The organism is Streptomyces sp. NPDC005722 (genome assembly GCF_040630935.1).
In the GTDB taxonomy this organism is placed as follows: domain Bacteria; phylum Actinomycetota; class Actinomycetes; order Streptomycetales; family Streptomycetaceae; genus Actinacidiphila.
Genome location: NZ_JBEXYN010000035.1, coordinates 1 through 57,671, shown reverse-complemented (window position 1 = coordinate 57,671; position 57,671 = coordinate 1). Strand labels below are relative to the sequence as shown.

48 protein-coding genes and 1 riboswitch (1 of these 49 running past the window's edge) are annotated in these 57,671 nt (G+C 74.0%); of the genes, 14 read left to right on the top strand and 34 right to left on the bottom strand.

The annotated features are described in order from the left end of the window. Window positions 1–315: the 5' portion of a hypothetical protein gene (locus ABZ479_RS30680; RefSeq protein ID WP_500464600.1), read on the bottom strand. The gene continues 213 nt to the left of window position 1, outside the view; 315 of the gene's 528 nt are visible here — the first part of the coding sequence; it begins with the start codon at window positions 313–315; its stop codon lies off the left edge, out of view. A 211-nt stretch (window positions 316–526) separates the two neighbouring features. Here ABZ479_RS30680 and ABZ479_RS30675 point away from each other — a divergent pair, with 211 nt between their 5' ends. Next, the gene (locus ABZ479_RS30675; RefSeq protein WP_500464599.1) at window positions 527–1,003 is read left to right on the top strand and encodes a cupin domain-containing protein; all 477 of its coding nucleotides are present in this window, start codon (window positions 527–529) and stop codon (window positions 1,001–1,003) included. Window positions 1,004–1,097: 94 nt separating this feature from the next. On the opposite strand, the gene ABZ479_RS30670 is transcribed toward ABZ479_RS30675, so the two are convergent. After that, window positions 1,098–3,626 carry a CehA/McbA family metallohydrolase gene (locus ABZ479_RS30670; RefSeq protein WP_500464598.1) on the bottom strand — a complete coding sequence of 843 codons (2,529 nt, stop codon included), beginning with the start codon at window positions 3,624–3,626 and terminating at the stop codon, window positions 1,098–1,100. Window positions 3,627–3,949: 323 nt separating this feature from the next. On the opposite strand from ABZ479_RS30670, the gene ABZ479_RS30665 reads away from it, so the two are divergent. Further along, window positions 3,950–4,576, top strand: coding sequence for an isochorismatase family protein (locus ABZ479_RS30665; RefSeq protein WP_500464597.1), 627 nt, complete (start codon window positions 3,950–3,952; stop codon window positions 4,574–4,576). A gap of 86 nt (window positions 4,577–4,662) precedes the next feature. Here ABZ479_RS30665 and ABZ479_RS30660 read toward each other — a convergent pair whose 3' ends face one another. Continuing rightward, on the bottom strand, window positions 4,663–5,859 hold the full coding sequence (locus ABZ479_RS30660) for an alpha/beta hydrolase family protein (RefSeq protein WP_500464596.1): 1,197 nt from the start codon (window positions 5,857–5,859) through the stop codon (window positions 4,663–4,665). A gap of 276 nt (window positions 5,860–6,135) precedes the next feature. Here ABZ479_RS30660 and ABZ479_RS30655 point away from each other — a divergent pair, with 276 nt between their 5' ends. Next, window positions 6,136–6,612 (top strand): MarR family winged helix-turn-helix transcriptional regulator, encoded by a 477-nt coding sequence (locus ABZ479_RS30655; protein ID WP_500464595.1) that lies wholly within the window; start codon window positions 6,136–6,138, stop codon window positions 6,610–6,612. A gap of 70 nt (window positions 6,613–6,682) precedes the next feature. Here ABZ479_RS30655 and ABZ479_RS30650 read toward each other — a convergent pair whose 3' ends face one another. Next, window positions 6,683–7,477, bottom strand: a complete 795-nt coding sequence (locus tag ABZ479_RS30650) for an SDR family NAD(P)-dependent oxidoreductase (protein ID WP_500464594.1) — start codon at window positions 7,475–7,477, stop codon at window positions 6,683–6,685. Between the two features lie 172 nt (window positions 7,478–7,649). On the opposite strand from ABZ479_RS30650, the gene ABZ479_RS30645 reads away from it, so the two are divergent. Both ABZ479_RS30645 and ABZ479_RS30640 read left to right on the top strand, forming a co-directional pair. Then, on the top strand, window positions 7,650–8,153 hold the full coding sequence (locus ABZ479_RS30645) for a winged helix-turn-helix transcriptional regulator (RefSeq protein WP_500464593.1): 504 nt from the start codon (window positions 7,650–7,652) through the stop codon (window positions 8,151–8,153). A gap of 118 nt (window positions 8,154–8,271) precedes the next feature. Beyond that, window positions 8,272–8,814, top strand: coding sequence for a DUF302 domain-containing protein (locus ABZ479_RS30640; RefSeq protein WP_500464592.1), 543 nt, complete (start codon window positions 8,272–8,274; stop codon window positions 8,812–8,814). Window positions 8,815–8,881: 67 nt separating this feature from the next. Here ABZ479_RS30640 and ABZ479_RS30635 read toward each other — a convergent pair whose 3' ends face one another. Together ABZ479_RS30635 and ABZ479_RS30630 are read right to left on the bottom strand one after the other, a co-directional pair. Beyond that, window positions 8,882–10,432 (bottom strand): FGGY-family carbohydrate kinase, encoded by a 1,551-nt coding sequence (locus ABZ479_RS30635; protein ID WP_500464591.1) that lies wholly within the window; start codon window positions 10,430–10,432, stop codon window positions 8,882–8,884. Window positions 10,433–10,518: 86 nt separating this feature from the next. Continuing rightward, complete coding sequence (locus ABZ479_RS30630) at window positions 10,519–11,493, bottom strand: hypothetical protein (protein ID WP_500464590.1); 975 nt, start codon at window positions 11,491–11,493, stop codon at window positions 10,519–10,521. 769 nt (window positions 11,494–12,262) lie between these two features. Between ABZ479_RS30630 and ABZ479_RS30625 the strand changes: the two genes are divergently transcribed. Then, window positions 12,263–13,012 carry a lysophospholipid acyltransferase family protein gene (locus ABZ479_RS30625; RefSeq protein WP_500464589.1) on the top strand — a complete coding sequence of 250 codons (750 nt, stop codon included), beginning with the start codon at window positions 12,263–12,265 and terminating at the stop codon, window positions 13,010–13,012. Between the two features lie 52 nt (window positions 13,013–13,064). Here ABZ479_RS30625 and ABZ479_RS30620 read toward each other — a convergent pair whose 3' ends face one another. The 3 genes from ABZ479_RS30620 to ABZ479_RS30610 form a co-directional block, all read right to left on the bottom strand. Beyond that, on the bottom strand, window positions 13,065–14,048 hold the full coding sequence (locus tag ABZ479_RS30620) for a tetratricopeptide repeat protein (protein WP_500464588.1): 984 nt from the start codon (window positions 14,046–14,048) through the stop codon (window positions 13,065–13,067). A 143-nt stretch (window positions 14,049–14,191) separates the two neighbouring features. Continuing rightward, window positions 14,192–14,407, bottom strand: coding sequence for a hypothetical protein (locus ABZ479_RS30615; protein WP_500464587.1), 216 nt, complete (start codon window positions 14,405–14,407; stop codon window positions 14,192–14,194). 355 nt (window positions 14,408–14,762) lie between these two features. Continuing rightward, window positions 14,763–15,317: a winged helix-turn-helix transcriptional regulator gene (locus ABZ479_RS30610; protein WP_500464586.1), complete on the bottom strand. Its 555-nt coding sequence runs from the start codon at window positions 15,315–15,317 to the stop codon at window positions 14,763–14,765. Window positions 15,318–15,459: 142 nt separating this feature from the next. On the opposite strand from ABZ479_RS30610, the gene ABZ479_RS30605 reads away from it, so the two are divergent. From ABZ479_RS30605 to ABZ479_RS30595, 3 genes are all read left to right on the top strand, one after another. Continuing rightward, the gene (locus ABZ479_RS30605) at window positions 15,460–15,765 is read left to right on the top strand and encodes a putative quinol monooxygenase (protein ID WP_500464585.1); all 306 of its coding nucleotides are present in this window, start codon (window positions 15,460–15,462) and stop codon (window positions 15,763–15,765) included. Next, entirely contained in the window at window positions 15,762–16,814 is a 1,053-nt protein-coding gene (locus ABZ479_RS30600; protein WP_500464584.1) for an NADP-dependent oxidoreductase, read from the top strand. The genes ABZ479_RS30605 and ABZ479_RS30600 overlap by 4 nt, the downstream gene beginning before the upstream one ends. Window positions 16,815–16,885: 71 nt before the next feature. Next, window positions 16,886–17,653, top strand: a complete 768-nt coding sequence (locus tag ABZ479_RS30595; protein WP_500464583.1) for an SDR family oxidoreductase — start codon at window positions 16,886–16,888, stop codon at window positions 17,651–17,653. Window positions 17,654–17,961: 308 nt separating this feature from the next. On the opposite strand, the gene thiE is transcribed toward ABZ479_RS30595, so the two are convergent. The 5 genes from thiE to ABZ479_RS30570 all read right to left on the bottom strand — a co-directional run bounded on the left by thiE (window position 17,962) and on the right by ABZ479_RS30570 (window position 24,003). Next, a complete protein-coding gene (thiE, locus tag ABZ479_RS30590) occupies window positions 17,962–18,645 on the bottom strand; it encodes a thiamine phosphate synthase (protein ID WP_500464582.1) in 684 nt (227 codons plus the stop codon). 2 nt (window positions 18,646–18,647) lie between these two features. Beyond that, window positions 18,648–19,457: a hydroxyethylthiazole kinase gene (gene thiM / locus ABZ479_RS30585; protein WP_500464581.1), complete on the bottom strand. Its 810-nt coding sequence runs from the start codon at window positions 19,455–19,457 to the stop codon at window positions 18,648–18,650. Window positions 19,458–19,555: 98 nt separating this feature from the next. After that, entirely contained in the window at window positions 19,556–20,962 is a 1,407-nt protein-coding gene (locus tag ABZ479_RS30580; protein WP_500464580.1) for a purine-cytosine permease family protein, read from the bottom strand. Next, window positions 20,953–21,045, bottom strand: a riboswitch (TPP riboswitch). It overlaps the preceding gene by 10 nt. A gap of 249 nt (window positions 21,046–21,294) precedes the next feature. Further along, window positions 21,295–22,320 (bottom strand): C40 family peptidase, encoded by a 1,026-nt coding sequence (locus ABZ479_RS30575; RefSeq protein ID WP_500464579.1) that lies wholly within the window; start codon window positions 22,318–22,320, stop codon window positions 21,295–21,297. A 435-nt stretch (window positions 22,321–22,755) separates the two neighbouring features. Beyond that, window positions 22,756–24,003 carry a phosphodiester glycosidase family protein gene (locus ABZ479_RS30570; RefSeq protein WP_500464578.1) on the bottom strand — a complete coding sequence of 416 codons (1,248 nt, stop codon included), beginning with the start codon at window positions 24,001–24,003 and terminating at the stop codon, window positions 22,756–22,758. Between the two features lie 285 nt (window positions 24,004–24,288). On the opposite strand from ABZ479_RS30570, the gene ABZ479_RS30565 reads away from it, so the two are divergent. Continuing rightward, complete coding sequence (locus tag ABZ479_RS30565; protein WP_500464624.1) at window positions 24,289–24,390, top strand: DUF6210 family protein; 102 nt, start codon at window positions 24,289–24,291, stop codon at window positions 24,388–24,390. A gap of 17 nt (window positions 24,391–24,407) precedes the next feature. Here the strand turns inward: ABZ479_RS30565 and ABZ479_RS30560 are convergent, their stop codons facing one another. The 15 genes from ABZ479_RS30560 to ABZ479_RS30490 form a co-directional block, all read right to left on the bottom strand. Further along, window positions 24,408–25,382 carry a GNAT family N-acetyltransferase gene (locus ABZ479_RS30560; RefSeq protein WP_500464577.1) on the bottom strand — a complete coding sequence of 325 codons (975 nt, stop codon included), beginning with the start codon at window positions 25,380–25,382 and terminating at the stop codon, window positions 24,408–24,410. Window positions 25,383–25,449: 67 nt separating this feature from the next. Beyond that, window positions 25,450–26,229 (bottom strand): class I SAM-dependent methyltransferase, encoded by a 780-nt coding sequence (locus ABZ479_RS30555; RefSeq protein WP_500464576.1) that lies wholly within the window; start codon window positions 26,227–26,229, stop codon window positions 25,450–25,452. Between the two features lie 71 nt (window positions 26,230–26,300). Continuing rightward, window positions 26,301–27,593, bottom strand: coding sequence for an RNA polymerase sigma factor (locus ABZ479_RS30550; protein WP_500464575.1), 1,293 nt, complete (start codon window positions 27,591–27,593; stop codon window positions 26,301–26,303). Next, on the bottom strand, window positions 27,590–27,937 hold the full coding sequence (locus ABZ479_RS30545) for a YciI family protein (protein ID WP_500464574.1): 348 nt from the start codon (window positions 27,935–27,937) through the stop codon (window positions 27,590–27,592). The genes ABZ479_RS30550 and ABZ479_RS30545 overlap by 4 nt, the downstream gene beginning before the upstream one ends. A gap of 128 nt (window positions 27,938–28,065) precedes the next feature. Beyond that, window positions 28,066–29,295 carry a L,D-transpeptidase gene (locus ABZ479_RS30540; protein ID WP_500464573.1) on the bottom strand — a complete coding sequence of 410 codons (1,230 nt, stop codon included), beginning with the start codon at window positions 29,293–29,295 and terminating at the stop codon, window positions 28,066–28,068. Between the two features lie 26 nt (window positions 29,296–29,321). Continuing rightward, the gene (locus tag ABZ479_RS30535; protein WP_500464572.1) at window positions 29,322–30,119 is read right to left on the bottom strand and encodes a L,D-transpeptidase family protein; all 798 of its coding nucleotides are present in this window, start codon (window positions 30,117–30,119) and stop codon (window positions 29,322–29,324) included. Window positions 30,120–30,604: 485 nt separating this feature from the next. After that, window positions 30,605–31,834, bottom strand: a complete 1,230-nt coding sequence (locus ABZ479_RS30530) for a CU044_5270 family protein (protein WP_500464571.1) — start codon at window positions 31,832–31,834, stop codon at window positions 30,605–30,607. Continuing rightward, window positions 31,831–32,445 carry an RNA polymerase sigma factor gene (locus ABZ479_RS30525; protein WP_499606799.1) on the bottom strand — a complete coding sequence of 205 codons (615 nt, stop codon included), beginning with the start codon at window positions 32,443–32,445 and terminating at the stop codon, window positions 31,831–31,833. Before ABZ479_RS30525 ends, ABZ479_RS30530 begins: the two co-directional genes overlap by 4 nt. A gap of 355 nt (window positions 32,446–32,800) precedes the next feature. Then, a complete protein-coding gene (locus ABZ479_RS30520; RefSeq protein ID WP_500464623.1) occupies window positions 32,801–33,247 on the bottom strand; it encodes a nitroreductase family deazaflavin-dependent oxidoreductase in 447 nt (148 codons plus the stop codon). 131 nt (window positions 33,248–33,378) lie between these two features. After that, a complete protein-coding gene (locus ABZ479_RS30515; RefSeq protein WP_500464570.1) occupies window positions 33,379–34,116 on the bottom strand; it encodes a helix-turn-helix domain-containing protein in 738 nt (245 codons plus the stop codon). Window positions 34,117–34,223: 107 nt separating this feature from the next. Then, a complete protein-coding gene (locus tag ABZ479_RS30510) occupies window positions 34,224–35,525 on the bottom strand; it encodes an MDR family MFS transporter (protein ID WP_500464569.1) in 1,302 nt (433 codons plus the stop codon). Then, the gene (locus ABZ479_RS30505; protein ID WP_500464568.1) at window positions 35,522–36,673 is read right to left on the bottom strand and encodes a PLP-dependent cysteine synthase family protein; all 1,152 of its coding nucleotides are present in this window, start codon (window positions 36,671–36,673) and stop codon (window positions 35,522–35,524) included. Before ABZ479_RS30505 ends, ABZ479_RS30510 begins: the two co-directional genes overlap by 4 nt. Before the next feature lie 110 nt (window positions 36,674–36,783). Then, complete coding sequence (locus tag ABZ479_RS30500) at window positions 36,784–37,224, bottom strand: hypothetical protein (protein ID WP_500464567.1); 441 nt, start codon at window positions 37,222–37,224, stop codon at window positions 36,784–36,786. Window positions 37,225–37,286: 62 nt separating this feature from the next. Continuing rightward, on the bottom strand, window positions 37,287–39,686 hold the full coding sequence (locus tag ABZ479_RS30495) for a glycoside hydrolase family 65 protein (protein WP_500464566.1): 2,400 nt from the start codon (window positions 39,684–39,686) through the stop codon (window positions 37,287–37,289). Between the two features lie 182 nt (window positions 39,687–39,868). Further along, a complete protein-coding gene (locus ABZ479_RS30490) occupies window positions 39,869–40,657 on the bottom strand; it encodes an SAM-dependent methyltransferase (protein ID WP_500464565.1) in 789 nt (262 codons plus the stop codon). A gap of 676 nt (window positions 40,658–41,333) precedes the next feature. Here ABZ479_RS30490 and ABZ479_RS30485 point away from each other — a divergent pair. After that, window positions 41,334–44,939 carry a S8 family serine peptidase gene (locus tag ABZ479_RS30485; RefSeq protein ID WP_500464564.1) on the top strand — a complete coding sequence of 1,202 codons (3,606 nt, stop codon included), beginning with the start codon at window positions 41,334–41,336 and terminating at the stop codon, window positions 44,937–44,939. 471 nt (window positions 44,940–45,410) lie between these two features. Continuing rightward, complete coding sequence (locus tag ABZ479_RS30480; protein WP_500464563.1) at window positions 45,411–48,842, top strand: CARDB domain-containing protein; 3,432 nt, start codon at window positions 45,411–45,413, stop codon at window positions 48,840–48,842. Here the strand turns inward: ABZ479_RS30480 and ABZ479_RS30475 are convergent. Further along, on the bottom strand, window positions 48,804–49,613 hold the full coding sequence (locus tag ABZ479_RS30475; protein ID WP_500464562.1) for a class I SAM-dependent methyltransferase: 810 nt from the start codon (window positions 49,611–49,613) through the stop codon (window positions 48,804–48,806). The genes ABZ479_RS30480 and ABZ479_RS30475 overlap by 39 nt on opposite strands. A 260-nt stretch (window positions 49,614–49,873) precedes the next feature. Between ABZ479_RS30475 and ABZ479_RS30470 the strand changes: the two genes are divergently transcribed. Beyond that, the gene (locus ABZ479_RS30470; RefSeq protein ID WP_500464561.1) at window positions 49,874–51,091 is read left to right on the top strand and encodes a lycopene cyclase family protein; all 1,218 of its coding nucleotides are present in this window, start codon (window positions 49,874–49,876) and stop codon (window positions 51,089–51,091) included. After that, window positions 51,082–52,653: an FAD-dependent oxidoreductase gene (locus tag ABZ479_RS30465; RefSeq protein ID WP_500464560.1), complete on the top strand. Its 1,572-nt coding sequence runs from the start codon at window positions 51,082–51,084 to the stop codon at window positions 52,651–52,653. Before ABZ479_RS30470 ends, ABZ479_RS30465 begins: the two co-directional genes overlap by 10 nt. Before the next feature lie 37 nt (window positions 52,654–52,690). Here ABZ479_RS30465 and ABZ479_RS30460 read toward each other — a convergent pair whose 3' ends face one another. The 4 genes from ABZ479_RS30460 to ABZ479_RS30445 are packed head-to-tail and all read right to left on the bottom strand — an operon-like array spanning window position 52,691 to window position 57,363. Further along, entirely contained in the window at window positions 52,691–53,707 is a 1,017-nt protein-coding gene (locus tag ABZ479_RS30460) for a Rieske (2Fe-2S) protein (protein ID WP_500464559.1), read from the bottom strand. After that, window positions 53,704–54,705 (bottom strand): phytoene/squalene synthase family protein, encoded by a 1,002-nt coding sequence (locus ABZ479_RS30455; protein ID WP_500464558.1) that lies wholly within the window; start codon window positions 54,703–54,705, stop codon window positions 53,704–53,706. Before ABZ479_RS30455 ends, ABZ479_RS30460 begins: the two co-directional genes overlap by 4 nt. Continuing rightward, complete coding sequence (gene crtI, locus ABZ479_RS30450) at window positions 54,702–56,219, bottom strand: phytoene desaturase family protein (RefSeq protein WP_500464557.1); 1,518 nt, start codon at window positions 56,217–56,219, stop codon at window positions 54,702–54,704. Before crtI ends, ABZ479_RS30455 begins: the two co-directional genes overlap by 4 nt. Before the next feature lie 43 nt (window positions 56,220–56,262). Further along, window positions 56,263–57,363 (bottom strand): polyprenyl synthetase family protein, encoded by a 1,101-nt coding sequence (locus tag ABZ479_RS30445; RefSeq protein WP_500464556.1) that lies wholly within the window; start codon window positions 57,361–57,363, stop codon window positions 56,263–56,265. Between the last annotated feature and the right edge of the window lie 308 nt (window positions 57,364–57,671).

Genomic DNA, 57,671 nt, shown 5'->3' with positions numbered 1-57,671 from the left:
GGCCAGCTGCTCCGAACGGGCCATGTCCGCCTGGGCCCGCGGCGAGGGCTTCACCGGCCTGGACTTGTGGCGCCGGGCGGCCTTGGCGCGCTCCTCGGGGTCGGCGGGCCAGAACAGGCCGTTGTCCCCGGCGGCCAGCCGTCCGTAGACGCCCAGCCCGATGCCCGCCTCCGTCTCGACCAGGAAGTGCACCAGGTCGTGCGGGAGGTACGGGTGCCCGCCGGGCCCGCCTCGCGGGGCGAGTGCGGCCCCGGTCTCGCGGTGCACGGCGATGCCGTAGCTCGTACCGGGGCCCTTGGTGAAGACGACGCGCATGCCCGGAACGATAGGAGCCGGCCGTGGCCGGGCGCACCCGGATTTCCACCGGGGGGCGAGTGCTGCCCGGGCGGACGGGCGGATTCCGCTTTAGGCTCCTCGATGGGTCCGGCTGCGACGTGCAGGCACGGACCGGAATCCGTCCATGCCGTTCCGGGCCGCTCTGCGCGCGCACATCGGAGCATGCGAAACAGGACAGGAGAGCGCCCCCATGACCCGAATGGCGTTCCGTCGAGGCCTTCCCGCCCTGGGCCTCACCATGGCGGCGCTCGCCGCCTGCGGCCCCTCCGCGCAGGACGTCAGCGGAGAGGCGCCGGCCGCCGCGGTCTCGCCCGGACCGTCGACGAGGCCGAACGACAAGCTGTCCATCCAGTTCGAACAGGCACTGCCCGACGTCAAGGGCAAGTCGTTCACCTCGGCGATCGTCGACTACCCGCCGAACGGGACCACGCCCCCGCACCGGCACGGGGACGCCTTCGTCTACGCCTACGTACTCAAGGGCACCGTGCGCAGCCAGCTCGCCGGCGAGCCGGTCCACACCTACCGCCAGGGCCAGTTCTGGGTCGAGCCGCCGGGCGCCCACCACGTGCTGGCGGAGAACGTCAGCGCTACGGAGCCGGCGCAACTGCTGGTCGTCTTCATCAGCAACACGGGCGAGGCGCTCAAGACCGACGACCCGTCGAGTTAGCGCGATCCCGCCACCGCGAAGGGCCGGGCCTCGCCCGGACGGGTCAGGCGCTGCCTGACGATCCGAACGAGGCCCGGGAGCGGGGCGGGGCGACTCAGACGAGCTTCGCGCGGAAGACCTGGTGCGTCTCGTCGCGCTGCGCACGGGTCGCGCCGCGGTCGCTGGTGAAGACCACGACGCCGCGGTGCAGGGCGGGCCAGGTGTTGTTGCCCCGGTGGCTCACCTGGACGGCCGCGGACCAGCCCTTCGCGCGGTCGAGGGTGGCGGTGAAGACCTTCCACCGCCAGTCGGCCGAGCGGGAGTCGTACCAGACCGCGCGGACCGTGCCGTCGGGGTCGACGCCGAGCCTGGCCCGCTGGCTCATCGCGTCGGCGTCGAGGGCCACGTTCTCGAACGCCGCCCACGTGGCGCCGCCGTCGGTGGAGCGGCTCGCCCGCAGCTGGAGGTTGGCGCCGGAGCTCTGCAGCGCGCCGCTCTCCCAGATCGCGACGAAGGTGCCGTCCTCGTCCACGGTCAGGCCCGGGTGCCGGTCGGAGCGGTCACTGACCCTGCTGACCTGGACCGGGTTGCCCCAGGCGCGGCCCGGCGCCTTGCGCACCGACGCGAGGACCTGCCAGTTGTCGGGATCCGTGCCGCCGCCGGCCGGCTGACCGGCGGGCGGGGTGTGGCCGGTCCACAGCGGGTCCGGGTCGTAGCGGTCGTCCTGCCAGGTGACCACGGCGTGGCGGCCGTCGTGGACGGCGATCGCCGGGAACAGCGAGGCGGGGTAGCGCGGGGAGCGCGCGTCGCCGGGAACGCCGGGGCTGGTGGCCTTGCCCGCCGAGGAGACGTTGACCGCGGCCCTGTCGACGCCGACGATCTGCGCGTACACGTCGAACGCACCGCCGCTGTTGTCGGACCAGGCGACCAGCGGACGCCCGTCGACCAGGGCCAGCGCCGGGTGGACGGCACGCCCCTTGCCCTTGCTGATCTTGTCCGGGGCCTTGAACGACCTGCCGCCGTCGGCGCTGTGGGCCAGCAGGATCACCGGTCGGTGCGGCTGCTCCTTGCCCAGCTCGTCCTGCCAGACCACCCATACGCCGTCCGACGCGGCGGCTATGCGCGGGAACCGCGCGGTGGCCGAACGACCGGAGAGCGTGAGGGACTTGGTCACCCTGCCCTTGGCGTCGATCCGGCGGTAGACCACCTTGCTCGCGTGGTCCTCGTGCACCTCCGCCACGACGTGCGTGATGTCGCCGACGACCGCGACGTCGGAGAAGCCGGTGAACGTGCCCGCCTCGCCGGTGACGAGTTCCGCAGCGTCACCGGCGGTGTCGGCGGCCGGGAGCGGGATCTCGGGCCGCGGCGCGGCCGGCGCGCCGACGGAGACGAAGACCGGCGAGGTGGCGCCGCGGAGCTGGTCCGGCAGGTTCGGGTCGGCGTCGGAACCGGAGGGGTCGCCGGGGGAACGGGCCTCGGCCCGGAACCAGCCGTGGTCCGTGCCCTTGAGCACGAGCGGCAGCTCGTAGCTCTCGTTGGCCCGCTGCGGCCGGTAGGTCGCGACGGGCCCTGCGGAGCGGCCGGGAGCGGCGTACACGTGGACGGTGGTCCCCTTGCCGCCCTTCACCTTCACGCGCAGGGTGGCCTTCTTGGGCAGCTTGCGGTCGGCCACGACCACCTCGTCGCCGCCGATCGCCTCGAACACGCCGTCGCCGTCGACGTCGGCCTCGATCGTCAGGAACGGCCCCGAGGTGTTCTGCGCGACCGTGGTGCGGCCGCTGCGGAAGCCGTCGAGGACGCCGAGGACGGAACGCTCCGCCGCGAAGACGTGGGTGGTGGGCGTCCCCGGGGAGTCGATGTCCCACAGTTCGCGGAAGTGGCAGTCGCTGGCCGCCGCCACGCCGAAGCGGAATCCCGCGTTCCAGCGGTTCTCCGCGTACTCGACCTGCTCGTCCGGGCCGGTGGAGACGTTGAGGACCTCGACGAGGTCCGCGCCCTGAACGCTGGCGTTGGCGTTCGGGCCCGCGGCCGGCGTGTACTCGCCGTCGTCGGGGTGGGCCTGCGACCACACCGCGCCCTGCGCGTGGGCGTCCCAGACGGACTGCTGCACGTGGCGGAAGGCCGCGGAGCCGGGCGGGTTGGCGCCGTCCACGATCACGTCCACGTTGCCCAGCACGATGGCGTGCGGCGAGCCGTTCGCCTCCTCACCCGGGATCAGCAGCAGTTCGGACGACTTCCACTGCGGGTCCCAGACCTGGTCGTACGTCCGGTGGTCGGTCAGCGGCATGAAGTCGAGGCCGGCCTTCTCGCCCTGCGCGATCTGGTCGCCGACGGGGAGGTTGCCGGGCAGTGTCTGGTGCGAGGTCTGGCGGGGGCCGCTGCCGTCCGAGGAGTGGTCGTCGTGGACGTGGGTGTCACCCGCGAGCCACTTCCCCTTGGGCGCCTTGTTCCGCTTCGAGGCGGAGACCCCGGCCGCCGGCTTGACCTTGCCGCTCGACCCGGAGGCAGGCCCCGAGGCGGCTTGGGCGGTACCCGCGCCGACGCCGACCGCCACGACGGCGGAACCCGCCAGGACGACGAACTTCCGCCGGGTGAGGGCCTCGGACCCGCGGTCCGGCTCTTCGGCCCCTGTTGCTGTTTCCATCTGCTGCGCCTTTGTGCGAGACGAACGAGTGACGCGGCATGCGAACGTTCGCGCCGCATGCCCCTGCCTGCGTCACGCTGCCAGCCGGTCCGGGTGCCGCGCATGGGTCAAACACCCCTAAGCCGCGACCGCCGCCAGGGTCAAACGCCCCGGGCACCGCACGGGCCCGCGCGCCACCCTCAGCCGCGGCGCCGTCCCGCGGGTGCGGCGGCTCCGGGGCCGCCCTGCGCTTGCACCCCGCGAGGGTGCGGGTTAGCGTCGAAAGAAGTCACCTATTTTGACTATTTTGGACGGTGTCATCCCCGACTGCAGGAGTGTGCAGCATGTCGGACAGCAAGTTCCACGAGTTCCTGACCCCCGACAACAGTGCGCTGGTCCTCGTCGACCACCAGGTGTGCCTCTACAGCGGTGTCCGGGACACCGACCTGCTGGAGCTCAAGCACAACGTGGTGGCCCTGGCGAAGGCGGCGCAGGTCCTCCACGTCCCGACCGTCGTCACCACGACCTCCGCGGAGAGCCTGTGGGGCCCGCTGATCGGCGAACTGGCCGAGGTGCTCCCCGACACGGTCAAGGTGATCGACCGGAGCACGGTCAACGCCTGGCACGACGACCGGGTCCGCGAGGCCATCACCTCCACCGGGCGCCGCAAGCTCGTCTTCACGGGCATCTCCCTGGAGGTGTGCGCGTCGCTGCCGGCCATCGCGGCGGCCGCCGAGGGGTACGACACGTACGTGGCGCTCGACGCGTCCGGGACGTTCTCGAACGCCAAGCGGGAAGCGGGCCTGATCCGGCTCCAGCAGGCGGGGGTCATCGTCAGCGACTACGCGACCCTCATGGTCGAGATCCTCGGCGACAACGCCGCGCCCGAGGCCGGCGAGGTGTACGCGGCCCTCGACATGCCGTTCGCCGTCCTCGTCGGCCAGATCTCCGCCGCGTACGGCGGCACGTGACGGCTCCTCCCCCGCGCCGTGACTGCCGCCGGGGCCGCACCGGCGGCCCCGGCACCGGGCGGTCGCGCCTCCCGGGTCCGGCCCGGTCAGTCGCCGCCCGGCAGTGCGCCCCTCGACAGCCGCAGCCGCTCGTCCAGCCAGGCGCGGGTGACGCCCCAGGCGTGCCCGTCCGGGTCGATGACGTCGAAGTGGTCCGAGCCGGGCGACATGACGAGCGTGACGTCCGCCCCCTTGGCCGTGGCGGCACGGGCGTAGGTCTGCGCGTAGACCGGCGGGATCACCTCGTCGGCCGAGCCGTGGACCACCAGCATCGGGACCGGGACCCCGCCCCCGGCGAGTTCGACGGGGGAGGCGACCGCGTACCGGTCCCCGTGTTCCGCGACGCTCCCGCCCAGCAGCAGGCGGGTGATGCCGCGCCCGGCCCGCGCCGCGACCGCGGGCCACACGTCGGGGTGGGAGGGCGGCGGCGCGTTGGACGGGACGTCGCCGTCGAAGTCCGTCAGGCCCTCGCCGAGCGCGACCGAGTCGGCGTGGACCAGGTCGAGTACCCCGGCCAGCGTCACCACGCCGATGGGCTTGACCGCGGGACGCGCGCCCGGGGCGCCGTCCGGCAGAGCGGTGCGGTGCGCGACCCAGGCGGCCAGGTGACCGCCGGCCGAGTGCCCGACGACCAGGACACGGCCGGCGTCGACCGCCGGGTCGAGGTGCGCGACGGCGTCCACGGCCGCCGCCATGTCCTCGAACGTCCCCGGCCAGCCGCCACCGGGTTCGCCGATCCTGCGGTACTCCACGTTCCAGACGGCGTAGCCGCGGGACACCAGGTCCTCGGCGAGCGGCACGACCTGCCGGCGGTCGAACATGGCCGTCCACCATCCGCCGTGCACCAGGACCACGACGGGGAAGGGCCCCTCACCCTCGGGGAGGTAGAGCTCTCCGACCTGGGAGGGCTCGCTCCCGTAGGCGATGGTCCGCACCGCCCGGGAGCCGTCGGCGTCGTCGTCGTAGCGCACACCACTCTCGGCGCTGACGAGGTGGTCGATCGTGGCGAAGAACGCGCCGATCTCGGGGATGTTGGCCCCCTTGGCGCGCGACTCGTCGAAGGCCAGGGCGTCCGTCCATTCGACGACGTCCAGCCAGGTGTCGTCGGCGACGCGTACGAGGCGCGCGGCGACGAAGCCCCGGCGGTCCTTGCGGAACGCCGACAGCATGCCGGCGCGGGCCGACAGCATGTCCGACGTCCTGTCCGGTGCGACCACGAAGGTGGTCAGCTCGATCACAGACATCCACAGCTCCTGACGGGTGGTACGCGGAACGCATTTGGTGAGCAAATTTGATAGTCACCGATCTTGACTATTCACTCTAGGCGTCCGCGGGAACGGCTGCAAGCTCGAACGACGGCGTGACGGGTCGACGCGACGGAACGCACGACGGAAGCCGGACGCGGACGTGAAGTCGGCGGCCGGGGGCGGCACACGGAGAGGCCGCGCCACTACGATCGACCCCAGTGAATTCCACGGGACGCGGAAGGGCGGCCGGACGTGCGGCGCAGTGAACGGAAAGTGACGGATCCCGACGTGGGGATCATGTCCGCGCGCCTGCTCTTCTCCGTCCAGAAGGAACTCTTCGAGAAGCTCGCCGAGCAGGGCCACCCCGATCTGCGCCCCCAGCACGGTGCCGTCCTGGGGTACATCGACGAGGACGGCAGCCGGGCGACGGAGCTGTCGCGACTGTCGGGCACCCACAAGCAGGTCATCGGGAACCTGATCGACGAACTCGAGGCCCTCGACTACGTGGAGCGCCGCCCGGATCCGAGCGACAGGCGCGCGAAGCTGATCGTGCCCACCGCCCTGGGACGCGACCAGATGCGCAAGTCCGACGCCATCATGGCCGGCATCGAGCAGCGTCACGCCGAGGAACTCGGCGAGCGGGAGTACGCGCGCTTCAAGGCCGCCTTCCGGCGGATCACCACGCTGCAGACGGAGCGCTTCGAGGAGTCCGCCACGCCCCGCAGGCGCCGCTCCACGACCGGCGGCTGACGGACCGGCACGGACGGGGAAGGGCCTGCCGGGGCCCGGGCCGCCGCCCCCGGCCGGCCCGGGTCCCGCACTACAGGCGGGCGGTCATCCCGCCGTCGATGGCGAGCGCGGCGCCGGTGATGAACCCCGTCTCGTCGCTCAGCAGGAACGCCGCGAACGCGGCGATCTCGTCCGGCCGGGCCATCCGCCCCAGCGGGTGCATCGCCTCGGCCGTGCGCCAGGAGTCCTCCGGCGACATGTCGGGGTCGGTCAGGTTGGGGTCGGTCAGCGCGAGGGCCCGCGACAGAGGGGTGTCGACGCCGCCGGTGATCAGGGCGTTGACCCGGATGCCGGCCAGGGCCGCGTCCAGCGCCGCCGACTGCGTGAGCCCTATGACACCGTGCTTGGCGGCGTTGTAGGAGGCCCGGTTCGGGTAGGCGGCCACCCCGCAGACGGAGGCGTTGTTCAGGATCGCGCCGCCGCCGCTCTCCCGGAGGGCGGGGATCTCGTACTTGAGGGCGTAGAAGACGCTGGTGAGGTTCACCGCCATGTCCGCGTGCCAGGCACTGCTGTCGATCTCGGTGACGGGGCCGTCCGCGGTGGGGGCGCCCGCGTTGTTGAAGGCGCCGTCGAGCCTGCCGTAGTGGCCCACGGCCACCTGGACCGCCTCCGCCACGTCGGCCTCCACGGTCACGTCGGCGCGCACGAAGACGGCCTCGCCGCCGGCGGCGCGGATGTCGGCCACCAGCGCCTCGCCCACCTCACGGCCGCGGGCCGCGAGGACGAGCTTCCCACCCTCGCCGGCGACGCGCTCCGCGGTCGCCCAGCCCATGCCGGAGGTGGCTCCGGTGATGAGGATGACTTTCCCTGCGAAACGTGCGTTCACGATCACTCCCATGCCCGGACCGCGGTGCGACGCCCCGGCGGCCCGCCCTCGCGCGAGGGGAAGAGGGTGGTACTAAATCTTGATTGTCCCGATTCGTACCATTGAGGGTAAGCGGCCTCGCGCCGAGCGGCAAAGGTCGTAGGCTTGCTTTCAGCAAGTCTGGAGGTGCGACATGCCAGGTCCTCGTCGTGGAACCGCCGACGGCCCGTGCCCGATCGGCCGGGCCGCCGACGTCCTGGGCGACCGGTGGACCCTGCTGATCATGCGCAACGCCACCGCCGGGATGACGCGTTTCGACGAGTTCAAGGCCGAACTGGACATCGCCGACAACGTCCTGTCCAGCCGGCTGCGGCAACTCGTCGAGTCGGGGCTGCTCGCACGCGTCCCCTACCGACCCGAGGGCGGCGGCCGGACTCGCGACGAGTACCGGCTGACACGGGCGGGCGAGGACCTGCTGCCCGTGCTGCACGCCATGATGGTCTGGGGCGACGCGCACAGCGAGCCCGCGGCCCCGACGCGGCCGATGCGTCTCGTGCACAGCACGTGCGGGGAGTCGATCGAACCCGGCCGGCGCTGCCCGCGCTGCCGGAAGCACGTGCCGCGCTCCGAGACCGCCTGGGTCAGGCCCTGGCGGGGTGACGTCACCCAGGTCCTGGGCGCCGCCTCGACCCCCTGACGCGCCCCCCGAGTCGCCTCGCGCTGCGTCGACGATGCCCGTTTTCTGGCTTTTGTTGCGAGAGCCTGTCGCGCGTCCTACTCTGGCTGGTGTAAGACAAGCCAGAAGGGAGCAGGTCATGGTCCACGACACCACGACGACGCACCCCGCGATCCGCGCACTCCCCCGTTCCGTCACACGGCTGGAGATCCCCGTCGGGGAGGACTACGAGCAGTTCCGGGCCCGCTTCGAGCAGGCCGTCCCTCCGATCGACTACCGGCACACCTTCGAGCTGGTCACCGAACGGGCTCCCTGGAGCGCCGTGCTCCGGCTCGCGGACGAGGGGGCCCCACTGGGGTTCATGATCTACTGGAAGTTCGACGGCCAGCCGCTGTTCGGCGTGGCCGGTGACGCGGCCCGCTGCACCGAGTACCTGATGGGCAACCACACCATCGCCGAGCGCATGTACCGGCACGACGCCGGTGCCCTGATGTACGCGCCCCTGCGCACCACGATCCACGAATCCCCCTCCGGCGAGGCGGTGTTCGCGATCGACCGGCCCAGCGACACGGTCGCCGCGCTCGGCCGGCCGGAGATCACGGAAGTGGGCCGCGAGCTGGACCGCAAGGTCGGCGCGCTCCTCGCCCACCTCGGTGTCCCCGTGCCCGACGAGCTGACCTGACCGGACGGCGAGGCCCCGGGCGTCCGGCCCGGCCCAGCCCGGCCCGGCGCACCCACGGACCCACGCTTCACCCGCCCGCCGTGCGGGTCGCCCCGGAGGAGGCCCCGCCGGACCCCGTACCCGCGATGCCAGCGGCCTCACGCTGGAACCGGGCGAGGGCGTGGACCGCGTCACGCGTCGCCGGGTACAGCTCCCGGTACAGGGCGTGCAGCCGGTCGTACACGGCGCTCGCGGCCGGGTCGGGCAGGCACCGGTCCCGTACCGGGTTCCAGTGCGCGGTCGCCGCCTCGTCCGCATGCCGTGCGGCGAGCCGGGCGGCACCGTAGGCGGCGCCGACGGTGACGGTGGGGATGTCCTGGGGCAGCCCGGTGACGTCGGAGACGATCCGGGTCCACAGCCCGCCCCGCGTGCCCCCGCCGACCGCGACGACCCGCTCGACGGCGGCGCCCGCGTGCCGCATGGCCTCGACGTTGTGGCGTACGCCGTGCGCGGTGGCCTCCAGCGCGGCCCGGTACAGATCCCCCCGGGTGTGCTCGACGGTGAGGCCGGCGATCACCCCGCGGGCGTCGGGGTCGGCGATCGGGGTGCGCTCGCCCGCGAAGTACGGGAGCATCGCGAGCCCCCGCGCGCCGGGGCCGCTGTCCGCGGCCTCCGCGAGCAGCGCCGCGCGGTCGGGGGCGCCGAAGAGACCGCGCAGCCACTCGGTGACGGCACCGGAGGTGGCCATGCCACCGGCGAGGGAACGCGTCCCGGGACAGGCGCCGACGGTGCTCCACAGCTCGGGCACGCGTACCTGCCCGGTGACGGTCGCGATGAGGAACATCGTCGTGCCGTACATGAGCATCAGGTCCCCCGGCCGGGTCGCGTCCACGCTGACGGCCTCGGCCCAGGCGTCGACGGTGCCGGTCAGGACGGGCGTACCGGGCGCGAGCCCGGTCGCGGCCGCCGCCCCGGCGGTGACCGTCCCGGCCTCGTCCCCGGGCCAGCGCAGCTCGGGCAGCTCCGCGTGCGGCCACACCGCGTCCACCCAGGGGCGGTACCACTCCTGCGCCCTGGTGTCGTAGAAGGGGACGGACTGGCTGGCCGAATGGTGGTCCAGCACGTAGGCGCCGGTGAGCCGGTGGACGAGGAAGGACGACGGCATGAACAGCCGCCGCGCGGCCGCGAACACCTCCGGCTCGTGCTCGGCCACCCACGCCACCTTCGGGCCCACCGCCTGCGTCGACAGCACGCTGCCGCACCGGTCGAGCACGGCCTCGCGGCCGAGTTCGGCGTCCAGCCGGGCGATCTGCGCGACGGCCCGGGTGTCCACGCCGTAGAGCACGGCCGGGCGCAACGGCCGGTTCGCGGCGTCGGCCAGCGCGACGCACGGGCCCATGCCGCTCACGCCGACGGCCTCCACGTGCACCGGCCGTGCCGCCCGTCCACCGCCGGACAGCAACTCGCGGGTGATCCCGCAGAACTCGCCCCACCACACCTCGGGGTCCATCTCGACGTGTCCCGGCGCCGGGCGGGAGACGGTGTGCTCGCGCACCGCCGTCGCGATCACCGTGCCCGAGGCGTCGACCAGGACGCCCTTGCTGCTGGATGTGCCGATGTCGACACCGAGGAAGGCCATGACTGCATGTCACCACACGCCTGCCCCGCGGCGCCGGACAAGCGGCCGTGGAGGGCGCCGAGACGCCCCCACGGCCGGGCCCGCGCTCAGTAGTTCCAGCGGTTCACGCTGCCCTCGTCCCGGCAGTGGATCGTGCGGCCGTTGCCGGCGTGCGTGGAACGGCCCACGTCGGCGGCCCGGCAGAACTGGCCGGCGTTGTAGCAGTTCCCGGAGTTGGAGACGATCTCGCAGGTGGCGCTCGTGTCGCCGCTGCCGGCCGAGCCGCTTCCGGAACCCGGCTTCTCGTCGGCGCGGACCGGCGGCGAGTAGTCCGGATCGTTCGTCCTGTCCTTGTAGGTGCCCTTCTTGGCCGGGCACGTCCCCTCCACCAGCCACAGCGTCACCTTGGGGTCGTCCACGACCCGCGTCGCGGGGGCGGGGGCCTGGAAGCACACCTTCCAGTCGTCGTACTCGCCCTCCTCCGCGGAGGTGTCGTCCACGTCGACGTCCGCGTAGGCGGCCTTGAGGGTGACCTGTCCGTCCGTGACCTTGCCGACGGCCGTCAGGGCCTTGTCGTAGCCGCGGCCGACGACCGCAGGCATCGTGGGCCACGGGATCGGCCTGCCGTCTGCCGTGGGGCAGGGGGCGTCACCGGGCACCGTGGCGAAGTCGACGCTCCGGTAGGTGACCTTCTCGAAGCACACCGTCCAGTCGTCGCCAGGGGCGGCGTCCCGCTCGCTCGCGTCATGGGCGGAGACCGCGTAGCCGTGCTTCCCGGCGACCTGCTTCGCCGCGCCGAGCCGGCTCTTCACCTGGCTGGTCATGGCCGCGGGCGCCACGGTCGCCGTGACCGTCACCGTCGGCGTGGGTTCGGCCTTCGCGGTGCTCCCGGTGTCCCCGCCGGAGGCGGTGACGGCTCCACCGCAGCCGGCGCCGAGGACGAATATCAGGGCTCCGATGCCGATGCGCTTGAGCCACTTCCGCCTGCCCGAAGTGTCCGGGGGACTCGTCGGGCCGGGGGATCCGGCCTGCGGCGGGGACTGCCAACCGGCGCCCCAAGGCGCGGGGTTCTGGGGGTTCACGTGCGTTCCTCGCCGATGGTTCCGACGGGTGCGGGTCTTCGTCGCACCGGTCTGCCGGGTGGCGAAGACATGGTGGACTTCGCCTGAGATTGCGGGAGATTATCGGATCAACCAGATCGTGTCGACGTTCTTGTCAGGATTTCGCGGACAACCTCCCCACGGACGGCGGACCGCGCGGTTCCGGACGTCGCCCGGCCGCCGAACATCGCGCGAGCCCCCGCGACTTGACCGGCCGGCAGCGACTTCGGGGACACGTCGTTCCGGCCCGCGGCGGAGGCCTCGGGGCCGGTCGCCGGCGGGACGGGGCGGGCACCGGGGTGGGCCCGATGCGTACCGGGTCGGGGCCCGTCGGGTGTGGCGACGGTCAGCGCACGAGCCCGGTCAGCGGCGGCATGGCCACGCCCGACGCGGCGAGTGCCGCACGGCGTACACCGAGGTCCCGCCCCGCGTCGAATGATCTCTGCCCGCCAGGGGCCGGAGCCTCATCCCGCCCGTGCTCACGGGCCGGGCCGGGACACCCGAGCGCATCGCGGAGATCGAGACCGGCGGAGCCGCCTGCGGGGATCATGGCTGCGCTCCCCGGAGCCGGGGCGAGTTGATCGTTGCCCCATGCAGCAATTAGGCTCTTGCATGGTCAAGTACATTGTCGGCCATCCTGAACGGAGACCGCCCGACGAGGACGCCTGACCCGCGACCGGTCTGCCACGTACCGGGCAACGACACGACGAGCGGCGCCCACCGACGCCGCCCGAGCTAAGGAGGACCCGGGGTGACCGGCAGATCGCGCAATCCCTACGGATTCTGGTACCGGCTGGCCGCGGCCATCGCCAAGCCCGTGCTGTTCGTGCTCGTCAGACACCGGTGGCGCGGTTACGAGCACATGCCGGCCGAGGGCGGCTTCGTCACCGCCGTCAACCACATCTCGTACTTCGACCCGCTGACCTACGGGCACTACCAGTACAACAGCGGCCGGCCGGCCCGCCTCCTCGCCAAGGCCTCCCTCTTCAAGATCCCCTTCGTCGGAACGGTGTTGCACAAGAGCGGCCAGATACCCGTCCACCGCGGGACCGCCGACGCCGCCCACGCGCTCCGGGACGCGATCGCCGCGGTGAACGCGGGCGAGTGCGTCGCGGTCTACCCCGAGGGCACGGTCACCCGTGACCCGGAGCTGTGGCCGATGGCCGCCAAGACCGGCGCGGCGCGCATCGCGCTGACGACCGGCGCGCCCGTCATCCCCGTCGCCCAGTGGGGCGCCCACCGCATAGCGCCGCCGTACGCGCGCGGGGGCCGGGGCGACCGCCGGGTGTGGCTGGTGCCCCGCCAGACGGTCCACGTCGTGGCCGGGCCGCCGGTCGACCTCAGCCGCCACCACGGCAAGGACCTCACCCCCGACGTCCTCAAGGGGGCCACCGAGGACATCATGGCCGCCATCACCGCGCTCCTCGCCGACATCCGCGGCGAGCAGCCGCCCGCCGAGCCGCACTCCCTGCGGCGTCCGGCACGTCAGCCCGCCAAGTAGCCGGGCCACCGCGTCGCCTCCCGGACGGGCGCCGGTTCGCACGACGGCCCGTTCAGCCCTCACGCATGCCGCGCGCCTCGGACACGAGTGTCCGGGGCAGCTCCGGCCCCGCACACGCGCAGTCGATCAGCAGGTTCCGGTAGGCGGCGTTCGCCAGCCGCGGCGCCAGGGCGATCAGGGCCCTCAGGTCGTCGGGCGAGCCGGTCAGGCGCGTGCGGTAGGCCGCGGCGGCGGCGCGCAGGGAGACCTCGTCGGGTTCGTGCTCCAGGCCCCGTTCGACCAGGCTCACGGCCGCGGAGAAGTCGCCCTGCCCGGCACGCACGTCCGCCAGGTCCAGGTAGAGGGACCAGTTGGCGGGGTCCAGGACCAGGGCGCGTTCGAAGGCGGCCGCGGCCTGGTCCGGTTCGCCCATGACGCGCCAGGTGGCCGCTCGCGCGACCGCGGTCCACATGACCGGGGCGACGGCGTCGGCGCGGTCGCACAGCGCGAAGGCCAGCTCGTACCGGCCGCAGGCACGGGGCAGCCGGGCCATGGCGGCCAGCGACTCCGGGACGGGCGCGCGTGCCGACACCGCGTCGAGGGCGTGGAACCAGGGCGCGAACCGCTCGCGCGTCCCGTCGGTGTCCAGGTCGTGGCCGTGGTCCAGGATGCGCAGGCACGCCTCGGCCAGCGCCTGGGCGCTCACCCCGTCGAGGAAGCGAACGTCGCCGAACCAGGGTGCGGCGCCCCATGCCACGTCGGGCCGCGCGCCCGTGACCGAGCCGAGGGTCATCACCGCGTCGTCCAGGTCCCCTTCGAGGAAGAAGAAGTACCCCTGCGCCAGCACGGCGCTCAGGGAACCGTGCTCTTCGAGCCTCTTCCTCAGCTCCGGGGGCCGGTCCCGCCACAACTCGGCGAGGGCCTCGTAGGGTTCCGGAGCCGCGGGGGCCGCGGCTATCGCCCCCACGAGGAGTTCCACGGCCTGGACGGGGTTCCCGCCGCAGTGCGCCATCACCCGGGCGAGACCGACTCCCGCGGCCACTGAACGATTCGACATCGTCCGAGAATAGTCGTGGCCAGGGACACCTACAGCGGCCGGTACCAGCCCGGGGCGCCGGTGTCCTCACGCCGCGGTCGCGTCACCGACCCGCCGACGGCACACGGGACCGGCCCGGTGAACGGGGCTGCCGAGGACGACGGCTATCCGAGCCACGAACCGATGCCGTCCCACGCGGCCTCCAGCTCGCGTGCGTGCACCCGGCCGAGTCGGGCCCGCACCAGGCGGTGCGCGTCGAGCATCTCCTGCTTCCCGCCCATCCCGTCCAACTCGGCTCCGATCTCCCGGGTCCGCGGGTCCTTCTCCCCCTCCGCGGTCAGAAACCCGTGAGAGAGGCCGATCGCACAGAGCTGGTCCACGAGGCGGCCGGTACGGTCGTCCTCGTCACCGGCGGACGCCCCCAGGCGCAGCGACAGTGCCGGCTCCGCGGCCGGGCCGGCTGCGTCGACCGGAGGGCCTCCCTCCCCGCGCGCCTGAAGGCGACGCCGGACGTGATCAGGGTAGGACCGCTCCCGAAGCGCACGGCGCCGGCTCCCACGTGCCACGACGAACACGCCCGCCAAGGCCACCGACGCGACGGCCAGAACGAGCAGCGCGGCCGGAACCATGTCGCCTCCCCATGTGGCGTCGCTCGGCCGATGCGGCCATCCGGTGCTCTACCCCACGGATCGCCGGCGACCCCTCCCGCCGCCGCACTGCACGCGAACGGGGTCCTCAGCCGCGCCCCCGGCCCTGGGCGGGCGTGCGCGAGGTGACGATGGGCTCGAGCAGCCGTCGCGGGGTGTTGATCACGCTGGAGACGGGATCGGCGTCCCGTCCCGACGGACGGTAGCCCGGTCCGGGTTCGGATCGGATGTCCTGGACCGGGACGACCGCGCCGCATTCCCGGCAGCGCCCGTCATGATCGAGGTGTCCCCCGTCGAGGTCGTGGCTCAGGAGGCGCTTGACGCCGTTCGGGGAGTAGAAGGACTCCCCCCAGTTCATCAGGGAGTGCACGACCGGCCACAGGGCGATGCCCTTGTCGGTCAGCCGGTACTCGACGCCGCCCGCCGCGTCGTCCTCGCGCGAGAGCACGCCTTCCTGCACCAGCGCCTTGAGCCGGCTGGTCAACACGGCGCGCGGGATGCCGAGCTGGGTGGCGAAGTCCCCGAACCGCCGCACCCCGTAGAACGCGTCGCGGACGATCAGCAGCGTCCACCGTTCTCCGACGACTTCCAACGTGCGCGCAAGGGGGCAGTTCCCGTCGGCATAGGTGTTGGGGAGGGTCATGCCCTCGATCCTACCAGGGCGGTTCACTCACCGAACCGAGCGGTGTTACGGTGGGGACAGGAGGCGGTTCAGTCACTGAACCACCCGCTGCGCGGCTGCCCGGCCACCCGGCTGCCCGCATTGATCTTGGGAGCGTTTCCGCATGTACCAGTTCCTCGTCTCCTTCACCGTCCGGCCCGAGCACCGCGACGACTTCGTACGGGCGGCCCGCAAGGCGGCACGGGACTCCCTCGCCAACGAACCCGGCTCCCACCGGTTCGAGGTCATCGCCGACGAGGAGGACCCCGACGTCTTCTACCTCAACGAGGTCTACGCGGACGTCGAGGCCTTCAACGTCCACGCCGGCGGACCGTACTTCGCGGAGTTCTTCGCCGCGGCCGGCGGTTACGCCCAGGGCCCGACGTGGCTCATGAGGGGCAACCACGTCGGCGACACGGCGTCCGCGTGACCCGGGGCGAGCGGGACACGACGGCGCCCGGCGGCGCGACACGAACGCGCCGGTACGTTCTCGCCGAGCGGCCCGCCTCACCGGTCGGCCCGCTGCGTGAAGGCGTCCTGCGCTACGAGGAGGACGTGCCCGTGCCGGAGCTCGGGGCCGGACAGGTACGGGTGGGGGTCGAGTGGATCTCGCTGGACCCCGCCACCCGGAGCTGGATGAACGACACCCCGGGCTCCCTGCCGCCCTCCCCCCTGGGTGAGGTCATGCGCGCGCTGGGTGCGGGCACGGTGGGCGCGTCCAGGCACCCGGACTTCGCCGTCGGGGATCGGGCCTGCGGGCTGCTCGGGCTGCAGGAGGACGCCGTCGTGGAGGGCGCCGTCCTGCGGCGCGTCCCGGACGGGGTGCCCCTGCAGGCCTCGCTGAACACCCTGGGCATCGCGGGACAGACCGCCTGGCTGGGGCTGCGCGACATCGGGCGGCCCCGGCGGGGCGAGACCGTCGTCGTCACCGCGGCGGCCGGCGCCGTCGGATCGGTCGCCGTCCAGCTCGCGGTCGCCGCCGGCGCGCGGGTGGTCGGTGTCGCCGGCACACCCGAGAAGTGCGCGTGGGTACGGGAGATCGGTGCCGCGGAGTGCGTCGACCACCAGGCGGAGGACGTGTCGTCGGCCTGTGCGCGCCTGTGCCCCGACGGGGTCGACGTCGTGTTCGACAACGTCGGCGGGGCGACGCTCGACGCCCTCCTCCCGCACCTGGCGGCCGACGCCCGGGTCGTCCTGTGCGGGGCGATCTCCCGCCACCAGGGCGGAAGCGGCCCGGATCCCCTGCACAACTGGTTCCACCTGCTGCCCGCCAGGGCCCGGATGCAGGGCTTCATCTACATGGACCACCAGGACCGTTTCGACGAGATCGAAGCCGACCTGCTGCCCCGGGTGCGCCGGGGCGAGCTGCGCAGCCGCGAGCACGTGGTCGAAGGACTGACGGCGGCACCGGCGGCCCTGCACACCCTCTTCGACGGCACGAACACCGGCAAGCTCCTCGTGCGCGTCGCCCGTTCCTGACCCGTGCCCGCCGTACACGGGCCGCCCGGTGGGGCCCGGCAGGCATCACCACACGAAAGAGGAGTCGCAGCATGTCGTCCGTACTCATCACCGGAGCGTCCAAGGGCATCGGCCGGGCCGTCGCCGTGGAACTGGCGGCCCGTGGGCACCGTGTGATCGCCACCGCCCGACGCCCGGAGGCGCTGGCGGACCTTCCCGTCGACCGGCGCCTGCGCCTGGACGTCACCGATCAGGAGAGCGTCGACCGGGCCGTGCGCGACGCCGGAGACGTCGACGTGCTCGTCAGCAACGCGGGGGAGACCGTGCGCGCGCCCCTGGAGAGCATCCCGCTCCCGGAGGTCGAGCGGCTCTTCCGGCTCAACACGGTGGGTGCGTTGCGGGTGGCGCAGGCCGTGCTGCCCGCGATGCGCGAGAGGGGCGCGGGCCGGCTCGTCTTCGTCTCCAGCATCCAGGGGCGTCTGGTGCTGCCGATGATCGGTGCGTACGGCGCGAGCAAGTGGGCGCTGGAGGCGCTGGCCGAGACCCTCGCCATCGAGGCGGGCCACTTCGGGGTCAAGGTGAGTGTCGTGCAGCCCGGCGCCGTCTCCACCGGTGGCGGCGCGCGGGCGAAGGTGTTCCTCAAGGAGGGCGACCCGTACACCCCGCTCTACGAGGCCCTGCCCGCCCTCCGGGGCGAGGTCATCACCCCCGAGGAGGTGGCCGCGGCGGTGGCCGACACGATCGAACGGCCCGCGCCCCCGCTGCGCGTGCCGGTCGGCGCCCCCGCCGAGCAGGTCCTGCGCGCCCGCAAGGACGCCCCGGAGGCCGAGCCCTTCCTCGCGGCGCGGATCGACTGGTGACCCGGCCCGTCCCCGGCCTCTGGCCACCGGGGGCGAGGCCCCCATCGGGCCCCGGCGCCGGTCCTGGCTCGGCGGGCGTGCGGTGGACACGGAGTCCGTCGTCGAGGAGTTCGAACCCCTCTGCCGCGTCGGCCGGGGGAACGGGGAGTCCGCAAACCGAAGGTGCACGCGGTCTCGCGGCCATCGGCCATCGGCCCGGTCGGGATCGAGGAGGCGCCGGGCCGCGCGGCCGCCGGGCCGACGCACTGATCGCGGTCCCCGCTGGGCGGCACTCCCCCCGGGGAACCCCCGCGCTTCCTACCGGGTCGTCAGGCGGGGTCGGTCGCACGGCTCCGGGGCTGCGTGCGGTGCCAGGCGGCGGCGTACTCACGGGCCGCGGCACCGGGGTCGTCGGCCGCACAGATGCCGGACACGACGGCTGCCCCCGCCGCTCCGGCCTCGCGCAGGCGCGGCAGGTCGGCGGGCTCCACGCCGCCGATGGCCACGGCCGGCAGCGCGCTGAGCCGGGCGAGGCGGGCGAAGCCGTCGTGGCCGAGGGAGGGCGGCGCGTCCGCCTTGGTCCGGGTGGCGTGCAGCGCGCCGATGCCGACGTGGTGGACGCCCGCCGGGTCCCGTGCGGCGGCGAGCAGTTCGGCGGGGGTCGCGGCGCTCAGGCCCAGAACGGCGTCCGGGCCGATCAGTTCGCGTACGTCTGCCGGGGGCAGGTCCGACTGTCCCACGTGGACGCCCGTCACGTGGACGCCCCGGGCGCGGGCGGCCAGGAACACGTCCACGCGGTCGTTGACGATCAGCGCCACGCGCCGCGGGAGGACCGCCGCCACCTCCGTGACCGTGCGCAGGAAGTCACCGCCGTCGGCGTGCTTCTCGCGGATCTGCACCGCGGTGACGCCGCCCGCCACCGCCCGGGCGACGGTCTCGGCCACACCGCGGCCCCGGGCCCGGCACAGGGCCGCGTCCGTGACCAGGTAGACCGACAGATCGACCGGTGCCACCGTCACGACACCGCCGCCCGACCGGCGACGTCGGACTCCCGCAACGCGGCGAGCGCGTCCAGGAACTCCACGGCGAAACTGCCGGGCCCCGCGGCCTTCTGCGCGGCGAGTTCGGCGGCGACCGTGTACCCGGCGACGGCCGCCACCGTCGAGGCGAACCGGTCGTCGTCCACCGCCGCGTAGGCGGCCATCACGGCGCCCAGCGCGCAGCCGCCGCCCGTCACCCGGGTGAGCAGCGCGTCACCGTTGGCGACCCGCGCCACCCGCGTCCCGTCGGTGACGAGGTCCACGGGTCCGGAGACGGCCACCACGCCACCGGTCGCGCCGGCCAGGTCCCGTGCCGCTTCCCCGGCCGCATCGACACCGTCGGAGGAGTCCACCCCGCGGCCGCCGCCGCCCGCCCCCGCCAGCGCGATGATCTCCGAGGCGTTGCCCCGTACGACCGTCGGCCGCAGTTCCAGGAGCTCGCGCGCCAGCGCGGTACGCACCGGGAGCGCGCCGACCGCCACGGGGTCGAGCACCCAGGGAGTGCCGGCCGCGGTGGCGGCCCGCGCCGCCTCGACCATGGCGGAGCGCTGCTCGGCGTGCGGGGTGCCGAGGTTGACCAGGACCCCCGAGGCGACCCCGGCGAACGGTCCGGCCTCCCCCGGGATGTCGACCATGGCCGGTGCCGCGCCCAGCGCCAGCAGGACGTTGGCGGTGAACCCCGTCACCACCGAGTTGGTCAGGCACTGCACGAGCGGGGAGTGGTCCCGCACCCGAGAGAGCGCCTGCGCGGCGAGGGCGGCGTGATCGGCGGAGGTCGGGGACATACGGACTCGCTCCTCGGGTGACGGACGGTGTGTGCGGTCGCCCGCGGCCGGTGCCGTACGGCCGGGGCACGGACGGACCGGGGCGCGGGCGCGGCGGCTCAGGGCCGCGGGCGGTGGCGCAGACGCAGCGGGGTGTACACCGCGAGGGCCACGAGGAACGCCACGTAGTACGAGAGGTCGGCGCCGTGCAGGGCCTCCGCCACCGGGCCGACGTACAGGGTGGTGTCCATGAACGGCACGGCGGCGGCGAAGGCGGCCACGAAAGCGACCCCGGCGGGCCAGCCGGGCTGCGGCCGGCCGGTCTCGGCGGCGAGGTCGATCTCGGCGCCCCCGCGTGCCCGGGCCCGGGCGAACCAGTCGACGACGACGATGGCCACGAAGCCGGGGATCCAGTAGCCGACGAACAGCAGCACGTTCTGGAAGCGGGCGGTGGTGTCGGCGGCGTGCATCCACAGCACCAGGGGGAAACCCAGCACGGCGGCGAAGGCGGCCGCCGCCGGGCGCGGCACACGCACACCGACCGTCTGCAGGGCCAGGGATCCGCTGTAGTCGTTCATGGCGTTGCTGCACAGCGCGGCCAGGGCGACGGCGAGCAGTCCGAACGCCCCGAGCGGCCCACCGCCCAGCAGTTCGGCCACGCCTGCGGCGGTCTGGTCGGTCAGGACGGACGCGCCCCACAGCCCGAGCGCCTGGACGGCCACGAAGGACACCACCAGGCCCGCCAGGGTGAACCAGAACATGCGCGAGCGGGAGGTGTTCCGCGGCAGGTAGCGGCTGAAGTCGCTGGCGTACGGGGCCCAGGACAGGGTCAGGCTCAACGCGATGGTGCTGGTCAGGACGAACGCACCGCCCCGGTCGGCGCCGTGGGCCGAGCCGGTGGCGGCGGGGTCGACGCCGTCGAGCAGCTTCCAGGCGATCAGCGCGAAGGCCGCGGCGAGCACGAAGGTCATGACGATCTGCAGCCGGTGGATGGCCTCGTAGCCCAGGACTCCGAGGGCGCCCTGCGCGACCATCATCACCAGGACCCCGACCCAGAAGGGCAGACCGCACAGCCGGGCCAGCGCGTCACCGCCGAAGAGCCCGATCAGCGCGTCCCAGGCGACCGAGGACAGCCACTGCAGGACACCGGGCACCGCGACGGCCCGGCCGAAGGCGAGCCGGGCCAGCGGGAGCTGCCCGGCGCCGGTCCGGCTCCCCCAGGTGCCCAGGTAGGCGGTGGGCACGGCGCCGATCACGGTGCCGAGCACCACGGCCGCGAGCGCGGTGGCGAAGTCCAGGCCCAGGGCGATGCCGATGGTGCCGGTGAACACACCGGTCATGGTCAGGTTGGGCGCGAACCACACGGTGAACAGGCGCCCCGGCCCTCCGTAGCGGTTGCTCTCGGGAACCGGTTGTATGCCGTGTGCTTCGATCCGGAGATCGCCCGCGGCGGCGGGCATCCGGCCGTCGAAGACTGTGGGCCGGCCGTCTGCGGGCAGACCGCCGGAAACATGCGCCAATGGCATGGAGACATCCCTCCGCCAGTACGAACTGGTTCAGGTTCGACGGGTGTGATCTCAGCCCCGGTGGGGCACCCCGTGTCCGGTACGAGGGACAGGGTAACCCGACGGCGCCGGCCCGCGGGGACGGCCCCCACCTCGGCCTTCGCGGGTGCGTCGGGTGGCGTCGGGAGTCGTCGGTGCCGCGGATCGGGGGGCGCGTGCGCGGGGGATGTCGTGGCGTGGCGGCCGGCACCGAGGGGGAACGACCACCCGGCGCGCCCCGCTCGGCGGGGCGGATCCTTTGACGGGACGTCAGTGCCCGGCTCGGAAAGGCCTGTTGCGGTCCGGTGCGCAGGTCAGATGCGGACGCCGAACTGGAACGGCATGTTGTTGATGGACTCGTACCGCACGAACGTGCCGGTGCGCGGCGCGTGCAGGACCATGCCGTTGCCCGCGTAGAGGCCGACGTGGTGCAGGTCGCCGTAGAAGAGCACGAGGTCGCCGGGCATCAGCTGGCTCATCGACAGCCGCGTGCCGGCGTTGGCCTGCCCCTGCGAGGGCCGCGGTATGTAGGTGCCGGCCTGGGCGTAGGCCCAGGAGGTGAGGCCGGAGCAGTCGAAGGAGCCCGGACCGGACGCACCGAAGACGTACGGCGAGCCGAGCTTGGTCTTCGCGGCGGCGAGGGCGGCGGCGGCCAGCGAGGAGGCGGGCGCGTCGTTGCCGAGGTCCACGCGCTCGTTGGAGCGGTCGGCGCGGCCGTCGGCGGCGGCCAGGGAGGCGCGCTGGGCGGCGGTCAGCGAGTTGAGCAGCTGCCGCGCCTCGGCGAGCTTCGCCTGGACTTCCTTCTTCTTCCTGCCCAGTTCGGTGCGGGTCTCGTCGAGCTCGCCGAGCTTGCTCGCGGCCTCCGCCTTCTGCTGGTCGAGGGCGCGCTTCTTCTCCGCGATCTGCCGGAGCGCCTCGGCCTGCTTGGTGCTCAGCTGGTCGAGGGCGGACGCCTTGTCGAGGTAGGTGTCCGGGTCGGAGGAGAGGAAGAGCTGGAGCGACGGGTCGATGCCGCCGCTGCGGTACTGGGCGCTGGCCAGGGTGCCCAGGTCGTCCCGGAGGTCGTTGAGCTCGGCCTGCCGGCGGGCCACCTCGTCCTGGACGTCCTCGACCTGCTTCTGCAGCCTCTCCTGCTTCTCCTTGGCGCCGTTGAACTTCTCGGTCGCCTGCTCCGCCTGCTCGTAGAGGCCGTCGACCTTGGCCTTGACGCTCTTGACGGACGGCTTGGCGGGAGCGGCCTGGGCCGCCTGCGCGGACAGGGCGACGGCTGCGGCGGCGGTCGCGGTGAGCACGGTGACACGTGTGCGGCCGGCCTGCTTGGGACGACGGTGGGACGCCACTGGCGCGAGCTCCTTCTTCCTCCAGCCGCCTGCCGCGCGCGCCGGGAACTGCGTTCCCGTCACCCGCACGGCATTTCGGATCGGCGGGACCTCCGCAGCCATCCGGAATGGATGATCGACCGGGCGGAGGTTCGGTGAATGACCTTAATCATCACCACGCGCGTGAATCAAACCCCTGACGGGAAAAGGCAGTCCACGCACCGTTTCTTTACCCGTCCCGGCACTTCCGTGCCCGTGTGGCGCAGGTCACACCTCGAAAAGTTGCCTCATATCCCGGCGGGTTTCAGCCGAATCCGGTTGGCACCCGTGCCGCATATCCCAATACCCAGAGGCGAATTCCCCGCATTCGGCGCGGCATGAATTGGCGATGCTTTTCCCGGGCCGCCACGGGCCCGCGTACCCGGGCGGCGGTGCCGCCGCCCGGGTACGGCCGGGTCAGGCGCGGGAGAAGAGCCCGATGCCTTCGGGGACCGGGCGCTCGGCGCCGCCGGTGGGGTGGTTCCGGACGACTGGCGCACCGGACACGGCGTCGCGGGTCACCAAGGTGGAGGAGCCGCCGCCGTCCAGGTTGACCCCGTCCTCGGCGCCCACGGCCTGGAAGACGTCCGCCAGTTCGGCGACCGTCAGCCCGGCGCCCGCCTCGGCGCTTCCGTCCAGCACGAGCAGGTTCAGCAGCCGGCCGCCGTCGCCGATCGCGGCCCCGGTCCTGGTCGCCACGGCCTTGGCGTCCAGGCCCGGCAGGGGGGCGCCGTCACGCAGGACGGGGTAGCCGCCGACGGCGAACTCCAGGCGCTTGCCGCTCGCGCTCCTCAACTTCTCCGAGACGCGGACGCGTTCGCCCACCTTGAGCGTACGCAGCTCCGCGGCCCCGGCCTCACGGCCGACCAGGACCACCGTGCCGGGTTCGATGGCGCCGGCGCCGATGGTGTCGGAGCCGAAGACCACTCGGCCGTCCCGCACGGTCACCTCGTAGGCGTCCGTGGTGCACGCGCCGGCGCGCAGGGTGTCGGTGCCGCACACGGCGCGCTGCCGTGACACCTCGCCCCACCGGGAGTCGAAGGCTCCGATGCCGCCCTCCGCGACGGCGTACTGGTTCAGCCCCTCGAGGTCGAACCGCTTGCCCTTGCGGGCCCGGACCGTGCCGTCGAGGGTGAGCTCGTCCAGCCGCGCCTTGTGGTCGTAGCCCACGCCGATGACGTCGCGGGTCGACGTGCCGGGCGGCAGTCCGGGGCCGAAGCGTTGGCCGTTCGGCACGGCCGCCTTCAGGGCCACGCCGTCGGAGACCGCCGGCCCGACCGCGGAACCGGTCGCCTGGACGCCGGGGTGCTGCGTCTCGTCGATGTTGAAGAAGTCGGCGTTGATTCCGGCCACCGCGCCCTGCGCCGCGACGAGCTGCGAGAGCTTGGCGCGGGCCGCGACCTTCCCCGGTGAGAGCAGGCCCACCGAGACGTGCCGGTCGCGCAGGTCGGCGGTGACCACGTGTCCGGTGACCGTGCCGTGCGACGCGGTCACCGAGAAGGACTGGTAGGTGATGCCGGGCGCGACCGTCACGCCGTCCGCCACCCGCACCCGCCCGACGGCGTCGGCCTGGCCGGCCCCCGCGCCGAGCATCATCATCGTCGTCGTCATCACCGCCGCCGCGGACACGGCTGCCGCGCGGACCCGACCGATCGGTCTCGTCATCTGATGTCCTGTCGTCTTGCGTGCATGACGCACGAGTACTGGCCGCAGCCATCAGAAAGGGCCCGGGGGAAGGGCTGGTGGCAGTTTCCTGACAGGTCGACGAATCCTGGCGGACCGGGGGCGGTCGTCCCGCCCGGCAGGGGGACGCCGAGTGGTTTTCGGGCACTCCGTTGTCCGCCGCCAAGCCCACGAACCGCCACGGGGAAGTCGGTTCAGGTCCTGTGCCGTTGAACTCGGGGCCACCGGCCCGGAAAGCGACGGCGCGCCACGGGGCAGCCCCACGCCCTGCGCCCGGACGAGAGCCGCATCCGTGAGGCGGACGAGGCCTGGGTACCGGTGATCACGCCGGACGGCCCCGCGGTGCTGGTGTGGTCCAACTCTGACTGAGCCCCGGCGAACGCCGGCTACGCGTTGAGGCCGTAGCGGACCTCGGTGCGGGCGGCGGTGAAACCCGCCCGTTCGTACAGACTCTGCCCGCCGGTCGGGCTGTCGGAGTCCACTTCGATGCTCGCCCGGTCGAAGCCGTCCGCCTGTGCGGAGCGCAGCGCGTGGCGGATGAGTGCACTCGCGACGCCCCGCTTGCGGTACGCACGGCGGGTCGCGAGGGTCATGACGTGGGCGTCACGGACGCCGGTCGCCTCGGTGTCCGCGTCCCACGAGAAGGTCAGCAGCATGCCGGCAGCGGTACCGCTGTCCGCGTCGCGCAGCAGGAAGCTGAGGCCGGGGCGGAAGGCCGGCCAGCCGAGTGAGGCGCGCCACTGCTCCTCCGACGCCGGGGACCCGCCCCAGCGGTCGAGGAAGGCCTCGTTCCTGATGGCGAGGAACTCGGCGTCGTTGTCGGCGGAATGGCCCTCGAAGACGAGGCCTTCCGGCGTCGGCACGTCGACGGCGGCGGCGCCGAGCGGATGCCGCAGGTGCGCGTACCAGCGCACGGGTGTCATGCCGGCGGCCCGGTAGCAGGCGAGCGCGCCGTCGTTGCGCGCGTTGTTCTGGACGTCGACGGCAAGTGGCAGGCCGGGGTGGTGGATCGCGTGCAGCGCCTTCGCACTCGCGATCCCCGCGGACAGCAGCTCCGCGCCGAGCCCGCGGCGCCTGCAGTCCGGGTGCACGCCTCCGCTGACCATCACCCGGTGCACCCCTGCCGCGAGCGGCCTGTGCGCGGCGGAGGAGTAACCGACCATGGTGTCCCCGTCGAAGACGCCGACCGTGCCACGGCCGAGGTCGAGCAGCGGGGCGTTGATCTGGTCGGCGGCGTCCTCCTCGGAGTAGTACTCACCGAAGGTGTCGACTACCTCGATCGCGTTGAGGAGTTGGGCCCGGGCGGCGGCGTCCGCCGGGGCGATCGGACGCCGGGTGAGACGCGCGAGGTCAGGGGTCACGGCCCGACCCTGGGCACCCCGGATCACGGCGTCATCCCGGTTTCCGTCACCGCCGCCCGCGCGACCACTACTCCGCTTGCAGGACGAAGAACAGGAAGCACAGGAACCGCGGCTTGGCCGCGAGGGCTTCGGGGAAGAGCTCGCGGGCGGCGGGGTCGGGGTCCGGCTCGCTGACGGCCGCGATGCGGAAGCCCGCCGCGGTGAAGGCGTCGGTCATCGCGTGGAGCGGCCGGTGCCAGAGGCTCATCAGGGCGGTCCGGTCCCCGAAGGTCCACTCGTCGGTCCAGTTGGTGGTGTCGAGGTAGTGGTGCTCGTCCCCCCGGCCGGCCTCGCGGTGCAAGGTGGCGATGACGAAGGGATGGTCGACGGACGCGATCAGCCGGCCGCCGGGCTTGAGCACGCGCCGCAACTCGGCCAGGGCGGGCCCCCAGTCCTCCAGGTAGTGCAGCACCAGGGACGCGACGACGTCGTCGAACGTGTCGTCGGCGTACGGGAGCGGGCTCCCGAGGTCGGCCAGCCGGAGGTCCGCCCCCGCACCGAGCCGGCGGCGCGCCAGCTCCAGCATCCCCTCGCTCACGTCGAAGCCGCTCACGACGGCGCCCCGGTCGCGCAGCGCCGCGGACAGGGGCCCGGCGCCGCATCCGGCGTCGAGGATGCGCCGCCCGGTGACGTCCCCGGCGAGGGCCAGCATCGCGGGGCGCTCGTAGTGGGCGTTGATGAGGTTGGTCTCGTTCTCACCGGAGTACGCCTCGGCGAAGCTGGTGTAGTCGTTGACCTTCGGCGGGTCGACGGTCACGGCGGTGCGCCCGGGGTGGCCCTCGTGCCCTTGCTGCTCGTCAGAAGTCACGGTGCGAGGGACGCCGCCCGCATCCGCGCGGTTCCTGGCCGGGCCCGGATCCGCGACCGGTCCCTGTCATCTCACGCGGGACCGCTGTCCGGTTCGGTGAGGCGCGCGGTGAGGAACATGCGCTCGGCCTCGTTGCCGGTCAGCTCCAGGGCCCGCCGGTACGCGGCCGCCGCTTCGTCCGAACGCCCGAGGCGCCGCAGCAGGTCCGCCTTCACGGCGGGCAGGTACTGGTACCCGGCGAGCCGGCCCTCCTGCTCCAGCGCCTCGACCTGGGCCAGCGCGACCGCCGGTCCGTGGGCCATCGACACCGGCACGGTCCGGTTCAGTGCGACGACCGGTGAGGGCCAGAGCGACAGCAGCCTGTCGTAGAGCGCCACGATCTGCGGCCAGTCCGTCTCCTCGTACGCCGGGGCTTCGGCGTACAGCGAGGCGATCGCCGCCTGCAGGAGGTAGCGTCCCGCGCGGCCACCGCGCAGCCCGGTCACGATCAGCTCGTGTGCCTCGGCCAGCGCGGTACGGTCCCACAGCGAGCGGTCCTGCTCGGCGAGGCGCAACAGCCGGCCGTCGGCGCCGGTCCGGGTGGCGCGTCGGGCGTCGGTGACCAGGAGCAGTGCCAGCAGCCCGCGGACCTCGGGCTCGTCGGGCATGAGGTTCCGCAGGGTGCGGGCCAGGTGCAGCGCGTGATCGGCCAGGTCGGTGCGCATGAGCGTCGGGCCCGAGGGGGCCGTGTGTCCGCTGGTGAACAGCAGGTGGAGTACGCCGAGCACGGCCGTGAGCCGGTCGGGCAACTCCGCCGGCCGTGGCACCCGGTAGGGAATGCGGGCGACGGAGATCTTCTTCTTCGCCCGGGTGATCCGCGCGGCCATCGTCCGTTCCGACACCAGCAGGGCCCGGGCGACGTCCGGTGTCGGCAGCCCGCACACCAACCGGAGCGTGAGCGCGAGTTGCGCCTCCGGGGCGAGGGCGGGATGGCAGCAGGTGAAGATGAGGCGCAGCCGTTCGTCGGGGACGGCGTCCTCCGGGTCCGGGGTGTCGCTCCCCCCGGGTCGGCCGAGCTCGTCCAGGGCGAGTTCGTCGACGGCCTCTTCGGGTTCGACCAGCAGGGGCAGCTTCGAGCGGAACGTCCGCTCGCGGCGGATCGCGTCCATCGCCCGGCGCTTGGCCGCCGTGGTGAGCCAGGCCGCGGGATTGCCCGGGATCCCGTCGCGTTCCCAGACCGACAGTGCCGCGGCGTACGCCTCCTGTACGCATTCCTCGGCCAGGTCCAGGTCGCGGGCGACGCGCACCGTCGCGGCGAGCACGAGGGCCCACTCGCTCCGGTGCGCGTCGGCGACCGTTCGTCCTGCGGTCGTCGCAGGCGTCATCGGGCGACGGGCGCGATGCCGCCGGCGACGGGCCGCACCTCGACACCGCCGCGACCCCACCGGACCGCCGGGTTGCGGCGCGCCAGTTCCAGGGCGGCGTCGAGGTCGGGAGCCTCGATCACAAGGAAGCCGGCGACGACTTCCTTGGAGTCGATGAAGGGGCCGTCGGTGACGACGTCCCCGCGCAGCGAGGTGGCGGTGTCGGCGGACCGCAGGGCGTACGCCGTGATCATGGCACCGGAGTCGACGAGGTCGTCGGCGTGCCGCTTGCTCGCCGCCTGCTGCTCGGGGGTGTAGTCGCCGGCCTCGGGGGCGTCGAAGATGAGGATCGCGTATTGCGCCACGAGGGGTCTCCTTGGTCGTGTGTCCGCTCGGTACGCCTCTACGTCGGACGGGCGGCGCTGATTCGACAGCACCGTACGCGAAACTTCCTCCGGCGCCCCGAGCCGGTTCCGGCAACCCCGGCGCGCGGCTACGACAGCGCCGATCCCGCCTTCCACTGTTCCCACGACATGTTCCAGCCGTTGAGCCCGTTGTCGGGGGCGATCGTGTGGTCGTGGGAGTGCTTGACGACGACCACGTCGCCGATGAGGGAGTTGGTGTAGAACCACGCCGCGTTCTGCCCGGGGTCGCCGCCGCCGCGGACGTCGTTGAGCCCCACGCAGCCGTGGCTCACGTTGGAGTGCCCGAAGACGGAGTCCGGTGCCCAGTAGTTGCCGTGGATGAAGGTGCCGGAGGTGGACAGCCGCATGGCGTGCGGGACGTCGGGGATGTCGTACTCCCCGGCGTAGCCGACCGTGGCGCCGTCCATGCGGGTGGTGATGAGCTTCTGCGAGATCACCATCTGCCCGTTGTACGTGGTGCTTCCCGGTGCCCCGGAGGTGATCGGGATCGTGCGGATGGTGGCGCCGTCGCGTTCGACCCGCATCCTGTGCGTGCCGGCGTCGACGGTGGAGACCTGGCGGCGGCCGACGGCGAAGCGGACGGTCCTGTCCTGGGTGCCGTACGCGTTCGCGGCGCCCTTCACGCCGTCCAGGCGCAGGCTCAGCGTGACGTGGCTGTGCGCCTTCCAGTACGTCTCGGGGCGCAGGTCCAGGCGCTGGTCGCCGAACCAGTGGCCGACGACCTCCTGGCCGCTGTCGCTGGTGACGCGTATGCCGCGTTCCACGGCCTCCTTGTCGGTGACCGGCTTGTTGAAGGTCAGCGAGACGGGCATGCCGACGCCGACGGTCGAGCCGTCCTCGGGGGTGAAGGTGCCGACGAGGCGGTCGTCCTTCGCGAGGGTGGTGAAGGACAGGGTGCGGGTCTGCTTGCCGCCCGCTTCGTCCGAGGCGTGGACGACGAGACGGTACGAGGTGCCGTAGGCCAGGGCGGCGTCCGGGGACCAGCGGTGGTGGTCGCCGGCCACGGTCCCGCGCACCGGCCGGCCGGCAGCGGTGGTGAGGGTGACGGACGAGATCGTGCCGCCGGAGACCTCGACGTCGCCCGCGCCGCGGACGGAGGCGTGCCGGTCGCCGTCGTCGGCGCCCGTGGTGAGCCGGAAGGCGGCCGCCGCGGCCCGGGGTTCGGACGAGGCGGCCTTGGCGGACGCCGTGCCGTGCGCGTCGGGAGTGGCGGCGGGCTCCTGGCCGGCGCAGGCGGTGAGCACCGAGGCCCCGACGACGGCGAGGGCGATCACGGTGAGGCGGGGAAGGGACGGCACGCTTGCTCCTGTGGGCCGCGGAGGTGTCATCGGGCGAGGGAGGCCGCGTCGCCCATGACGACGACGGGGTGGGCGGCGGGGTCCAGGGTCTGCAGCAACTGCTTCATGTGCGCCTTGGCGATGCTGACGCAGGCGTGGGTGGGGCCGCCGTGGTCGACGTGGATCCATATGCCGCTGCCGCGGTTCGGGCCCATGGGCTGGGCACCGTTCATGGGCGACGTACCGGGCTGCCGGTTGTAGTTGATGGCGATGACGTAGTCGAAGGAACCGGCGAGCGACTCACCCAGGAAGCCTCTGGCGTCGGTGGAGAACCCGTTGGAGCGGTGGTAGGTCAGCCTGGTGCCGGGGTCGGCCAGGAGTCCTCCCGCGTCGGTGAGACCGAACACCCCGATGGGGCTGTGCAGATCGCCCGCGTAGTGCTCGTCGGTCCAGCCCTTGTAGCCGTTGTGGGCGTCCCACACTGCTCCGGGACGCCAGCCGCCGTCGACGCGCTCGTAGAACACGACCTTCGACTTCGGGGACTTCTTGCCGGCTCCGGTGACCAGGACGACCTGCCGGGTGGCGGCCGGGATCCGCGCGAGGGTCTTGGGGCCGAGCCCCGGCAGCAGCTCGGGGTACTGCGGCTTCGGCGGGGCCGACGTCCGCGGCGCGGCGGGCGCGTCGGCAGGCTGCCCGGACGCCGGCGGCGCGGCGTCCTGGACGACCGCCGCCGTCTCGGGGGCCGGGGCGGGGTTCTTCTCGGGCAGGTGCTGGTAGGCGGCGATCCCCAGTGAGGAGACGACCACGGCGGCGGCCGCGGATATGTAGGGCCTGTGGAGGCGCATGGGCGCGGGCTTTCTCGGGAGGAAGGGAGTTCGGGGGGCAGACCCGTGGCGGGGCTCACGGATCCGTAGGACCGGGTGGTGACCGCGGGCGGTGCGGCACGTGTCGCGTGGCGGCCCGTGCCGTGGGGGCGGCCCGGGGCCGCGAGGGTGGTCTCACACCCGTTCAACCGGGCGGACGCCGGATCGGGTTGCCCGGCCGCCGGGGACGATCGGGGCCGGGGCGGCGTGGCCCGTGGGCAGGGTCGTACAAGCCCGTGGGCGGGGTCTTCGAGGCCCGCGGGCGCGGTCGTACATGCCCGTGGGCGGGGTCGTCGAGGCCGGTGGCCGCAGAGGGCGGCGCCGAGCAGCGGCCGGGCACGCCGGCCGTCGCCCGGGGATCCGCGACGTCGCGTCAGCGGCGGATCCCCGGGGCCGTGGGGCGGGGCTCGCGGGGGCGAGTCACCGGCGTGCGTGTGCCGTCCGGGCCGCGTCGCGCGGCCCCAGGGTCACTTGCGGGCGTTCTTCGGCACGGTGATCTGTTGCTCGCCCCAGCTCATCCGGGTGGTCGCGTTGTAGTTCACCGTCGTGCCGGCGGCGAGTCCGGCCGCCGCGGCCCGGGCGGACGGCGTGACCAGCACGAGTTCGTCGCTGAGCATGGCGCCGGTGGCCGGGTCGACGATCAGCCGCTGCCGTGTGGTCCCCAGCGGTCCGCGGTAGGTGACGGGGAAGTCGACGGCCACGCCTTCACGGCCGAGGGGGTCGGCGACTCCCCCGGTGACCTTGACCCCGGGCAGTTCCGCCATCACCCGGTACGCGGCCGCCCGGACACCGGGCTTCACGGGCATGGTGGCGAGGTTGCCCGCCTGGCGCAGCATCCAGGAGGTGCGGCCGGAGCCGCCGGTGTCGGCGCCGTTGTCCTGCGCGTACAGCCGCTCCAGGTAACGGCGCAGCTCCCCGCTGGTGGCGGGCAGTGCGCGCAGGTCCTTGTAGGTGACGTTGCGGGGACCGACGGCGTAGATCTTGTCGTCGACGTTGGTCCGCATGACCATCGGGGGCCGGGTGCCCATCGTGTAGGCGATCTTGCCGGTTCCGGTCGCCTTGCCGATCTCGGCCGACACGGTGCCCGGGGAGCCCGCGGCGCGCCAGCGGGCCTCGTCCTCGTCGGTCAGGGGCGCGGTCACGGCGTCCAGACCGGAGACCATCAGGCTCCCGGTGCCCGGGCGCACGCCCACCGACCACTCCTCGGTGGAGGAGCTGCGCACGGCGAACAGGTGCCCCTCCTCGCCGCCGACGTCCACGTTCTGCGAGCGGGTGGTGGTCTGCCAGTACGTTCCCTCGGCGGCCGAGACCTCCGCCTGCCGGGCCGCGCTGAGCAGCTGGATGTGGCCGTCGACGCGGAGGTCGGCGCCGTCGTCCGGTGCGCTCGTCACGGCGGCGGACGGCGGCTGTGCGGCCGGCCGGCCGGCGGGCTGCTGCCCGTCGAGGGTGCTCACGACCACGACGGACGCCGCCGCGGCCGCGATCGCCACGGCTCCCACCGGGCGGAACACGCTCCTGCGGCGGGGGGCGAGGAAGCGTGCCGCGGGGCCGTCCGTCGCCCCGGCGGTGATGCGTGCCAGGTCCTGGCGCTGCCGCACGGGGTCCACCAGCCGGGACGGGTCCAGTTCCTCGGGTCGCGCGTCGGCGAGCACCTTCAGGACGTCTGGCCGCCCGGACGGCTCGGGGGTCTTCTTCACGCGGGTGCTCCTTCGCGGTGGGTGGGGTACGGGGCGTCTGCGGGAGGTGCGGGCGCGGGCTCCGTCCCGGGGGGCGGGCGCTCCGTCGCGGAAGGTGCGGGCGGGTGTTCCGTCGCCGGGGTCGCCCCCAGGGCCTTCTCCAGCCGGCGGCGGGCCCGGTACAGCCGGACGGTGAGCGTCGCGGTGCTGCAGTCCAGGACCTGTGCGGCCTCCTTGGCGCTCAGCCCGTGCCACGCGATCAGCGTGAGCAGTTCCCGGTCGGCCTCCGGCAGACCCGCGAGGGCCTGCAGCGCGTCGTGCCGGCCCGCGACCTCGGCCGCGACGTCACCGGCGGCGGCGCCGGCGCCGCTGCTGATGCGCCGTGCCTCCTCGGCGGCGAGGAGGTACTGGTGTGCGTCCCTGCGGCGCAGTTCGCGCACCAGGTTGCGGGCCACACCCAGCAGCCACGGCAGGGCCGGGTCCGGGACGTCCCGCACCCGCCGCCAGGCGACGGTGAACGTCTCGCTGGCGATGTCCTCCCCTACCTGCCGACCGACCAGGCCGGTGGCGTAGGCAAGGACCCGCGGGTAGCACTCCTCGTAGACGTCCCGGAAGCGTTGGGCATGTGTCACGCGCCGTCCCCTCATCTCGCACTCTCACCATGGAGTGAGCGCGGCGGCCCGTTTCTTACACGCCGGGGCGGGAATTCCCGCGGATGTGGTCCACATCACGTCCGCGGAAGCTCCGGAGCTCCGGGCACGCGCCGGGCACGCGCCGGGCGGGACGCCGGCGGGCTCGCCCGGCGGTGCTGCGCGCAGGTCACCGGCGTACCGGCACCGGGAGAGCTTACGAAAGGCCGCCTCGGCGGCGTCACCCGCGGGGGGCGGCGGGCTGCGTACGGCCACGGCGTGGCGAGCGGGACGGATAGCAGGCGACGACGGACGGCCGCCGCCCCTGCGCGGGGCGGCGGCCGTCACGGTGGGCCGGTCAATGGGGCGCGGCCGCCGGCTCCAGCACGAAGACCGGGATCTCACGGTCGGTGTTCTTCTGGTACTCGGCGTAGTCGGGCCACGCCTCCACCGCGCGGTCCCACCACCGCGTCCGCTCCCCCCCCGTGACCTCACGGGCCGTCATGTCCTGGCGCACGGGACCGTCCTGCAGTTCCACCCGGGGGTCGGCGACCATGTTGTGGTACCAGACCGGGTGCCTGGGGGCGCCGCCCTTGGACGCGACCACCGCGTAGCGGCCGTCGTGCTCCACGCGCATCAGCGGCGTCTTGCGGATCCTGCCGGACCTGGCGCCCAGCGTCGTCAGGACGATCACGGGCCTGCCGCGCAGCGTGGTCCCATCGGTCCCCCCGGAACCCTCGTACAGCTCGACCTGGTCACGGACCCACTGCTCGGGGCTCGGCTGGTACTCGCCCACCAAAGGCACGTCGTTCTCCCGTCTCGGCATACGGCATCGGCAACCTCGACATCCTCACGCACCTGCCGCCTTCCCGGTGGCAGACCCGCCACGCGCCGCCGGTCACCGGGCGGATTCCGGCGCCCTCGCGCCGTGTGCCGCTACCCGGGGTGCCCCGGCCCCTGCTCCCCCGCCGGGGGCAGCGACCGGATGGCCCGGCCGCTCACCTCGCCCGGTACGACGCGGATCCACAGGTCGCGCGTCCCCCCGGCCCAGGGTTCGCCGCCGGGCCGTCGGCCGAGGGCGTCCGAGACGGCGCTGTCGCCGATCGGCTCGGCGGTGCCCGTCACCAGGACGCTCCAGCCGAGACGGTGCTGCTCGTCGACGAAGTCGGCCTCGAAGGCGAGCTTGGTGCCGGGACCGACCGCGGCTGCGCCGGCCGGGTCCGTCCGGTAGACGACCGTGTTCCCGTCCACGAGGAAGTTGACGGGCAGCAGGACGGGGGCCTCGTCGCCCCGGCCCGCCGTGTGGGCCACGCGGCCGATGCCGTGCGTGCCCAGCCGTTCCCAGCACTCGCCCTCGGTCAGGCGCTGCAGCACCGGCCGGGTCGCGGGGCCGCCGCGTCCCGGCGGCGCCTCGCGGGGGCCCGCGGCCAGCTCCTCGTACGTCGTTCCCAGCACGTGGGCGACCCGCCGCAGGGCCGCGGCGTCGAACCGGGGGCCCAGCTCCTCGACCTGCCGCAGGTAGGCCGTCGACATCCCGGCCCGGACGGCGAGCTCCTCGCGGGACATGCCCAGCCGCTCCCGCCGCACGGCGATGCGGCCGGCCACGTCCTCGCCGTCGAAGGAGCCCGCTCCCGCCGCGCCGGCCTGGTCCTGACCACCCTGCACTCCGCTCACCTCCCGCGTCACGTCTCCCTTCAGCGCAGCAGACCCGCCGCCGCCCCGCCAGTCCGCAGCCGGCGGGTGCGGCCGGGCGGGCGCGGCCGGGCGGGCGCGGCCGGAGGTCAGGCGAGGGCCGGTTCGCGTGCGACGGCGGCGAGGCCTCCGGCGCGGGACAGCAGATGGACGCAGCCGGCGCACAGCAGGCCGGTCGCCGTCAGCGCGAGCCAGGGCAGCCAGGGCCTGTGGCCGCTGTCCGCGACGTCCCAGAGGGCGCCGGTGGCGAGGTTGCCCACGGTGATGCCCAGGCCGGAGACGGTGTTGTACCAGCCGTAGTGCGTGGCGACGAGGCGTTCTCCGGAGAGCGTGACGATGGTGTCCATCTCGAAGGGGTAGACCACCGCGCTGCCCACCGCGAGCACCGCGACCGCGATCACGAGCAGGGCGACCGCGACGACGGCGTTCGGCGTCCCGCCGGACGGGTCGGGGCTCGCGGCGAGGGGGGCGAAGGCCAGGCCCATGAGCAGGATCCCGCCGACGATCGCCTGCGGCCCGCTCCAGCGGGCCCGGACCCAGCCGGTGATGCGCAGCTGGCCGAGGACCGCCACGACGGCCGAGACGATGAACAGGCCGCTGGTCACGGCCTGTCCGCCGCTGCCCAGCAGCCGGTGGGCCTGCAGGGGCAGCGCCAGGTAGACCTGGAAGGTCAGCACGTAGGAGCCGATCATGGCCAGCGAGAACAGCATGAACGGCCGGTTGCCCAGCACCTGCCGCCAGGAGCCGAGGACGCCGGCCACCGCGCCGGGGCCGGTGCCGGAGGCGCTGCTGCTGCCGTTGCCGGGGTCGTCGGCCGGCCGCCGGTCGGGCAGGGCCCGGGATTGCAGGACGGTGAGCACCGCGAAGACGGCCGCGGCCGTCAGGCACACCGCCCGGAAGTCCCAGACGAGCAGGGCCAGGCCGACGAGCGGACCGATCAGGACGCCCGCCTGGTAGAAGACGTTGAACAGGGCGAAGCCCTCGACGCGCCGCTCGCCCGCCTCCACGGCCAGGTAGGCGCGGACCGCGGGGTTGAACAGCGCGCCCGCGAAGCCCGCGGCGGCCGAGGCGGCGACCAGCGCGGGCAGGGAGTCGACCAGGCCCAGCAGCGCGAAGCCCGCGGTGCGCAGGGTGCAGCCGATGACGATGGGTGTCTTGTAGCCGAAGCGGTCGGCGATGGTGCCGCCGAGCACGAACATGCCCTGCTGGGAGAAGTTCCGTACGCCCAGGACGAGGCCGACGGCCCAGGCGGCCAGGCCGAGGCCGCCGGCGAGGTGGTCGGCCAGGTAGGGCATGAGCATGAAGAAGCCCAGGTTGATGGCGAACTGGTTGGCCATCAGCAGCCGGGCCGGGGCGTCGAAGGAGCGGACCTGCCGCCACAGGCCCTTCACCGGGCGGCCTCGAAGGACGTGCCGTCGGGACGGAGGTCCGGCGCTCCGGCGAGCGGGTCCCGGACGGTGGTGCAGCGGGTCCAGCGGTCGACCACGGTCTCGCCCGGGTGGGCGATCTCCTCGGGCTCCTCGGACGGTTCGTGGTCCAGCAGGCCGTGGGACCGGCAGTACGGGTCGTCGAAGACGGTGCCGAGGTAGCGTTGCGGGCCGTCGGGGAAGACGGTCACGACCCGGGTCTCGGCCGGCAGCGTACGGGCCAGCCAGCGGGAGACCAGGGCGACCGCGCCCACGCTCCAGCCGCCGGTGGCGTAGTGGTCGCGCGCGAGGCGGCGGCAGGCCCACACCGCCTCCGCGGCGGCCACCCAGTGCACCTCGTCGAACGCCGGGTAGTCGACGTTGCGGGGGTGGATGCTGCTGCCCAGGCCGCGCATGAGCCGGGCGGCCGGCGGCTGGCCGAAGATCGTCGACCCGGTGGTGTCGACGCCGACCAGCCGCAGGTGCGGGAAGAACGCGCGCAGCGGGCCGCTGACCCCGGCCGAGTGCCCGCCGGTGCCCACGCTCGCGACGAGGACGTCGATGCGGCCGAGCTGGGCGACGAGTTCGTGGGCGAGGACGGCGTAGGCGGCGACGTTGTCCGGGTTGTGGTACTGGTCCGGGCACCATGCGGCCGGGTCCTCGGCCAGGAGTTCGCGCACCCGGTCGCGGCGGGCCTGCTGCCAGCCGCCGACGGGGTCCGGTGCGGTGACGGCCTCGACGGTCGCCCCGTAGGCGGTGAGCAGGGCGACCAGGGGCGGTTCCATGCCGGGGTCGGTGACCACCGTGACCGCGTGCCCGTGCACGGCGCCCGCGAGGGCCAGCCCGAGGCCGAGCGTGCCGCTGGTCGACTCCACGATCCGCGCGCCGGGCAGGAGTTCGCCGCGGGCGCGGGCGGCCTCGATCATGTACAGCGCGGAGCGGTCCTTGATGCCGCCGGGGTTGAAGCCCTCGAGCTTGGCCCAGAAGCCGCGGCCGTCGGGGACGAAGGGCGATCCGACCCACAGGACGGGTGTGTTGCCGACCAGTCCGGCCGGGGTGCGGCGCGGGGGCGCCGTGCCGGCCGGGAGTTCGGCCGGGGAGGCGGGTGTGCCGGGGTGGGGGAGGGTGCTCATACGTGTCTCTCCTGCGGCCGTCGCCGTGGCGCGGCCGCTGCTCGTACGGATCGAGGGGCGCGGGCGGCCAGGCCCTTCGCACGGTGCGGGGAGGGCGGGCCGGTGACCTGTCAGGTCCGCGATACGCAGAGCAGGCTCAGTGTTCCTGGGCCGGACCGTTGCGGGGCGCAAGGACGGCCGGCGCTTCCGGGGGCGGCGCGGGACGGGTGGGGCGCGGCTGCCGCGGCCGGCGGTACGCCCTCGGGGCCGGGGCCCGTGGGAGCGCCGGCGGGCCGGGGGCGGGGGTCGGGGAGCCGGTCGAGGGCGACCCCGCACAGCGCGTGGTGGTCGTCCCGCGGCCTGCCTCCGCGGGCCGCGTCCTGCCCGGGCGGCGCGGCGTCGTCCGCGGGCCGGCAGGCGGCCGGGGACGTCGGGGCGGCGGCGAGGGTGTCGTTGCCGGCGCGTTCCGGGCCGTGCGCGCAGGCCACCAGGTGGATGCCGGTGAACACGAGCGTGGCCAGGAGCAGGAGCACCCCGCGCGGGGAGACGCGCTGACCCGCTCGCCACATCATGCGACGCACAGTAGTCGATCAGTCACGTCACGCGGTGGACGGCCCGCTGCCGCGCGGCCGTGTCACCGGGCCGGCAGGTCGAGCACCCGGAAGCGGCCCGGGGGGACGGACCAGGTCCGGCCGCCGAGGCGGACCCGGACGGGTCCCGCCGCGGAGGCGGGAACCGCGATGCTGACGTGTTCCCCGTCGACGTGGACGCGGACGCCCCAGTGGCCCCGGTAGCGCACCGTGAAGGCGAACGTCGACAGCTGCGGCATCGGCACCGGATCGAGCCACAGGGCGTCGTCGCGGGCTTCCAGGCCGGTCAGGCCGCGCTGCACGAGGTCGAGGGTGCCGGCCATGGCCCCCAGGTGGATGCCTTCCTCGGTGGTGCCGCCCTGGACGTCGGTGACGTCGCCCAGCAGGGCCTCCTGGGCGCAGGACCAGGCGTCGGAACGGTCGGCGCGGACCAGCACCCAGGCGTGCACCAGTCCGCTGAGGGTGGATCCGTGGCTGGTGCGCCGCAGGTAGTAGTCGACCGTCGACCGCCATGTGGCGTCGTCCAGCGGGTACCCCAGGCGCTCGAAGACGCGCTGCAGTTCGGTGGGCGGGAAGAGGTAGCCCAGCATGAGCACGTCGGCCTGCTTGGAGGCCTGGTAGCGGTTGACGGAGTCCCCCTCCGACTCCAGGATCCGGTCCAGCCGGCGGATGTCGCCGTGCCGGGCGCGGCAGCCCTCCCAGTCCAGCTCCTCCAGCTCGCCGTAGCCGGCGAACTGGCTGATCACACCGGCGTGCCGGGGGACGTACAGCTTGCGCGAGACGTCCTCCCAGCGGTCCGTCTCCGCCGGCCCGAGGCCCGTGCGCTCGCGGAGTTCGTCGCGGCGCGGCGCCGGGAGGGCGCGCCACAGTTCCAGGGTGCGGTCCATCACCCAGGCGGCGGTGACGTTGGTGTAGGTGTTGTCGTCGACACCGGGTGTCGGGGAGCCCGGGTAGGCGTCGTGGTACTCGTCCGGTCCCACGACACCGCGGATGCGGTAGCGGCCGCCGTCCTCGCAGTCGGGGTCCCAGGTGGCCAGGCAGGCCCAGAAGCGGGCGATCTGCAGCAGCATCTCGGCGCCCTTGGTGTAGAGGAACTCCGTGTCGCCGGTGGCCTGGCCGTACCGCCAGACGTTGTAGGCCACGGCGGAGCCGACGTGGTGCTGGAGCCTGGTGTGGTCGGGCAGCCAGCGTCCCGAGCGCGGGTTGAGGTGGAGGGTCTGGGTCTCCTCCCGCCCGTCGCTGCCGCTCTGCCACGGGTACATGGCGCCGGTGCAGCCCACCTGTTCGGCCGCCCGGCACGCCTCCTCCAGACGGCGGTGGCGGTACTCCAGCAGCGACCGGGACACCTCGGGGAAGTGCAGGTCCAGGTAGGGCAGCACGAACAGCTCGTCCCAGAAGACGTGTCCGCGGTAGGCCTCTCCGTGCAGGCCCCTGGCGGGCACGCCCACGTCCAGCTCGGCGGTGTGCGGGGAGAGGGTCTGCAGGACGTGGAAGGCGTGCAGTCGCAGGATCCGTCCGGCCGCGCCGGGGACGTCCAGGCCTGCGCGGCGCCACAGCCGCTCCCACGCGGCGGCGTGCGAGTCGAGGAGGCCGGAGAAGTCCGGGGCCCGTTCGGCACGGTCGAGCGCGGCGTGCAGTGGGTCGCTGATGGCCCGGTCGCGGGACGTGTGCAGGGCGACGGTCTTCTCGACGACGGCCGGCCGGTGCGGCTCCACGGGGACGGTCAGCCGGTGGACGGCGGTGTGCTCCCCGGCCTCCAGTGACCGGGCGGCCGCCGGATGCGGGGTGGCGCGGGTGCGGGCGGCGAGCGCGACGGCCAGGTCGGAGACGGTCGTACGGCACCGCAGCCAGACCGTGTCGGGTGGCGAGGTCCCGGTCTGCGTTCCGGTGAGGTGACGTCCGTTCAGGTCCTGGTAGCGGGGGACGCCCGCGTTGTGGACGTCGCCGTCAAGCGCGGACTCCACCTCCACTTCCCCGGACCAGCCGCCCTCGGCGTGGAAGACGGTGCGCAGGGCGGCGAGGTGCGGGTCCTGCATGTGCACCAGCCTGGTCTGTTCGACGGCGAGGGTCCGCCCGCGCGAGTCACGCAGCCGGAACGTCCGGGTCAGGGTGGCGTGTTGGAGGTCGAGGAGCTGCCGGTGCTCGAGCAGTGTGCCGTCGTCGGGGGTGAACCACGTCCCACCTTCCCTGATCCTGAACCGCAGCGGCAGCCAGTTGGGCAGGTTGACCAGGTCCTCGTTCTCGACCTTCCGCCCGGCGACGGCCGAGTGGAGACGGTTGTAGCAGCCCGCGACGTAGGTGCCGGGGTAGTGGTGGGGACCGGCGACCGTCTCCGGGGCGGCGCCGCGGGTGGCGAAGTAGCCGTTGCCCAGGGTGCACAGCGCCTCGCGCAGGCGTTCCCGGGCGGGGTCGTAGCCCTCGTACGACCAGGTCCACTCCCCCATCGTCGCCCCTCTCCGGGATCCCGGGACCGGGTGCCGGGCCCGCGGCACGGCCCCGCCGGCGGCAGGAGGGCGTGCGGCGCTCCCTCCCGTCCAGTCTCCTCCGGATGCCCCCGCCCCGCCCGTGGGAGGCGGGGACCCGGGGAACGGGGGCGGGGTCGTCGCGCGGGGTCGTCGCGCGGGCGTCAGGGGACGCGGGCGACTCCGGCGTAGATCCCGCTGTCCTCGGGGGCCGGCGCCTGGGGTGGCCGGGACCACTCCGGGGCCGTCACCAGGCCGGGGGCGACCATGTCCAGCCCGTCGAAGAAGCGGGCGACCTCCGGGCGGGTGCGGAAGGCGAGGCGGATGCCGCCCCTGGCGTACTCGGCGGTGACCTGCGCCGCGAGCTCCGGCTGGAGGTCCGACGCGGCGTGCGACAGGACGAGGTGGCTGCCCGGGGCCAGGGCGGACAGCAGGGTGCGCACGATGGCGTGGGCGTCCTGTTCGCCGGGGACGAAGTGCAGCAGCGCGACGAGCGAGAGCGCGACGGGTCGTGTGAGGTCCAGGACGCCGCGGGCGTGCTCCACGATCTCCTCCGGCCGGCGGACGTCGGCCTGGAGGAAGTCCGTGACGCCTTCGGGGCGGCCGGCCAGCAGCGCCTGTGCGTGGTGCAGCACCAGGGGGTCGTTGTCGGTGTAGACGACCTTCGCCGCCGGCGTCACGCGCTGGACGATCTGGTGCAGGTTGGGTTCGGTGGGGATGCCCGAGCCGATGTCGAGGAACTGGTCGACGCCCTGCGCGGCGAGCCAGGCGGCGGCCCGCTGCATGAACTGCCGGTTCTGCCGCGCCGCGTCACGCGCCTCGGGCGGCAGTTTCCCGCCCACGGCCTCGTCGGCGGGGTAGTTGTCGCTGCCGCCCAGCAGCCAGTCGTAGACGCGTGCCGGGTGGGCCCGGCCGGTGTCGATCCGCGGAGGATGGGGGGTGCCGGTCGTCATGACGGACTCCGTCGCGCGAGGGGGGCCGGTCGTGCTGTCGGTCCCGGCAGTCTCGCACACCAACCGGCATGCAGACACGGGTACTTGGCGCGTACGGCCGGGTCCGCCCGGATCTTTGGACCCACAAATGGCGACATCTTCGGGCGCTCCCGAATTCACGCCACATCGGCGTGATCATTGATTTCCGCGCACAGCGGTCCCGTCGAAACTTTCGCGGAGGGCGGGACCCGCACCCTACCGCACGCCGCATTCCCTTGTTTCCGGCGAGTGAACTGCCCGGGCGCTCTTCCACACGTCGACCGGAGTGATATCCGTTGGGCATACCAGCAGGTGAGCGGGGTTCCTGAGCTCACGTCAGAATACGTCTCGGCAATCGACGCCATCCGCCTGGAAAACACAGAAGGCTACAGTCCGTTAGTGCGGAGTTCAAGTGCTTTACACGGCCTCTTCGTTGGTGATCAGATTCCTCCGATCATCCACTCTGGAGGGCAATGTGAGACCCCGTTTCCCCCGAAGATACGCAGCGGCGACAGCCACCGCTCTCGTCGCCGCACTCGTGAGCCCTGGAGCCGCGCACAGCGCTTCCCCCTCCGCGACGGACACCGCGGCATCCGCGGCGGCCACGGACCGACGCCCGCCCGCGACGGTCACGTTGATCACCGGCGACAAGGTGACGGTGGCTCAGGCACCCCAGGGCAACGCCCCGGCGGTGCAGGTCGAGCGCGCACCGGGGGCCACCGGCTCCGTGCGGGTCGCCACGGAGGGCGGGGACACCTATGTGTACCCGGACGAGGCGTTGGCGTACATCGCCGCCGGACGCCTCGACAAGCAGCTGTTCAACGTCACACAGCTGGTTGCCCAGGGCTACGACGACGGGCACCTGAGCGCGCTGCCCCTCATCGTCACGCGCGCCGAGGGCTCCGCCGCCCTCAAGGCCCGCGCCGAACTGCCCGGGGCGCGGACCACGCTCAGCCTTCGCTCCGTCGGCGGCGAGGCGGTACGCGCCGAGCGGTCGAAGGCCGCCGGCCTCTGGGCGGCGCTCACCGGCTCCGGACGGGACGGCGGGCAGTCGTCGGCGCGGCTGGCCCCGCAGCCCGAGGGCGCCGCGGCGGAGCCGCGCTTCTCGGCCGGCGTCGACCAGGTGTGGCTGGACGGCCGGGCGAAGGCGACGCTGGCCGACACCACGGCGCAGGTCGGCGCGCCCGCCGCCTGGGCCGCGGGCGGCACCGGGGCGGGGGTACGGGTCGCCGTCCTGGACAGCGGGGTGGACGCCGGCCATCCGGACCTGGTGGACCGCGTCGTGGCGACCCGCAGCTTCGTCGGGGGTGACGGCGTCGTCGACCGGAACGGGCACGGCACCCACACGGCGTCCACCGTCGCCGGCACCGGCGCCGCCTCGGACGGCAAGGAGCGGGGGGTCGCCCCCGGCGCCGACCTGGTCGTCGGCAAGGTCCTCGGCGACAACGGATCGGGGACCGTGTCCGGGATCATCGCCGGCATGGAGTGGGCGGTGCGGACCGAGCACGCCAAGGTCGTCAGCATGAGCCTGGGCGTCAGCGGCTGGCACACGCAGGACGATCCGATGAGCCAGGCCGTGAACCGGCTGAGCGCCGAGACCGGTGCGCTCTTCGTCGTCGCCGCGGGCAACGACGGGCCCGGGGCCTACAGCCTCGCCGCGCCGGGGACGGCCGACGCCGCGCTCACCGTGGGCGCGGTCGACGCGTCCGACCACCTCGCCGAGTTCTCCAGCGCCGGCCCGCGCATGAACGGCGACGCCCTCAAGCCCGACATGACCGCCCCCGGCGTGGACGTGCTGGCGGCGCGCTCGCAGTACATGGAGTGGGGCGAGGGCTACTACCGGGTCGACAGCGGCACCTCCATGGCCACGCCCCACGTCGCCGGGGCGGCCGTGCTGCTGGCGCAGAAGCACCCGCTCTGGACGGGGCAGCGGATCAAGGACGCCCTGATGGGCACCAGCGTCCCGACCCCCGGCTACAGCCCCTACCAGGCCGGGACCGGCCGGCTGGACGTGGCCGCCGCGTACACCGAGGACGCGGTCGTGGCGACCGGATCGGTCGACGCGGGGCTCGTCCGGTGGGCGCCCGGTGCGCAGCGGCCGCCGGTCAAGCGGAAGATCACCTACACCAACACCACCGCCCGCCCCGTCACGTTGCGGCTCTCCGTCGACCGCGGCGACTCCCCGGCGGGGGTGTTCGCGCTCTCCGGCGACCGGATAACGGTGCCCGCGAACGGCACGGCCACGGCCGAGGTCGTGGCGAACGCCCAGGGCCTGGCGGCGGGCCAGTACGCCGCGCTCGTCACCGCACGCCACGCGGGCGGTGAGCTGCACACGGCGGCGGGGATCTCCGTCGAGTCCGAGAAGCACGACCTGACGGTCCGGCTGAAGGACCGTGACGGCCGTCCCGTGAGCGGCGAGGTCGAGGTCAGGAGCGCGGACGGCACGTCCACCTACCTGTGGGTCCCCGACGGATCGCTCACCAGCCGCTGGGCGCCGGGCACCTACATGGTCTCGTCGCTGGCGGACGTACGGGGCCTGGCCGGACCCCACTCCCTCGGCCTCGCGGTGCTGACGGCCCCCGAGGTCGAGCTCACCGGCGACCGCGTCGTGGAACTGGACGCCTCCCGCGCCCGCCAGGTGAAGGTGGCGACGCCCCGGCCGACCGGCGTCGTGAGCAGCAGGATCGACCTGTACCGCTCCTTCACCTCCGCCACCCCCACGCCCGGCGACGCCAACGCGCTGCGCGAGCGGATCTGGCCCTCGGCCGTCTACGACAGCCTGTGGGCGCTGCCGACCAAGGACACGGTACGCAAGGGCAGTTTCGCCTTCACCACCCGCATCCGCGCCGAGCAGACGCCGCTGGCGATCACCTACCGGGGCCGGCACCTCGACGACGCCCTCGTGCAGCCCGGCTCCCGGCCGATGCGGGACGGCACCTCGCACCTGGACGCCGTCTTCGCCGGCACCGGCTCACAGGCCGAGTACGCCGGGGTGTCCGCACGCGGCCGGGCCGTGGTGGTCCGCGGCAGCGACGCCGTGGCCCCCGCCGACCAGGCGGCCGCGGCGCACGCCGCCGGCGCGGCGCTGCTCGTGGTCGTCAACGACCGCGAGGGGCGCAAGAGCGACTGGTACGGGGAACCGGACCAGGTGACGTCCGGACAGGTCCCGGTCGCGTCCCTGACCCTGGACGAGGGCGAGGAGCTGATCCGGGAGATCGCCGGAGCGGGCGGGAAGGCCGTACGGCTCGCCGTCGAGGCGCATCCCGCGCCGGCGTACCTGTACGACCTGGTCGACCAGCACCTCGGCAAGGTGCCCGCGGACCCGTCGGCCAGGACGGACGCCCGGAGTCTCGCCCGCGTCGACGTCGACTTCACCCCGCCCCCGGGGCGGCGGGTCTTCGAGTCGCGGCTGGACTTCCCCTCCTACGACTACCCGCCGTACAAGGGGTTCTCGCCCAACGCGCTCCCGGCCGAGACGGCCGCCCCCGGGCGCCGCACCGAGTGGGTCACCGCGGGCGTCCAGTGGCAGCAGAACGCCGCGCTGGACGGCTGGGGCAGTTCGTCCACCGACCTGGTGACCTACCGGCCGGGCAGCGTGCACAAGGACCGCTGGTACGGGCCGATCACGCGGCCCCGCATGATCACCTCCGATCTCCCCTACCGCGGCGAGAACGCGATGAGCGCCTACATCCAGGGCTTCGGCGACGCGGGTTCGGCGCACAGCGGCGGATCGGGCATGTACCAGGCGATCTCGTTCTACCAGGGCGACCGGGAGCTGTCCCGGATGGAGGGCTACCCCTGGTTCGGCGTCGGTGACCTGGCGCCGGAGCCGCTCCCCTACCGGCTGGTCGTCGACACCAAGGGCGACCCCGGGCTCAGCCCGTACTCGACCGCCACCCGCACCGAGTGGCGCTTCACCTCCGGCGCACCGGAGGACGTACAGGCCGTCCCCCTGGTGCAGTTGGACTACGGCACGGAGCTGGACGCCGAGGGCAGGGCGGAGCGCGGGTCGGAACTCGCCGTCACCCCGGTGGTCCTCGGGAGCTCGGCCGCGGCGGACGCGGTCTCCTCCGTCCGGCTCGACGTCTCCTACGACGACGGGGTCACCTGGCTGCGGCAGGGACTGAAGGAGAAGAAGGGAACCTGGCGCGCGGCTCTCGACGCGCCGGGCCGCGCCGGCTACGTGTCGATCCGCGTCACCGCGGAGCAGCGCAACGGCGGCGGCGTCACCCAGACCGTCACCCGGGCCTTCGGCCTGAAGTGACGTCCTGACGGGCCGGTGCCCGGCACGACCACGTGCCGGACACCGGCCTTTCGCATGCCCGAAGCCAGCGATCTTGCGTAGAGCACTCAATAAATTGCGTTGTGTTCGCGGACGCGATGCACCGAAGCCGCGCCCCGGCCGAGCACCTTGGCGGATCTGCCAGGATCGACGCCGCCACCGCGCACGCTCCGTCGTACGCAAGCGCTCCGCAAGCGACGCAAGCGCCAGCGGATGCCAACTGCGCCTGGATTACAAGCTGTTGACAAATCCGAGACGCCCGAGAAACCTAATGACGCGCTTTCCGCAAGAAGTTGACTGCCTGACTCAATTGGCGTGCATGGCCGGCTCTCCCGACGGAGCGGCCCTCCCCGGTCACTCCTTCCCCTGCTCCCGCTGCACCTCGCGCTCTCCCCGGTTCCTCCTCGCCCGCCGCCTGCCGCGCGCCCCGCCCCCCACGGAATAGAGGACCCCATGCGTTGGAGACCCCTCGGCCGACGGTCGCTGTCCGCCGCCGCCCTGGCCGGGCTCACGACCCTCGCGCTGCTGCCGCTGTCCGCCCCCGCGGCGGCTGCCCCCACCGCCTCGGACGTCGCCGCCGCCGACGTCAACCTCGCCCTGGGCCGCCCCGCGACCGCGGGCGGCTCCCACGGCGAGTACCCGGCCGGGAACACCACCGACGGCACCCAGGCCTCCTACTGGGAGGGCCCGGCCGGCTCCTTCCCCCAGTGGGTGCAGGTCGACCTCGGCGCGACCCGCGGCGTCGACCGGATCGTGCTGAAGCTGCCCTCCGGATGGGAGACCCGGACCGAGACGCTGTCCCTGCAGGGCAGCACCAACGGCACCTCGTTCAGCACGCTCGCCGCCTCGGCGGGGCGGGTGTTCAACCCGGCGCAGGCCAACACCGTCGCGGTGGACCTGGCATCGCCCGCCGACGCCCGCTACGTCCGCGTGAACGTCACCGGCAACACCGGCTGGAACGCCGCCCAGTTGTCGGAGCTGGAGGTGTACGGCGAGGACGGCGGCCCGACCGACCCGCCGCCCACCGGCACCAACCTGGCGCGCAACAAGCCCGTCGAGGCGACCTCCTCGGTGCAGAACTTCGTCGCAGCCAACGCCACCGACGACTCCACGTCCACCTACTGGGAGGCGGCCGGCCACCCGGCGGACCTCACCGTCAAGCTCGGCTCGGCCGCGGACGTCACCGGCGTCGTGGTCAAGCTCAACCCCGACCCGGCGTGGGGGGCCCGCACCCAGGCCGTCCAGGTGCTGGGCCGCGCGCCGTCCGGGACCGGATTCACCTCGCTGCGCGACCGCGCCGACTACTCCTTCAGCCCCGGCACGGGCAACGCGGTGACCATCCCGGTCAGCGGGCGCTGGGAGGACGTACGGCTGCGGTTCTTCGCCAACTCCGGCGCGCCCGGCGGTCAGGTCGCGGAGTTCCAGGTCGTCGGCACCGCCGCGCCCGCTCCCGACCTCACCGTCACGGGTCTGAGCTGGTCGCCGGCGACCCCGTCCGAGCGGGACGCGGTCACCGTGAACACCGGGGTCCGCAACGCGGGCACCGCGCGCTCCGCGGCGACGACCGTGGACGTGAGCGTGGAGGGCACGGTCGCCGGGTCCGCCGCGGTGCCCGCCCTCGACCCGGGCGAGTCCGCCACGGTCGCCGTCGCCACCGGCACCCGCGCGGCCGGCAGCTACGCGGTCTCCGCGGTCGTCGACCCGCGCAACACGGTGGCCGAGCTGGACGACAGCAACAACAGCCGCAACGCCGCGGACCGGCTGGTCGTCAGCCAGGCCCCGGGGCCGGACCTCGAGGTCACCGGCATCACCACCAACCCGTCCAATCCGGCCGTGGGTTCGTCCGTCTCCTTCACCGTCGCCGTGCACAACCGCGGTACGACGGCCGCGGCGGCGGGTTCGGTGACCCGGCTGCAGGCCGGCTCCACCACGCTGAACGGCACAACCGGCCAGGTCGCGGCGGGCGCGACGGTGAACGTGGCGATCAGCGGCACCTGGACGGCGACCGCCGGCGGCGCCACCCTCACGGCCACCGCGGACGCCACCGGCGTGGTCGCCGAGACCAACGAGAACAACAACGTGCTGGCCAAGCCCCTCGTCGTCGGGCGCGGCGCGGCCGTGCCGTACACCGAGTACGAGGCGGAGAACGGCCGCTACCAGGGCACCCTGCTCACGGCGGACGCCAAGCGGACCTTCGGGCACACCAACTTCGCCACCGAGTCCTCCGGCCGCAGGTCCGTCCGCCTCGACTCCGGCGGCCAGTACGTCGAGTTCACCTCCACCACGCCCACCAACTCCATCGTGGTGCGCAACTCCGTCCCCGACGCCCCGGGCGGCGGCGGATCGGACGCCACGATCAGCCTCTACGCCGACGGCACGTTCGTGCAGAAGCTGTCCCTGTCCTCCAAGCACAGCTGGCTGTACGGCAGCACCGACGACCCGGAGGGGCTCACCAACCGGCCCGGCGGCGACGCACGGCGGCTGTTCGACGAGTCGCACGCGCTGCTGTCCCGCAGCTACCCGCAGGGCACCACCTTCCGCCTGCAGCGTGACGCGGGCGACTCGGCGGCCTACTACGTCATCGACCTGATCGACCTGGAGCAGGTCGCCGCCCCGCTGAGCAAGCCGGCCAACTGCACGTCGATCACCGAGTACGGGGCCGTCCCCGGCGACGGGCTCGACGACACCGACGCCATCCAGCGGGCGGTCACCGCCGACCAGAACGGCCAGATCGCCTGCGTGTGGATCCCGGCCGGGCAGTGGCGCCAGGAGCAGAAGATCCTCACCGACGACCCGCTCAACCGCGGCCAGTACAACCAGGTCGGCATCAGGGACGTCACCATCCGCGGCGCGGGCATGTGGCACTCCCAGCTCTACACCCTGACCCCGCCGCAGAACGCGGGCGGCATCAACCATCCGCACGAGGGCAACTTCGGCTTCGACATCGACGACAACACCCAGATCTCCGACATCGCCATCTTCGGCTCGGGCACGATCCGCGGCGGCGACGGCAACGCCGAGGGCGGCGTCGGCCTCAACGGGCGCTTCGGCAAGGACACGAAGATCACCAACGTGTGGATCGAGCACGCCAACGTGGGCGTCTGGGCCGGCCGCGACTACTCCAACATCCCCGAGCTGTGGGGCCCCGGCGACGGGCTGGAGTTCTCCGGGGTGCGGATCCGCGACACCTACGCCGACGGCATCAACTTCGCCAACGGCACCCGCAACTCCACCGTGTTCAACTCCTCCTTCCGCAACACCGGCGACGACGCGCTGGCGGTCTGGGCCAGCAAGTACGTCAAGGACACCTCCGTCGACGTCGGCCACGACAACCACTTCAGGAACAACACCGTCCAACTGCCCTGGCGCGCCAACGGCATCGCGGTCTACGGCGGCTACGGCAACACCATCGAGAACAACATCGTCTCCGACACGATGAACTACCCGGGCATCATGCTCGCCACCGACCACGACCCGATCCCGTTCTCCGGGCAGACGCTCATCTCGGGCAACGCCCTGTACCGGACCGGCGGCGCGTTCTGGGGCGAGGCGCAGGAGTTCGGCGCCATCACGCTCTTCGCCCAGGGCACGGACATCCCGGGCGTGACCATCCGGGACACCGAGATCCACGACTCGACCTACGACGGCATCCAGTTCAAGACCGGCGGCGGCACGATGCCCGGCGTCAAGGTCACCGACGTCCGCATCGACAACTCCGTGAACGGCTCCGGCATCCTCGCGATGAGCGGCGCCCGCGGCAGTGCCACCCTGACCAACGTCACCATCACGAACTCGGCCCAGGGCAGCGTACTGATCGAGCCCGGCTCCCAGTTCACGATCAGCGGCTCACCGAACGGCGCGGCCTCCGCGCGCAGGTCCCTCTGAGACCGGCGGGGTCCCCGGCTCCCCCGGAGCCGGGGACCCCGCCCGGTGCCGGACCGGCCCGGCGACCGGCGCCCGCGCCACGAACGTGTGCACGACGCCGGTCTGCCAGCCGGGCAGGGGCAGCACCCGGACCTGCGTGAATCCAGCCCGCCGCAGCCGTCCGGCGAAGGCGTCAGCGGTGTCGAAGGCGAGGACGCTGCGCCACAGGTGCTCGTACAGGGAGCGGTCCCCGGTCAGCCGGGCGACGGGCAGCAGCAGCCCCCGGCACACCGCCGTCCACACCGCGCGATGGCACGGCCTGCCGCTGAGGGTGTACTCGTGGATCGCGATGCGCCCGCCGGGGGCCATCGCGTCCCGCACCCGGGCGAGGACCAGATCGGTGTCGGCCACGTTGCGGAAGAGGTAGGCGGCGAACACCGCGTCGAAAGGACCGGCGGCCCCCGCTTCCGCCAGCCGCTCGGCCGGGGCGTGCACGAACGTCACGCCGGGACCCCACCGTTTGGCGGCCGCCATCCGGAGCATGCCCGCCGAGGCGTCGACGGCGGTGATCCGGGCCCGCGGCGCCGCGGTGAGCAGCGCGGCCGTGGACGCGCCGGTGCCGCACCCCAGGTCCAGCAGCCGCATCCCCGACCCGCCGGCGGGCAGTCGCAGCCGCCGGGCCGACCGCCGCAGATGGGCGTGGTAACCCGGATTGGCGGCGACCATCCGGTCGTAGAGCGTGGCCGCGTGGTCGAACGCGGACGCGAGTTCACCATCGTGCATCACGGTCATGACGGGCTCCTGCGCTGCCGGGACTGCGGGACGGGACTGCGGGACGGGACTGCGGGGCGGGACTGCGGGACGGGACGGACGCGCTCCGCGCCCGGCCGCTGCCCATCCCACCCCGGCCCACCGCGCGGCGCACCCCGGCGCGGCCCGTCCACGGACGGGTCAACAACCGCGTGTCCGGCCCGGCCGTCGTCCTCGCGGGCCGCGCGAGCGGCGATCATCGCCACAACCGCTGCGCACGCACCACCGTCCGGGAGGATCCGTTGACCGAGGCCGGAGTCCGCGGCGCCGCCGACGTCGTGATCGTCGGGGCGGGCGCCGCCGGACTGTCCCTGGCGCACCGACTGACGACCGCGCCGGGCCCGGACGGCCGCCCCGCGTCGATCGTGCTCGTCGAGCCCCCGGCGGGCTCCCCCGTGCTCTCGCCGGCACGCACCTGGTGCTCCTGGGCGGACGGGCGCGACGAGTTCGACGACCTGGTCGCCGCCCGCTGGCACCGGCTGCGGATCACCGCCAGGGACGGCCGCCGCGTCTCGTTCACGTCCCCGCGCGCGTACCGGATGATCCGTTCGGCCGACTTCCTCCACGGGGTCGGCGCGCTGCTCGCCGGCCGGCCCGGCGTACGCAGGGTGGAGGCGACCGTGGACGAGGTGCGCGACGTGCCGGGCGGCGCCGAGGTCCTCGGCCGCGACGCCGAGGGCCGTCCGGTCCGGCTGCGCGCCCGCTGGGCCTTCGACTCGCGGCCCCCGGGCGAACTGCCGCCCGCCCGCACCACGCTCCTGCAGCACTTCAGGGGCTGGTTCGTCACCACCGGCACCGACCGCTTCGAGCCCGGCGTGGCCGACCTGATGGACTTCCGCACCCCGCAGCCCGCGCACGGGCTGTCCTTCGCCTACGTGCTGCCCTTCACACCGCGCGAGGCACTGGTGGAGTACACCGAGTTCTCCGCCGCGCCGCTGACCGGGCCCGCCTACGACGCGGCTCTGGAGGAGTACGTGCACCGCGTGTGGCGGCCGGACGGCCATGTGGTCACCGCGGTCGAGCAGGGGGTCATCCCCATGACGGACGGCCGGTTCCCCCGGTCCGCGGGAGAGAGCGTGTTCCGCATCGGGGTGGCCGGTGGCGCGACCCGGCCCTCCACGGGCTACGCCTTCGCGGCCATCCAGCGGCAGTCGGCCGCGGTGGCCGCCGCCTGGCACGCCGGCCGGACCCCGCGGCCCCCGGTGCCGCACGCGGGCCGCCACCGACTCATGGACGCCGTCATGCTGCGTGCCCTGGCGACCGGCCGGGCCGGCGGGGCGGCGTTCTTCGAGGGCCTGTTCCGGCGCAATCCCCCGGAGCGGGTCCTGCGCTTCCTCGACGGCACGTCGACCCTGCGCGACGAATGGGCCATCGGCATGGGCACGCCGGTGCCCGCCATGCTGCGCTCGCTGCTGGAACTCCCGCTGGTCCCGCGACGAAAGGCCACCGCATGCCCGTGAACCCCCCGTCCCGGCCGGCCCGTCCCGGCCGCGACCGCAAGGCCGTGCTGTGGCCGGCGCGGGGCGGTGCCGCCCGGGTGCCCGCGCCCGCTCCCCGCGCGGCCGTGGTGGGCGGCGGGATCGCCGGGATCGCGGCCGCCGTCGCGCTCGCCGAACGCGGTGTGCGCGTCGACCTGCTGGAACGGGAGGAGACGCTCGGCGGCCGGGCGGCCGGATGGCGGACCGCTCTGGCCGACGGCCGGCAGGTCACGATGAGCCGGGGCTTCCACGCCTTCTTCCGCCAGTACTACAACCTCCGCGCGCTGCTCCGCCGGACCGACCCGGGTCTTCTCCGGCTGCGGCCGCTCGCCGACTACCCGCTGCAGCGCGCCACCGGCGCCCGCGACGGCTTCCGCCACGTGCCGCGCACACCGCCGTGGAGCGTACTGGGCTTCGTCGCCCTCAGCCCCGCCTTCGGCTGGTCGGGCCTGACCCGGATGAACCCGCGGGCCGCCCTGCCGCTGCTCGACGTCCGCGTGCCCGAGGTGTACGAGCGGCTCGACGCGGTGAGCGCGTCCGCCTTCCTGGACGAGGTCCGGTTCCCGGAGGACGCCCGCGACCTCGCCTTCGAGGTGTTCTCCCGCAGCTTCTTCGCCGATCCGAAGGAGCTGTCCGCCGCGGAACTGGTGCTGATGTTCCACATCTACTTCCTGGGGTCCTCCGAAGGACTGCTGTTCGACGTGCCCGGCGAGCCCTACCCGCAGGCGCTCTGGGAACCGCTCGCCGCGCACCTGTCCGGCCTCGGGGCCCGCGTCCGCACCGGCAGCACCGTCCTGGCCGTGAGTCCCGAGGACGAGGGCTTCCGCCTGGCGGTCGCCGCCACCGGTACGCCGTCCCCGACGCCGGAGGAGCACCGCTACGACGCCGTCGTCCTCGCCCTCGACACGGCCGGCCTGCAGGCCGTGGCCGCGGCGTCGCCCGGTGTGGGGACCGGCGCCTGGCGCGCGGGGGTCGAACGGCTGCGCCAGGCACCGCCGTTCCTGGTCTCGCGCTACTGGCTGGACCGCCCCGTACGGCAGGACCGGCCGGGGTTCCTGGGGACGAGCGGTTACGGCCCGGTGGACAACGTCAGCGTCCTCAGCCACTGGGAGGGAGAGGCGGCCCGCTGGGCGGCGGCAACCGGCGGCTCGGTCGTGGAACTCCACGCCTACGCGGTCGGCCCGGCGGCCGACCGCGGCTCCGTCCAGGACGCGATGCGCCGCGAACTGTCGCGGATCCACCCCGATTGCGGCGCGGCGGCCGTGGTCGACAGCCGCCACGAATGGCGGTCCGACTGCCCGCTGTTCGCCGTGGGCGGCTACCGGGACCGGCCCACCGTCCGCACGTCCCACCCCAGGCTGGTGCTGGCCGGCGACCATGTGCGGACCGCGCTCCCCGTCGCCCTGATGGAACGGGCGGCCACCACCGGCATGGAGGCGGCGAACGCCCTCCTGGCCACCTGGGGGGTGCGCGGCCACCCGCTGTGGTCGGTCCCGGTCGGTGGCCGCAATCCCGTCATGCGCGCGCTGGCACGCCGGGGCTGACCGCGCCGCGCCGCCCCCGCCGTGCGCCGGCGGGGTCTCAGCCGGGGAACCGGCCCTGGCCGCGCAGGGCGTAGCGGCGCTCGGCGTAGGCGAGGTCGTCCCGCCACAGGCGGGCGGCGGTGCGCCGCAGCAACGGCCGCAGCAGCGGTGCGGCGCGGCGCGCGAGGGTGAAGCCGGGACGTGGTGAGTGGGCGACGACGGCCTCGGTCACGGCGGTGCGCGGCCGTCCGTCGCCGCCGGGGCCGAGCGGGGTGGCGTGGGTCTCGACGACGCTGCCGGCGCCCTCCCCCGAGACGATCCGCATCACCACGGTGCGCGGCCCGGGCGCGGTGAACTCGGCCCGTACCGGGACGCCGAGACGCCCGCGGACCCGGAACGACACGTCGACCAGGAAGCGGTCCGCTGCGGCGCCGGAGGCGTCCGAGCCGTGGGCGGCGGGCGCCTCGACGACGGTGAGGTCCGCGAAGGAGTGCGGGTGGAACCAGGCCCCGTGCCACGGGTCGAGCCGGTTGGCGACGACGTCCTCGGGCTCGCACCGCCCGGCGACGGTCATGACCGCCGCCAGGGAGGCCGCCAGGGCGGGCCGCACGGGGACGGACGGCGCCGCCGAGGGTTCCTCACCACCGGCGGCGTCGAGGCGCACCCACACCAGCAGGCCGTCGTCGTGGGCCGGGTAGGGCTCCCACCCCGGCTGTCCCGAGGGCTTCAACGCCAGGCCGTGCCAGTGGCAGACGATCGTGCCGTCCCGCACGAAGCTCTCGCACAGCGGGGCCCCCAGGTGCGGGCAGGCGCCGGGCGCCGCCCGGACCCGCCCCCGCCGGTCGCGCCACAGCACCACTTCGAGCCCCGCCACGGTCCTCCCGGCGACGCGCCGGTCGACGACCTCGGTGCTGGGGGCCACCACGTACCAGTTGCCGGACGGACGCGCCTGGGCGCGCTTGAGCGCGGACGCGATCAGGGCGGGCCTGGCGTCCCGCCAGGTCGGCGGCTGGTCCTGCCACGCGCCGCCGGAGAGCAGGGACAGCGGATGGAACGGGCGGCCGGGGCGGCTCATACGGTCGACTCCTCGGGCGTGTCGGATGCGGTACCGCACGCCACCGTCCGCGGGGACGCCCGGTGGGTGACGCGGCTGGAGACGACGCCGGCGAGACCGCGGGCGGCCTCGCGGACGCGGCGGTGCCGGGGCACGGCCACGCGACGGTGCAGTACCGGGTAGTCGGCGGCCTCGATCTCGTCGAGGATGCCCCGGTAGAGCACCAGGGCCGTCCGGACGCAGGGGCGTGAGACGGGGGCGAGCAGGGGGATGCCGACGGCGGCGCGCAGGTACACCGCCCGGGTGAGGGCGGCGGTCTCCCGCAGGGCGCCGCGGACCCGCGGGTCGGTGGTGCCGCGCCCACGGCACCAGGTCAGCAGGGCACGGTCGGCCCCGTGGGCGGCCAGGATGTCGCCGGGGATGTAGACGCGGCCGCGGTCCAGGTCCTCCCCCACGTCGCGCAGGAAGTTGGTGAGCTGGAAGGCGACCCCGAGGGCCGCCGCCGCCGGCGCGGCCTCCTCCCGGGCGGTGACCGTGCCCAGCACCGGCAGCACCTGCAGGCCGATCACCGCGGCCGAACCGTGCATGTAGGCGGCGAGATCGGCGTAGGTGGGGTACGCGGTGACGGTCAGGTCCATCCGCATGGCGGCCATGAAGTCGGTGAACAGCGCGTGGTCGAGCCGGTGCCGGCGGACGGTGTCGGCGAGCGCGGTGACGACCGGGTGTTCCGCCCGGCCGCTGCGCAGTCCGTCCAGCAGGACCGTCTCGAGCGCGGCGAGGTCCCGCGCCCGGGACGAGGGCGCGTCGGCGCGGTGGCCGTCCTCGGCGTCGACGATGTCGTCGGCCCAGCGGGCGAAGCCGTAGAGGGCGTGGACGAAGGGGCGGCGGTCCGGGGTGAGCAGCCGGGTGGCCAGGAAGTAGGTCTTGCCGTGCCGTGCGTTCAGCGCGCGGCAGCGTGTGTAGGCGTCCCGTGTCGCGGGCTCGGTGATCCCGGCGGCGTCGAGTTCGCGGGTGGTCACAGGACGGCCCTCCGTGGCCGCCGCCGTGCCACCGCGCGGTCCCCGGCGATGCGGGCGGCGGCGAGCTTCCCGGAGATCAGCACGGTGGGCACTCCGACGCCCGGGACGGTCCCGCAGCCGGCCAGGACGACGTTCCCGGCGCCGGGCACGAGGTTGCGGGAGCGGAAGGGGCCCGTCTGGGCGAAGGTGTGGGCGGCGGAGAAGGGCGTGCCCGCCGCGTGCCCCGCCGCCGCCCAGTCGGCGGGCGACACCGTGCGCAGGGTCTCGACGGAGGCCTCGAACCCCTCCAGCCCGCGCTTGTCCAGTTCCTCCATCAGGCGGTCCCGGTAGACGGGAGCCAGCTGGTCCCAGTCGACGCGGCCGGTGGCCAGGTTGGGGCAGGGGGCGAGGACGTAGTGCAGGTGCCGGCCCTCGGGTGCGAGGGACGGGTCGGTGGTCGTGGGGCGGGTGATCAGGAGCGAGGGGTCGCTCATGAGGCGTCCGAGACGGGTCAGTTCGTCGAAGGTCCTGGTCCAGGCGGCGCCGAAGGAGAGGGTGTGGTGCGCCAGTTGCGGCCAGGTGCGGCGGGTCCCGGCGTGCAGCACGAACGCGGACGGGGACCAGCGCAGCCGTACCGGGCGCCGGGGGACGCGCCCCAGGAGCCGGTGCGCCACCGGCAGGTCGGGCGTGAGCACCACGGCGTCGCAGGGGATGCGTTCGCCCTCGCGGGTGCGGACGGCCGTCACCCTGCCGCCGTAACCGCGTTCGAGGGCGGCGACCTCGCTGCCGTAGCGGAGGTCGGCCCCGGCGTCGGTGGCCTCGGCGGCGAGCCCGCGGGCGACCGCGTGCATGCCGCCGCGCGGGAAGTACACGCCGGCGACGGTGTCCATGTAGGCGATGACGGCGTAGGCGGCCAGTGCCCGGGCGGGCGGCACCCCGGCGTACAGCGCCTGGAAGGAGAACACCCGCTGCAGGCGCTCGTCCCGGACGAAGCGCGCGATGCGCGGCTGCAGCCGGCCGAATCCGCCGAGCGCCGCCAGCCGGGCTAGGTCGGGGGTGAGCAGGGACAGGGGCGAGTCGAAGTTGACGTCGATGAAGCTGCGCATCTGGACCCGGTACAGCTCGCCCAGCCAGGACCGCAGCCGCCGGTACCCCTCGGCCTCGCGCCCGCCCGCGAACCGGGCGACCTCGGCCTCCATCACGTCCGGGTCGGTGTGGACGTCGAGGGCCGAGCCGTCGGCGAACCGCGCGCGGTAGGCGGGGTGCAGCGCCCGCAGTTCCACGCGCGAGGCGAGGGTGCCGCCGGTGGCCGCGAACGCCTCTTCGAGGAGGTCGGGCATGGTCAGGACGGTCGGTCCCGTGTCGATGCGGTAGCCCCGCAGTTCGAGCAGGCCCGCGCGGCCCCCGGGTCCCGCGGCGCGTTCCAGTACGGTCACCCGGCGCCCGGCGCCCAGCAGGTGGAGGGTGGCGGCGAGACCGGACAGCCCGGCGCCGACGACGACCACGTGGTCGGTGCGGCCCTGGACGGTCCTCATCGGCGGGCCTCCTCGCGTCGGGGCGCCCGGTGGGCGGCGGGCGTCATGCGAGGGCCACCGCGCCGATGCGGCGGGCCAGCCCGGCCAGCGGACGGATGCCCCGCGGCGCGAGGAGACCGGTCGTCAGGAGAGCGGCGGCCTCGTCGGCCAGCGCGGCGATCCTGGCCTCCACCGCCTGCACCGCGCCCAGTTCCCGCAACAGCCCGCGGAACGCCTTCACCTCCGTCTCGTCCGCGAGGGGGTTGCCGAGCGTGGCACGGACGCGGGCCTCGGCTCCGGGCGAGCCGGACCTGCGGGCCAGTTGCACCGCCACGGCGGTCAGGTAGGTGGGCTTCCCCGAACGGATGTCGTCGCCCGACGGCTTGCCGGTCTCCGCGGGGTCGCCGTAGAGGCCCAACAGGTCGTCACGGAGCTGGAAGGCCAGGCCGGTCCGGCGGCCGAACTCGTGCAGGACCTCGGTGGTGCGGTCGTCCGCGCCGGCGGCGACGGCGCCCACGGCCAGGGGGCGGGCGACGCTGTAGAGGGCGGACTTCAGCTCGGCGGTGCGCAGCGCCGCCTGCGGGTCGTCGGAGCGCTCGGCCTGCAGGCGCAGCTCCATGTGCTGGCCCACCACCATCTCCGAGCGCATGGCCTGCCACAGTTCCTCGACGCGGCGCCGTACGACGGGATCCATCGGCACCGTCCGGAGCAGGTCTTCGGCCCACACCAGGGCCAGGTCCCCGGCCAGCACGGCCTGGGCGAACCCGTAGGCGGCCGCGTCACCGGACCAGCCGGCCACGCGGTGCTCACGGGCGAAGTGGGCGTGCACCGCGGGCCCGCCGCGCCGGGTGTCCGAACGGTCCATCACGTCGTCGTGGATCAGCGCGCAGGCCTGGAGCAGCTCCAGCGCCGCCCCCAGCCGCACCGGCACCGCGATCCCCTCCCCGGAGGGCGGCCCGCCGGCGCAGAGCCAGCCCCACCACACGCATCGTGCGCGCAGCCGGGCCCCGCCCCGTGAGACGAACTCCGCGAGGACGCCGGCCAGGGCGGCGTCGGCGGGCAGGACACCCGATCCGGTGAGGCTCCGCTCGGCCATGTAGGCGGACAGTTCGGCCTCGACCGCCGCCACCACCTCGGTGTCCGCTCCCGCATCCGAGCTTCCCACGTCGGCCTCTCGGTCGGTGTCCCGGGCGGCCGTGCTCCGCGTGCGAAGACGGCTCCCACTGGCGACCGCTTCCGGCCCCCGCGGCCTCGGAGCCGCGTGCCCCCGCCGGGAGGACGTCCCCACGGCGACGCGCGGACACCCCACGGGGATGCGCGGTCGCTCCCGACTCTGGCACCGGCCCCGCCACCGCGCATCCGGGGGCCGCCCGGGCGGGGCCCCGCTCCCTGCCGCACGCCCCTCACCCGCGAACGGGCGGAGCGCGGCGCATGACGCCGCGTCGGGCCGCACGCCCGGCACCGGGCGTGCGG

Bases quoted from the DNA above. Each gene is read 5' to 3' on its own strand.
- ABZ479_RS30675 (WP_500464599.1), top strand. From the start codon at position 527: ATGACCCGAATGGCGTTCCGTCGAGGCCTTCCCGCCCTGGGCCTCACC.
- ABZ479_RS30480 (WP_500464563.1), top strand. From the start codon at position 45,411: ATGCGTTGGAGACCCCTCGGCCGACGGTCGCTGTCCGCCGCCGCCCTG.
- ABZ479_RS30535 (WP_500464572.1), bottom strand. From the start codon at position 30,119: ATGCGCCTCCACAGGCCCTACATATCCGCGGCCGCCGCCGTGGTCGTC.
- ABZ479_RS30605 (WP_500464585.1), top strand. From the start codon at position 15,460: ATGTACCAGTTCCTCGTCTCCTTCACCGTCCGGCCCGAGCACCGCGAC.
- ABZ479_RS30475 (WP_500464562.1), bottom strand. From the start codon at position 49,613: ATGACCGTGATGCACGATGGTGAACTCGCGTCCGCGTTCGACCACGCG.
- ABZ479_RS30490 (WP_500464565.1), bottom strand. From the start codon at position 40,657: ATGACGACCGGCACCCCCCATCCTCCGCGGATCGACACCGGCCGGGCC.
- ABZ479_RS30620 (WP_500464588.1), bottom strand. From the start codon at position 14,048: ATGTCGAATCGTTCAGTGGCCGCGGGAGTCGGTCTCGCCCGGGTGATG.
- ABZ479_RS30595 (WP_500464583.1), top strand. From the start codon at position 16,886: ATGTCGTCCGTACTCATCACCGGAGCGTCCAAGGGCATCGGCCGGGCC.
- ABZ479_RS30665 (WP_500464597.1), top strand. From the start codon at position 3,950: ATGTCGGACAGCAAGTTCCACGAGTTCCTGACCCCCGACAACAGTGCG.
- ABZ479_RS30640 (WP_500464592.1), top strand. From the start codon at position 8,272: ATGGTCCACGACACCACGACGACGCACCCCGCGATCCGCGCACTCCCC.
- ABZ479_RS30660 (WP_500464596.1), bottom strand. From the start codon at position 5,859: ATGTCTGTGATCGAGCTGACCACCTTCGTGGTCGCACCGGACAGGACG.
- ABZ479_RS30645 (WP_500464593.1), top strand. From the start codon at position 7,650: ATGCCAGGTCCTCGTCGTGGAACCGCCGACGGCCCGTGCCCGATCGGC.
- crtI (WP_500464557.1), bottom strand. From the start codon at position 56,219: ATGAGGACCGTCCAGGGCCGCACCGACCACGTGGTCGTCGTCGGCGCC.
- ABZ479_RS30670 (WP_500464598.1), bottom strand. From the start codon at position 3,626: ATGGAAACAGCAACAGGGGCCGAAGAGCCGGACCGCGGGTCCGAGGCC.
- thiM (WP_500464581.1), bottom strand. From the start codon at position 19,457: ATGTCCCCGACCTCCGCCGATCACGCCGCCCTCGCCGCGCAGGCGCTC.
- ABZ479_RS30465 (WP_500464560.1), top strand. From the start codon at position 51,082: ATGCCCGTGAACCCCCCGTCCCGGCCGGCCCGTCCCGGCCGCGACCGC.
- ABZ479_RS30635 (WP_500464591.1), bottom strand. From the start codon at position 10,432: ATGGCCTTCCTCGGTGTCGACATCGGCACATCCAGCAGCAAGGGCGTC.
- ABZ479_RS30550 (WP_500464575.1), bottom strand. From the start codon at position 27,593: ATGACGCCTGCGACGACCGCAGGACGAACGGTCGCCGACGCGCACCGG.
- ABZ479_RS30570 (WP_500464578.1), bottom strand. From the start codon at position 24,003: ATGACGAGACCGATCGGTCGGGTCCGCGCGGCAGCCGTGTCCGCGGCG.
- ABZ479_RS30460 (WP_500464559.1), bottom strand. From the start codon at position 53,707: ATGAGCCGCCCCGGCCGCCCGTTCCATCCGCTGTCCCTGCTCTCCGGC.
- ABZ479_RS30610 (WP_500464586.1), bottom strand. From the start codon at position 15,317: ATGACCCTCCCCAACACCTATGCCGACGGGAACTGCCCCCTTGCGCGC.
- ABZ479_RS30505 (WP_500464568.1), bottom strand. From the start codon at position 36,673: ATGAGCACCCTCCCCCACCCCGGCACACCCGCCTCCCCGGCCGAACTC.
- ABZ479_RS30495 (WP_500464566.1), bottom strand. From the start codon at position 39,686: ATGGGGGAGTGGACCTGGTCGTACGAGGGCTACGACCCCGCCCGGGAA.
- ABZ479_RS30580 (WP_500464580.1), bottom strand. From the start codon at position 20,962: ATGCCATTGGCGCATGTTTCCGGCGGTCTGCCCGCAGACGGCCGGCCC.
- ABZ479_RS30500 (WP_500464567.1), bottom strand. From the start codon at position 37,224: ATGATGTGGCGAGCGGGTCAGCGCGTCTCCCCGCGCGGGGTGCTCCTG.